Here is a 57,671-nt window from a genome sequence, read left to right as displayed (position 1 = left end):
TGCCACATGGTCGAAAGCGACGAACCGTTCGAAGATGGTGACACGGTTCAAGGCCCCAATGGGGTCACATGGGTGATGCACCAGCAACCAGACAGCATCTCAGATCCACCGCGATCGGTCCTGCGTTTCCTCCCGCAAGACGACCATGAATTGCCGGCTCAATATCAACCGAGCGCCGAATAGGCGTTTGGTGCAGCCTAGCCATCTGGTTGCCAAACAACCGGATGACGGATGATTCACTCGCCAATGCAGTACAAGTACTCTTGGCGTTTGCCGCCTTCTTGCACGCCGACTCGCAAATAGATTCGTCCGCCGCTGATGGTGGGCGTCGACATCACAGAGTCCCCCAGTTGGTTCTCACCAATTGATTCGAATTGTTCGGGGTCGGCCCGGAAGATGTAACACTTGCCTTCCTCGTTGACCGCATAAATCCGGTCGTTGACCAGTACAGGCGACGAAGTGAAATCGCCACCCAAGCGAGCTTTCCACTTTGTGTCACCGGTTTTGCAATCAACGCACATGGCGACGCCCGCATCCAGCGTCATGAACAAGTGGCCGTCCTTTTCCAACATGGAAGGCACGTAGACTCGTGTGCCGACTTCCCATGCGACCTCGCCCGACCCATCCGCCACAACCGCGGAAATGTGATTGTCCGGGTAACCGCCCGACGAAAACACGTGCTTGCCGTCTGTCACGGTTGTGGTCACACACTCGGTCGTCGCTCCTTCGATTTCCCAGTTCACCTTGCCGGTCATCGGATCCAAACTGGTGACCATATCGCATCCGGTCAGGATCAATTGATCCTTTCCAGCAATCGACAGGACAACAGGCGACGCATAGTTCGGTTTCTCGGGTCGTTGGTGTCGCCAAACAACCTCGCCGGTGACTCGGTCCATCCCGACAACTTGACCGCCTGCCTTGTTATCGGCCGACGCGATGACCAAATTTTCGTGGATTGTCGGGGATGAACCGTACCCTTGGTGAATCTGATAGCGACACAGTCTTTGCTGCCACAACAGCTCACCGTCCAAACTGACCGCCGATGTGTACACGGCTTTGTCGAAGTAAAAATTGACAAACACTCGTTCGCCATCCGTCGCCGGCGTGCAGGAAGCCCAAGAGGCTTTGGTGTTGGGTTCACGTTTGTCGATGGCATCAAAATCACCTTTGTGAACCACCGCCTCCCAAACCAATTCTCCGGAATCACGATCCAAACAAACCAAGAACTGCGAGTCACGAGCCTTGTCGGCAACTTGCAAATAAACCCGATCGCCCAGCAGAATTGGAGAACCGTGCCCTCGATCGGCGAGCGGGACTTTCCAAACAATGTTCTGTTTCGCGTCGGCGGAATCACTCCACTGGGTCGGAGGAGTCTGCTCACCGACCGCATGTCCTTGACGACCGGCACCACGCCACCATGGCCAATCGGTTTCCGAAAAAGTTGGAGTCTGTGCCCACGAGTTGTTGCACGCCAGCAATAGGAAGGCGATTCCAGCCAAAGACAATTTTTTCATCCGGTCACCATTCCGTTCCACGTGTAGACATCTCGTCGCGAGACCTGATCGGCCACAGTCGCAAGCACACCATGCATTCGCGTTCCTCGCTTGCGCAGCGGGCCAGTATATCAACACGCCGGTCTCAAAGGGCCGCCGGAACGATCCTTTGCCCTTCGACAATTTCAACCCACCGCTGACCGAATCAGGGCAACTGTTCGTATTTGCGGTACAACTGTTTGTGCTTGTTTCCCAAGTCAACCTTGCGACCTTGGACGTAAGCATCGATCACACGCGTGTCGGACTCCAGCACATCGCCATCGACGACGATCAACGTTGCATGTCGCTTCGCCGTCAACGTACCGACTCGGTCGGCGACGCCCAAGATTTCGGCCGCTGATTGAGTGATCGCACGCACCGCTTCTTCGCGAGGCAAACCGTGAGCCACCGCGACACCAGCGTGATACGGAAGATTCCGAATGTTTGACGCACCCCCCGGATACCCCGAACCTTCGCCTGCGATCGCAAACCGGACTCCCGCTTCGCGAAGCTTCGATGGCAACGAATACAACGCATTAACCGGGTCGGACCGACGCCGCGGCAATCGATACGTCGCGACCAAAATCACGGGGATGTCATGAGCCGTCAAATGCTCGACACAATGCATCGCATCGGCACCTCCGCAAATCACCATCGGAATTTGTCGTGAAGTGAAAAACGCGATGGCGGATTCAATCGCACCCAACCGATCCGCTTCCACAAACACGGGACGTTCTCCGTTGATCACCGGAAGCAGACTTTCTAACCGAACGTCCGTCGCGACGCTTTCTTCCGCTGCGATCGATTCGCCATACCGACGGGCGCGTTCGAACAAATCATCCAGCTCTTGAATCTGCTCGTCGTATCGTTCGGCTTTCTCCTTGGAGTCGCCACCGCGAGGCACCACGGATTCCCAGTTCACGCACAACCCGACCGGACCTTCCAACAACATGTCTTGGTAAGACCAACCGTCGAGTTGCATCACCCCTGATTGTCCTTGCAGCAATCGGCCACCCGGAACGACGTGAGCCAACATCACGCCGCCTGACCGACCAACGGGAATCAATTCGCTGTCTGGATTGAAGGCGACCCAAGATCGAACATTGGGGTTCAATTCGCCTCGCTCAACGTTGTCGATCGTCACATCGACCGCCGTGATTTCGCGAAGTCCCAAGTCGGTGTACGCATCGATCAAGCCTGGATAAACGTGCTTGCCCGCTCCCTCGATCACCTGTGCCGATTCCGGCAATCGAACCGAGGCTCCCACTTCGCTGATCAACCCGTCTTCGAACAGTATCGATCCATTTTCAATGGTCGTACCATTGCCCAAATGCAGCGTCGCATTCCGAATCACGATCGGTTTGCTTTGTGGTGCACCAGGAACGATGTCATGAGCCGTTGCCGGTGAGAACACCATGCACGCCCCAACAATGAATGCCAAAACGGCGGACGACAGATTTTCTGAATCGCTCATTGGACTTCCTCCGTTCCTTGTGACATCGCGTTTTGCTGGGCTCTCTGTTGGGCACCGCGTGAATTGCAGAACTCGTCGTATCGCAACCAGCGGTCTTCTTCGGCAAGTTCCATCATGCGACGATTCGAGAGCGACTTCTCTTCGTCGTCTTCTGAAGAATCATCCGAATCGGATTTTGGCTTGCCATCAAGCAACTCCTGAATCAGCTCGTTTCGCCATGCTTCATCACGAGCTTGCATCTCGGCATCATCTTCCAAACGGAACATGGGGCGACCATCGATCCAGGTCTGCTCACAACGACTCGTCGTGGACATCGGCGGACCGCTCCAAACGACCAAGTCCGCATCCTTGCCAACTTCGATCGACCCAACGCGATCTTCGATCCGAAGCTGTTTCGCTGGATTGAGTGTTACAAACTTCAACGCTTCGGTCGGTGGAACACCACCGTACTTGACCGCTTTACCAGCCTCGGTGTTCAAGTGCCGCCCCATCTCCGCATCATCGCTGTTGTAAGAAACCACGATGCCTTTGTTGTGCATCAGCACGCCGTTGTACGGAATCGCGTCATAGACCTCGAACTTATACGCCCACCAATCAGCAAACGATGATGCCATCGCACCGTGCTCGGCCATTCGATCAGCAACCTTGTAACCTTCCAAAATATGCTGCAGCGTTCCAATCCGAATACCGAACTCGTCCAAGACATCCAGCGTCGCCATGATCTCGTCTTGCCGATAGCTGTGACAGTGAATCCAACGCTTGCCGTCTTGAATCTCAACCAAAGTTTGCAATTGCAAATCGACTCGCGGTGGCAACGTGTTTCGCTCGCCAGAATTCCAACGTCGATGTGCACTGGCATATTCGCGTGCGGCGAGCAATTGATCACGAAGCAACTGTTCAACGCCCATTCGAGTGTTGGGATACCTGGATGTTGAACGTTTGACGTTTTCGCCTAGAGCGAACTTGATCCCCAGGGGAGCATCCTTGAAACGGAAGTCATCCATCGAGTCGCCCCACCGGAACTTCACCACTTGATTCTGGCCACCAATCGGGTTTGCCGATCCGTGCAAGACATTGGCAGTCGTGACGCCACCGGCGAGTTGTCGATAAATCGTGATGTCAGTGTGATCGATGAAATCACCGATCCGCACCTCCGCCGTGACGACTTGCCCTGATTCGTTGATGCCGCCGTCCGTCGCCGCGTGCGAGTGGCAATCAATCAAACCGGGAGTGATGTGTTTGCCTGATGCATCGATGATCGTGCAGTCATCGCCGGTTGGAACCGTGATGTGCTCTTCAACCGCGACGATCCGGCCGTCTTCGACCAAAACGTCCATCGGTGTCTCAGGAACCTGCAAGTCATCACGATCTTCGCATGTCCAAACCAAGGCTCCTTGAAACAGAACCTTTGTCGGCCGCGCAACCGGTTCGGACCGGCCATAAGCCCCCAGCGGGCGAACGATCTGCAACTCATCGATTGATGACTCTTCTTCACTCGTTTCTTTCGCGGAGTCGACCAAAGCAAGCTCACCCTCCGGCTTCTTGTCATCAGCTCCAGCATCGTCAGTGTCTTCACTTTCGTCCATGTCATCATTGGATGCCTCCTCATCCGCTGACTCCTCATCCTCCGAATCGTCATCTGCTTCAGGTTCGGGCTCCATCCAACTGGTTTGGAATCGGCGTGAAGATTGTCCAATCGGATAGAACTCGATCGACAGCGGCTCAGCATTCGAGACATCCGCCAACGTCTTGGCACCCGATCGGATAACAACGCGATGCGTGCCTTCTGGAAGCCCCAAGGCCTGGCACAGATCGTCATCGGAATCATCGCAAGTGATTTGCCCAGCGAATTGATCCAATCGCTGAACGATCTTCTTCAGCTTTTGCTTGCTGGTCTTTTCCGTGGGTTCGTCATCTTTCTTATCGGTGTCTCCTTCATCGGCGTCTTCGTCATTCGAAGCATCCGTTTCTGATTCGCCTTCTTTTGAATCATCCGATTCGCTTTCGTCGGTTGAAATCTCTTCGCTCGTTTCCTCTGGCGTCCTGCCAATCAACTCCGCCGACAAGCGACCATCCTTTTGCGAGATCGCCAACTCAACTTGCGTAGCGGAATCCGCAGGCATGCGGAGTTTCCACGAACCGACCAACGACGCAACTTTGGTTTCCAGCTCCTCATTGACTACGAACTCCTGCCCGTCAACCAGCACCTTCCAAACCTTTGTCTCTTTGTCGAACAGATCGCCATCGGCGATGATCAAGTTCGCTGCCATTCCCCCGGCGATGCGGCCATGGGTTCGATCCAAACCCAGCAAACCAGCCGGCGTGGTGGTCAGCGACGCAATCGCATCGCGGCGTGACAAACCGCGTTCCACAGCGGTTCGTAAACGAGCCAGGAACTTGCCGGGGTCGTCCAAGCGATCCGTCGTCAAGCAAACCGTTGCTCCCTGCCGGATCATCTCGGCCGGGTTGGTGGGAGCAAACTTCCAATCCATCAGGCTGACCAAATCCACTTCTCGCGCCGACTCCGGCGTCGACACATCAGAAGCCTCTGGGAAATCCAACGGCAACAGCATCACTCGGTCCAGTGCCGCAATCGCTTCCGATTCTCGGTACTCTCGTCCCGATCCTCGAATGATTGACCGCATCGAAAATTCATTCGCGATGTTCTGAGCTCGCAATGCCATGCGTTCGTTGGGACAATCAAACACAAACGTCGATCCAACCAAAGCTTGATGCAACGTTTGCAATGTCTCGCTGTGATCGGGTTGAGGCAGCGACGGGTTCGCATCATGGGCCGCCGATGCGTCGCGGTACCACTGTGCGTCGTAAAGCGACTGACGAAGCAACGCCACCGCGCCCATGGGTGAATTGGGATAGCGTTCACCCGAATCGTTGCCGAGTGGCACTGACAACGCCGCCGTCATCCATTTCAAATCTGCGATGCGTTGCGGGCCGGCGTGAGCGTTATCGGCTTCGTCTTTGGATTCATTCAGCGACCAAACCGAAGGCTGTCCACCGATGATGCGTCCTTTCGGGGCCAGCACCGTCGTGGTGAATCCTTGACTTCGAAGCTTGCCAGCGTTCGGAACGCTCGACAATTCCCCCACTTCGCGGTTGGCGACGATATTCGCGTTCCAATAGTCATCGCCGGAAGTCAGCGAATCACCTGACACTTCTTGCCAAGCATTGATCCATCCGGCGTAGATCGTCTTGCCCGAACAATCCACCACTCGACAACCCGGCGGCGGTTCAATGGAATCGCTGACCGCGACGATGCGACCGGACCGAATCAGCACATCGCCCGTCGCAACGTTTTCATCGGAATCCTTGGCCGACTCGTCCGCCCCCAAATCCTTCAAGTAGTAGTCCGGATTGGTCACCAATATGGCACCGGTCAACAACACGTCGATCGGCGAATTGGTGCGAAGTCCCACGACAGGGGCGACTCCGCGAACATCTTGGCCGTGGGCAACGATGGCCAGACACGCCATCGAAACGGTCAGCATCAGCCGACACAAACAATTGGTAGATCTCAATGAACTCACTCGATTGTGGCTTGCGGACAAAGATCGCCTTGCAATTCAATCCACCAACAACCGGGATGAGGAAACGCCAAAATTCCAACGGTCGAGGGCAGAATAGACCGTCGCAGGATAGTCGCTGCTGCGTTTCAACGCGAACCGCTACTCCGAGGAGGTCTCCGCCATCCGGATGGCCTTTGTCAACAAACGATCAAACGTCGACGCGAACGCCTTTTTGTCCTTGGGACCGTAAGGCGCACTGCCGCCCGTCTCGACACCGGCACCCCGCAGGTCGTCCATGAAATTTCGCATCGACAGGCGGCTGGCGATGGTCGCTGGCGAATACTCTTCCCCCCGCGGATCGATCACAAACAAACCTTTGTCCACCAACAATCCCGCCAATGGCAAGTCAGCCGTCACCGCCAGATCGCCCGGTTCGCCGTTGCTGACGATATACCGGTCCGCTTGATCGGCACCCTCACGAACGACCACGGATCGAACCGTCGTCGCGTTGGCCGGCACTCCGACAGGTGCATTGGCGACCAAAATCGTTACCACGTCCAAACGTTTTGCGGCACGAAACACGACCTCCTTGACGTCCCGAGGAGCGGCGTCGGCATCGATCCAAATTTTCACTTCATATGGTTCCGGTGTGAGTGTCAGTTCCGTTGTGGTTCATTCAATGAATTGACGAACGAGAAACACCGGGCGGTGCCACAACAGAGCCAGCGTTCGGTTTAAACTAGCCACTTCCTACCGACCTTCCCACCACTGACTCCGGCAACACCATGAATCATCTTCCGGTTTCTCGCCAAGCATCTCGTATGACGAAACGCCTTGTCGCGTTGTCGATTGCACTCGCGGTGCTCGGCAATCTCTTGCCTCAAGCAGCTTCCGCTGACGAACCGGCCAAAGCCAAACGGCCCAACATCGTCTTTGTGTTCTCCGATGACCATGCGTTGCAAGCCATTGGCGCCTACGGATCGAAGATCAACAAGACTCCCAACCTGGATCGCATCGCCAACGAAGGTGCTGTCTTTCACAATTCGTTCTGTGCCAACTCAATCTGTGGTCCTTCACGAGCCTGCATCCTGACGGGCAAGCACAGCCACATCAACGGTTTCCTACGCAACGGCAATCGCTTTGATGGATCCCAAGTCACCTTCCCGAAGTTGCTGCAAGACGTTGGCTACCAAACCGCACTGATCGGCAAGTGGCACCTGGGCACCGACCCGGTGGGTTTCAATCACTGGGAAATCCTTCCCGGACAAGGCAACTACTACAACCCCGACTTCATCCAAATGGATGGATCACGCAAGCGGTACACCGGTTACGTCACGGACATCATCACCGAGAACACATTGAACTGGTTGCAGAACGAACGCGACGAAGACCAACCGTTCGTGCTGATGTGCCAACACAAAGCTCCTCACCGAAACTGGTCGCCTCCACCGCGTCACTTCGATCTTTACAAAGGCGTGGATGTCCCCGAACCAGAAACCTTGTTCGATGATTACTCGGGCCGTTCGAAGTTGCTTCACGAAAGCGAAATGTCGCTGGAGAACCATTTTTACTGGGGCCACGACATGAAGTTCCACGGCGAGAGCTTGTTCCCCGAACAATTCTTGCCGCGTCTGGGCAACGGCGAATATCGCCGCATGAACGAAGAACAAAAAGCTGCGTGGGACGCCGCTTACGAACCCGAAAACCAAAAGTTCATCGCCGACATGAAGGCTGGCAAACTGTCCAGCAAAGACATCACCAAATGGAAATACCAACGCTACATCAAGGATTATCTCGGCACGGTTCAAGCGGTCGATGACAGCGTGGGCGAACTGCTCGCTTACCTCGATGAATCAGGCCTCGCCGAAAACACCATCGTGATCTACAGCAGCGACCAAGGTTTCTACCTCGGCGAACACGGCTGGTACGACAAACGATGGATGTTTGAAGAATCGCTTCGCATGCCATTCCTGATTCGCTGGCCCGGTGTGATCGAACCTGGCACCGAAAGCACCGCGCCGATCCAAAACATCGACTACGCCCCCACGTTCCTGGAAGCCGCCGGGGCAGAAATCCCTGAGGCCATTCAAGGGCGCAGCATGGTCTCGATGATGAAAGACGGCTGCCGAGCTTCGTCGACTTGGCGTGACGCGGTGTACTACGCCTACTACGAGAACGCAGCCGTTCACATGGTCCCCGTTCACGACGGCGTGCGAACCGAACGTTACAAGCTGATGTTCTTCCCACGTAGCCGCGAGTGGAACCTGTTCGATCTGGAAACGGATCCTACGGAGATGAAATCGGTCCACGATGATCCCGAGTACGCTGAAATCTTGGCGGGTCTGAAGAAACGCTACATCGACCTACGTGATTTGTATGACGTCAACACCGCCACCATTCCCGCCACGCGAGGAGACGAACCAGGCTGGCAAAAACGCAACATGGCGATGTCCAAACTGGCGAAGACCGCCAAACCCAAACTGGCCTTCATCGGTGATTCGATCACCCAAGGTTGGGAAGGCCGAGGCAAAAAGGTTTGGGAGGAAAACTACGCCGAGTACGACACCATCAACTTGGGCATCGGTGGCGATCGCACCGAGCACATTATTTGGCGTCTGACCCACGGGAACCTCGGCAAGATCCAACCCGAAGTCGCCGTGCTGATGATCGGCACCAACAACACCGGTCACTTCATGCAGGATCCAACGCAGATCGCGGAGGGTGTCGAAGAGATCCTCTCGATCCTGCGAGAGAAGTTGCCTAACACCAAGATTGTGCTGCAAGCCATCATGCCGCGAGGCAAAACCAAGATGGACTTGATGCGACTGAACAACATCGCCGTCAACGACCGCATCGCAAAAATGGCCGATGGCGAGAACATCGTTTACGTCGACTTGGGCGATCACTTCCTGAACGAAGACGGCACGATCGATCCCGCGATCATGCCAGATTACCTGCACCTGTCCGAAAAGGGCTACGAGATCTGGGCCGACGCCTTGGCCCCCACCCTCGAGTCACTGGGCCTCTAAAAGTGGCATCGACTTTCAGCCAGTGAAGAGACCAACCAAGGGCATCCATTCACCAATGGATGCCCTTTTTTTGTGCGCACCCCGCCCCCAAGCCCCTGGAACGCCCGCAAAATCCGGCAGGATTGCCGTGGCGATGAAACTGTCATCGCCGGTAACCTCAGCGTGTTCTTCTCGCCCGTGTTTCCGGATATCCACTCGCAAACCAAGATGAAAATCGCCCTGGCTTTCTCGGGAGGTGGCGTTCGCGCCACCGTGTTTCACCTGGGTGTCCTGGCGCGACTCGCACGAGAAGACTTGCTCGGAAACGTCCACATGATCTCCAGCGTTTCCGGCGGCAGCCTCGCCGCGGGACTGGTGTTTTCCGCAACCAACAATCGCTGGCCCAGCAGTTCGGAATACCTGCACGAGGTGGTCCCGAAAATCCTGCATCTGTTGACCACTCAGAACCTGCAGCGATCCTACGTGATCAAATCGCTGATGTTCCCTTGGCAAATCCTCAGCGGCCGCGCCGCGGTGTTAGGTGACGAACTCGAACGTCGCTGGAAAATCAACGGTGACCTTGCCGACCTGCCCGAATCGCCTCGATGGCTGATCAACGCGACTTGCTATCAAACGGGCAAGAACTGGCGGTTCCAACGTGACTTGATGGGCGACTACCAAACCAAATACATCGTCGATCCCAAACTTCGCCTTTCACACGCACTCGCCGCTTCGGCCGCCGTGCCTGGTTTGATTGGCCCGTTGATTGTCAAAGCCAAACACCATCGCTGGAAAGAGATGCGAGGCGACCAGTGGCACTCCATCCCTGCCAAGTACAAACGGTTGCACCTTTGGGATGGCGGCGTGTACGACAACCTCGGCGTGGAAGCCCTGTTCAAACCCGGCATCGGATTGGTCGACGGCACCGACTTCTTGATCGTCTGCGACGCATCGCGACCACTGGGCAGCGAATCGCGTCGATCGAAATGGCGTCCTGGATACCTGAAAGCTTCCATGCGTTTGGTTGACGTGGCAACCGATCAAGTCCGCAGCCTACGCGCGAGGATGTTGATCGACCACTTCAAAAAAAATCCTGGTAGCGGTGCGTACTTGCGTCTCGGTTTGAAGAGCAAACGCTCCACCCTGCGTGTTCATGGCACCGGCGAAGACAACGCAAACGGATCCGGCATTCGCGAATCACATTGGACCGAACAACCCTCACTGACGGACGACGAGGTCGATCGAGTCTCACGCATAGAAACGACGCTTCGCCGTTTGAATCATCAAGAGTTCAGTCTTTTGTTTCGTCACGGCTACGAAGTCGCCAACGGAACACTCGCCCGGTACGGCGGCGAGTCGCTCGAAAAAGTCCCCCGCAACCGCGTGCTCCTACGAGCCGCTTGATCGGAACCAAGGAATCGAAGCGGAAAGCAAACGATCGCGATCCCCCACCACCATCTTCACCCTCCCGCCAGAAGGTTCGAGCTAAGCGAGCGAAGGTCCAACGGCAACAAACCAACGCAGCCAAGTAGGCCGTATCAAGGACCAACGGGACGCAGCTACGGCAACAGCACGAGCCCCACCAATGGCAACCTCATCCTGCCGGAACTCCACTGCGTTCCGGTCCGGCCTACAGCAGCCATCACCTTCACCATCCAGCCAGAATGTTCGAGCAAAGCGAGCGAAGGCCCAACGGAACAAACCAACCCAGCCAAGTAGGCCGTATCAAGGACCAGCGGGACGCAGCTACGGCACAGCACGAATCCCACCAAAGGAAACCTCACCCTGCCGGAACTCCACTGCGTTCCGGTCCGGCCTACGACAGCCATCATCTTCACCCTCCTGGCAGAATGTTCGAGCAAAGCGAGCGAAGGCTCAACGGAACAAATCAACGCAGCCGGGTAGGCCGTATCAAGGACCAACGGGACGCAGCTACGGCAGCAGCACAAGTCCCACCAAATGCACTTCATCCTGCCGGAACTCCACTGCGTTCCGGTCCGGCCTACAGCAGCCATCATCTTCACCCTCCTGGCAGAATGTTCGAGCAAAGCGAGCGAAGGTCCAGCGGTAGCAAACCAACCCAGCCAAGTAGGCCGTATCAAGGACCAACGGGACGCAGCTACGGCAACGGCACGAGTCCCACCAAAGGCAACTTCATCCTGCCGGAACTCCACTGCGTTCCGGTCCGGCCTACAGCAGCCATCATCTTCACCCTCCTGGCAGAATGTTCGAGCAAAGCGAGCGAAGGTCCAGCGGTAGCAAACCAACCCAGCCAAGTAGGCCGTATCAAGGACCAACGGGACGCAGCTACGGCAACGGCACGAGTCCCACCAAAGGCAACTTCATCCTGCCGGAACTCCACTGCGTTCCGGTCCGGCCTACGACAGCCATCAACGGAACAAACCAATCCGCCTTCCACCTCATAACAGCTCCTTAGCCAAGTAGGCCGTATCAAGGCCCAACGGAACGCAGCTACGGCAACAGCACGAATCCCACCAAAGGCAACTGAATCCTGCCGGAACTCCACTGCGTTCCGGTCCGGCCTACGACGGCCATCACCCTCGCTCTCCTGGCGGGAGAGTTGAGGTGGCCTTAGTCTTCCTGTTCGTCGCCACCCAAGATTCAGGGATCACATCGAAGACCGCGCCGACCAACGCAACGGCCTTGAGAATGACCAACGCTGCGAAAAAGCTGAAACCGATCCGCGCGACCACACTCCAGTTCGTCACCACCGACAAACCTGCGTACAAGAGACCAGCAAGCAAAACCAGCGTGACGAACCAGAGCAGCAAGAACGCGACGCCAAACCCAACGAGCAAAATCAGCCCTGAGAGGAATTCTAAGAATGGAGCGGCGGGTTTACGAGTCATCTGAACGAACAAAAAGGACCCCAGCGAAGTCGACTCGCCAAAACGAAGCAAGCGAGATCCGAGGTTTGGTAGATTCGAAAGGACTTTCCAACAATGTCGACCTCGGTGTTGCAAGAGAAACAAGGTACCAAATTCAATCCGATGCTCTGCGACCAATGGTTATCGAGAACTCTTGGACCTTAATTCCCATTCGTCCCAATACGCCTCCGCTACGGAAATCAGTTCTTCCAATGAAACATTGCGTCCGGAATCGAGAGAAATGGCACCACCGTCGCACCTCACTTCCAGCACACCAACACCCGTGAAGACTCGACACAATGGGCCCTCCATTTCGGTGCTGAGAATTGTCAACGACTCATTCGCGATCGCAGTAAGGTCAGAGACCGCATGTTCGGCGTTGTTAAGCCGGTGCGAAAACACATCGCAGTCGAAAAGTGTGACGATGATGGTATCGCCCTCATCGCCAAAACGCTCGCGTAGGTATTCGATCGAAACGTGGACATGAATGTCACCGGGAATGGTCCCTTCGATTCGTTGGATGCCACCGTCATGCAAAACATTCCAAATGGCTGGGACAAAAGGTTCCATTCGACCCAATCGCATAACGGAAGGTTTTTACAACACCGCCCTAAACGAAGCGAGAGATGCCTGAACGACGAAAGATTGTACCAAGGCCGGCCCGCGTGACCAACCAAGGAACATGTGCTGAAGACCTGTCGTAAAACCCATGTTCAAGTGAGCCGCTTTGCGGCGGGGTTGGGGTGGAGACTGCTTCGGTGACTATGGTGTCTCCTGTCTTTCACTTCACTCCCTCGTCAGGAACTCGACGATGACTTCAAAAAAAGGCCACGCTCGCTCGCTTTCACTCTGACCTCGCCAAGCGGTTTCGAGAAGACTTGCTGCTCAGCGGAAAGCAACCCAGCACCATCGCCTGCTACCGCAATGCCATCGCCCACTTGGCTGAGCACTTCGCTTGCTCCCCGGAAAAACTCTCCGAAGCACAGGTCCGGCAGTATGTCTTGCTGCGAAGACAGCAACTGCAGCTCGGTTCGATGCGGCCGATCGTCGGAGCATTGAAATTCTTCTTTCGCGTGACCGTTCCTCGCGACTGGCCCAACTCTGCAAGCAATCCGTTTCCCCAAGTCCAACACGCTCCCAATGGTCTTGGTACCCGAGCGATGCTGGCAACTCATTGACGCCACCGTGGCGTCCCATCTGCAAGTCATCTTTCGAGCCATGTACTCCTGCGGACTCCGTGGCGTCGACGTTCGCCACTTGCGACCCCAAGACGTGGACGCCGATCGAATGATGCTCCGCGTTTGCACCACCAAAGGACACCGGCAACGCGAAGTCCCACTGCCTCAAGCTACCCTCGATGCGTTTCGTGCCCACTGGGCAACCCATCGCAATCCAAACTGGTTGTTTCCGGCGACGCAGAGAAACACTCCGGCGTCGAAGGCTGACCAACCCATCAGTGCCAGGACGATCCAGCGTGGGTTCACGAAAGTCACCGAGTCGCTGGGCTGGCAAGACTCCGGATTGACTCCGCACACACTGAGGCATTCCTACGCCACCGCGATGCTGGACGCCGGAGTCAACCTCAAGGTTCTGCAAGGCTACCTCGGACACAAGAACTTGCAAGCAACCGAGGTTTACCTCCACCTGACACGCCTGGGTGACGAAAGAGCCAGGCAGATCGTCGCTCAGATCATGAACGGGGACGTCGCCGAGCAAGGCCTTTCATGAAAGGCGTTTCAATGGTCTTGAAACGCTATGGCGACCAGTACATCGCGAAGCATGGAACACGAATGACCGCCCAACAGAAGAAGGTCCTCCGCGCCGTGATGGCGTGCCGGGAAGATTCTCTGGGCACGATCCAGTATGCCTGCTCCGGTTGCGGTGAGGTCACTCATGTGCCTCGCTCGTGCTGCAATCGGCACTGCCCAGCGTGCCAGCACCAGCGTCAGCAACAGTGGCTCGCCAGTGTTCAAGAAAACCTGTTGCCGTGCCAGTACTTTCTAATCACGTTCACGTTGCCAGCCGGATTACGCGAGTTTGCGATGGCTCACCCCAAGGTCCTCTACGTCGCCATGATGAGTGCGGCAGCTCAGGCACTTCAGCAAGCAGCGACCAACCCGCGACATGTCGGCGTGAGCGAAACGGGATTCACCAGCGTGCTGCACACGTGGGGACGTGACCTGGGTTACCACCCGCACGTTCACGTCGTGGTGCCCGCCGGCGGCATCGACGCTGGCGGAGTCTGGCAAAGCAGTCGCGCCAGTGTGTTCGTGCCCGAGCAGATTCTGGAGAGGTTGTTTCGCGGAAAGCTGAAAGACAAACTGCGATCCGAATCGTACTTTGATTCGATCCCCGATGATGTCTGGAAGGGACGCTTCGTCGTCGACAGCGAAGCGGTCGGCAGCGGCGAATTCGCGGTCGCGTACTTGGCCCCGTACGTGATGCGAGGTGCGGTGGCCAATCGACGCGTCACGCAGTGCGACGAATCGACTTCGCTCGAAGAAGCCAGCTTGACGCTGCAAGTCAAACGCAGCGGAACGCGTCAATACAAGCCGATGCAGATGCGTGTGGAAGAGTTCATTCGCCGTTGGCTCCAGCACGTGTTGCCGGCTGGCTTTCATCGTGTGCGTCACTACGGATTCGCCAACGCGCGCAGCAAGCGATCCCTCGAGGAGGTTCGCTGGTTGGTCGCTGTCTCACTGGAGCGTCAATACGAACTGGCTTGCAGCCAGCAGATCGTGATGGCGGAACCGGTCGCGATGCAGTGCCCCAACTGCGGCGGCCCGATGATCAACCTGGGCTACACCCCTGCCACGACAACTTTGCCGCAACCAGCCAGAGCGCCGCCATGATCCAGATCGTCGCTCCAATAACACGTCGCTTTCAAAGTCATCTGATCGGTGACGCCGCTGCCCCTGCGCGCCCATCGCATAAACCTGCCACGAAACGCATCCCGGCACACGATTCCAACAGCCGATCAACGCCCTTGCCCGATTCAAAACACCGTTCTGCGTTTCCAGAGCGGCTGCCCAAACCACCGCGCCGAACCGAACCTCGCACAAAGCCCTTCGCCAGGGCACGCCGCAGCGGACAAAACCACTAGGGAACCATCGCCGGAGTGTCCCCACCGCAAAGCGACTCGCCTTGAACAAGGATTTGGGTTCAGGCTCGTACCTCGCTGACCCCAAATCCTAAATAGTTGTACGCACGGTGAACTGCCGGTGATGTATCAATCATCATCCGGCCAATCCCAGCCCTGACCGCGCCCAACGTAGTCGCCGTGTAGCCCCATGCCGCTAATGTCAACAGGCATGTCCGAGTCGTTGTATCGAAGGGAAACGCCGCCGCAATCTATCCACCATGACAATGCAGCCAAGGTGTCGTGAATGGCACCGTGACGTTGTGCGATGCAGAGTTGGGCTAAAACCTCGCGTTGGGATTGCGATAGTGATGCCGCAAATTCGGTGAAAGCAGCGGCGGTATCCGGGTCAGCATCAGCGAGCGAGTCGCCAGCGATGATACGCTTTGCGGTGACTCCCGGCGTCCGATCAACAAGCTGGTCGATGATTCGTTGGTACGCTTCACGTGGAGTCGATGGAAGATCGTCGGGCATGGGATACGGCTAGGTCGCACAACAGATACATGGGCGACGGAGTGTCGTGCATGTTTGAAAGTAATTTTGCAAGGGATTAAGTCTAGCGGATCAGAAATCTCAACGCCGCCAAGTAGGCCGTATCAAGGACCAACGGAACGCAGCTACGGCAGCAGCACAAGTCCCAACAAAGGCAACTTCACCCTGCCGGAACTCCACTGCGTTCCGGTCCGGCCTACAGCAGCCATCACCTTCACCATCCTGGTAGAATGTTCGAGCAAAGCGAGCGAAGGTCGATCGGCAACAAACCAACCCAGCCAAGTAGGCCGTATCAAGGACCAACGGGACGCAGCTACGGCAACAGCACGAGTCCCAACAAAGGCACTTCATCCTGCCGGAACTCCACTGCGTTCCGGTCCGGCCTACGACTGCCATCACCTTCACCATCCTGGCAGAATGTTCGAGCAAAGCGAGCGAAGGCCCAGCGGTATCAAACCAACGCCGCCAAGTAGGTCGTATCAAGGACCAACGGAACGCAGCTACGGCAGCAGCACGAGTCCAACCAATGGCAACCTCATCCTGCCGGAACTCCACTGCGTTCCGGTCCGGCCTACGACTGCAATCAACTTCACCATCCTGGCAGAATGTTCGAGCAAAGCGAGGGGAGGTCGAACGGCAACAAACCAACCCGGCCACCGCCATAAAACAGCTCCCTAGCCAAGTAGGCCGTATCAAGGACCAACGGGACGCAGCTACGGCAACAGCACAAGTCCCAACAAAGGCAACTTCATCCTGCCGGAACTCCACTACGTTCCGGTCCGGCCTACGACTGCTATCACCTGAGGTGGCCTTGGTTTTCCTGTTCGTCGCCACCCAAGATTCAGGCATCACATCCAAACCAAGTAGGCCGTATCAAGGAGGCTCAAGCGGCATGCGCGACGCCGTTCCCATCCGATCCGTGCCCCGTCATCGCCTCAGCCGCCCGAACTTTACAATTTACAATTTCACTTTTTCAATCCGCCCCCAGCTCATCGCTCGCCGCCTGTCACCGCTCCGCGGTTGCTCAACCATCCGGACACCCACAACCAGTCGCGGAGCGACGAAATCCGAAAGCCTCGGGTTTTCAACCCAAGGTCAGCCGCCCATCACACCAAGTCCCCCAGTCGCGGAGCGACGGCATTTGTTCGCCCCCTCTTCGCGCTCTCACTCGATACACTCGCCGCTCGCACCACTTCTCTTCGATTCTCCCGCACGTCCTCATGAACACTGACTCGCGACCGAACAACCCTTCCGAGCCTGCGAAACTTCGACGTGACGTCGGCCTGTTTGGTGCGATGATGATGGGACTGGGATCCATCGTTGGCACGGGCGTCTTTGTCAGCATCGGAATCGCGGCCGGAATCACCGGTCCGTCAGTCGTGCTCGCGATTCTCGTCGCTGGGTTGGTCGCCACCTTCAACGGCCTGAGCAGCGCTCAATTGGCGGCGGCTCACCCCGTCAGTGGTGGCACCTACGAATACGGCTACCGCTGGCTGACACCTTCGATGGGATTCACGGCGGGCTGGATGTTTTTGTGTGCCAAGTCTGCTTCCGCCGCCACCGCCGCCTTGGGTTTTGCCGGATACGCGTTGCAACTTTTCCAATTCGATCATGACGACTGGATCGTGCCGTTGGCCATTGGTGCAGTGGTCGCGACAACGTTGCTGCTGCTCGGCGGTATTCGGCGATCCAACTGGACCAACATTGCGATCGTTAGCATGACGCTGATCGCACTGGCCAGCTTCGTGATCGCCGGTTTGCCGTTTGCGTGGCGAGAAGGCTCGTCAAACTTGACACCCTTTTTTGCGTCGGATTCCCCAGCAATCGCGACGCGGCAATTCCTGGAGGCCTGCGCATTGATGTTCGTCGCCTACACGGGCTACGGCCGAATCGCGACACTCGGCGAAGAAGTCCACAACCCACGCCGAACGATTCCGCGAGCCATCATTGTAATACTGCTTGTATCTTCGCTGCTGTACGCAATCGTTGGCGGCATCGCGGTCGCCGCGGCGGGAATTGACGTTTGGAGCTCCACCTCACAACAGACCGCACCCTTGCAACTTGTCGCAAATCATCTGAACTCACCATTGGTCGCCAAACTAGTTGCCATCGGCGCGGTGACCGCGATGCTAGGTGTGCTCCTCAACCTGATTCTCGGCCTATCGAGAGTTGTCTTCGCCATGGGACGCCGCGGTGACTTGCCGCGTGGCTTGGCAACCGTCTCGACTCAAAACTCAAATCCGTCTGGTGCTGTCATCGCGGTGGGCATCGGCGTGGGAACGCTCGCGCTCATCGGAGATGTCGAAACAACGTGGTCGTTCAGCGCCTTCACCGTGTTGGTCTACTACGCGCTCACCAATCTCGCAGCAACACGCCTGACTGCTGACGAACGCTTGTTCTCACCAATCGTGCCTTGGCTTGGCCTGGCTTCCTGCCTCGGCCTAGCGTTCTGGGTGCAACCAAAGATCTGGATCATCGGCTTGTCATTGATCGCTGTCGGATTGGTCTTTCAACAATGCATGAAACGATCTGATACATCAGCAAGCTGACCGTGGATCGGTTAGCCTAGGAAGCGAAACGTTTCTCCAGTGGTGACCTAGACGACGAAACAGGCTCTTGACTCCCAAGGACAACACTGGACCGGTCCAAGCAGGTCGGCAGGAGCATTTCAGCATTTGAACTGTGATGGCAAACGCCACTGTCCCTCGTACAACCGGGGCCAACACCCAAACGGCTCACATGGTTTTGCCCGATTATTCCTGCCGACGTGCTTAGCACATCAATGGATGGCATGTGCCCCGACGGTTTCCATCCTCGCCTTGCAATCCTCTCTGATGCCGTCTCCCGAACGTCTCCAAAGCTCAACCCGAAAGCGGTTTCGCCGATTCAGATTCCCCACGCGGAAGCCTGCCAAAATGAAAACAAACCAACTTGATTCATCATCGACGACTCGGGTGAAGCACTGATGTTGGCACTGGTGGCTTTGGTGCCGATTTTGACGGTTGGTGTATTGCTGGTTGGGCTGCGTTGGCCAGCGTCTCGCGCGATGCCGGTCGCATTTTTCTTGACCGCGGCTTTGTCGGTGTTGGTCTGGCAAGTGCCGATCCTGCAAGTCGCAGCGGCATCGATCAAAGGCGTGATCATTGCAGTCAGTTTGCTGTTCATCGTGTTCGGTGCGATTCTGCTGCTGGAATCGTTGACGGTCAGCGGAGCGATCAGCACCATCCGGTCTTCTTTCAGCAACCTCTCACCCGACGCTCGGGTTCAAGCCATCATCATCGCTTGGTTGTTTGGGTCGTTCATCGAAGGAGCGGCCGGCTTCGGCACTCCCGCGGCCGTGTGCGTCCCGTTGTTGGTCGGGCTGGGGTTCCCAGCTTTGGCGGCGGTCTTTTGTGGCATGATTATCCAAAGCACGCCGGTTTCGTTTGGAGCGGTCGGAACACCCATCTTGGTCGGCGTCGACAAAGGGTTGTCTGGATCAGCGGCCGCTCAAACATTGGCGATAGAGCAAGGCTTCGTTCCTTGGGCGGAGTTCCTGCACCTGATTGCAATCAAAGTTGCGGTTCTGCACGCGACCGTCGGCTTGTTCATTCCGTTGATCATGGTTTGTGTGCTGACAAAAACATTCGGTGCCAATCGTCGACTCTCCGAAGGCTTGGCGGTCTGGCGGTTCGCTTTATTCGCCTCGCTTTCAATGACGGTGCCGTACGTTTTGACGGCGATCTTCCTGGGTCCCGAATTCCCGTCGCTGATCGGTGCCTTGGTTGGCTTGACTTTGGTGACCACGGCAGCCCGCCGCGGGTGGATGATGCCAAAGGATGGAAAGGTGTGGACGTTCGCCGATTCATCCACGTGGCCACAGGAATGGACCGGACGAGAGTCGCAAGCAAACTCGGAACAAGACACACTCGCGTCGCCGAAGCCTACAAAAGCTCTGCCAACTTGGCTGGCGTGGACGCCGTATTTGCTGGTCGCGCTGCTGTTATTGCTCACGCGTTTGTTCGCACCCGTTGCGGAAGCAATCCGTTCGGTCGCTTGGAATTTCGAGTCCATTTTTGGTATTTCCTCGGTCAGCGTTCGCATCGAACCGTTGTATTTGCCCGGGTCGATTTTCGTGGTGGTTTCGCTGCTGACCATTGCACTTCACCGGACACCAATCGAGGCAACTCGATTAGCGTGGCGACGTAGTTTTCGCATGATCGTTCGGGCTTCGATTCCGCTGCTGTTTTCAGTTCCCATGGTTCAAGTCTTCATCCATTCCGACGGCGGTCGCGACGGAACGCTGGACAAGATGCCCATCGTGCTCGCGACTCAAGCGGGACAGTGGATGGGCAACGGATGGCCGCTGGTTGCGCCGTTGGTCGGTGGGTTGGGTGCGTTCATCGCTGGCTCCAACACGTTCAGCAACATGATGTTTTCCGAGTTCCAGTTTTCGGTCGCCCAACACATCGGCACGGATCCGACGTGGGGTGTCGCACTCCAAGCGGTCGGAGGTGCAGCAGGCAACATGATCTGCGTTCACAATGTGGTCGCCGCTTGCGCCGTGGTCGGTTTGCTCGGGCAAGAAGGCTTGGTATTACGCCGCACCCTTCCAGCGTTCCTCTACTACACGCTGTTCGCAGGACTTGTCGGTTGGATCATCTCTTGACGATCCGATGGCATGAAGTGACGAAGCTCACGATGCAAAGGTCATCGACCCAACATCAAACAAACCGGCTCGCCTGTCAAAAACTCGTCCGCCGAAGAGGCTATGATGTTGGGCTTCGTAGCGTTTCTTTCGATGGAGTTTCAACATGAGTCGTTGCACGTGGCTGGTCACGACCCTGATATCGTTCGTCAGTTTTGGATTGGTCCCAAACGCGGCCGCGGATTCAAACGTTGACGTGATGGTGTACGGAGCCACACCGTCGGGCATTGCCGCGGCGGTGGCTGCTGGCAAATCGGGTCAATCCGTTCTGCTGGTTGAACCCAGCAACCGCATCGGTGGTCTGGTCACCAGCGGTCTGTCTCACACCGACTTTCATTCCCTGGAAAGTCTCAGCGGGGCGTTCCTGGATTTTGCGAATCGTGTTGAGACTCACTATGCAGAAACCTTTGGCGTCGACTCGCCGCAGGTGAAGGCTTCGTATCACGGCACGTTTGGCGAACCCAAAGTCAACCTCGCCGCCTTCCACGCCTTGTTGAATGAGCAACCCCGCGTCGAACTGATCCATCAACACCGGCTCACCACACTGAGCCAGACTGAAACGTCACCTCGAAATCGCATCGAATCAGCGACCTTGGCCGATCCGCAAGGCAACACACAAACGGTTCGTGCCAAAGTGTTTATTGACGGCAGCTACGAAGGCGATTTGATGGCCATGGCAGGAGTCCCATGGCGAGCCGGCCGGGAGGGACGTGACGAACATGGCGAATCGCTGGCACCGGAAACCGCGGACGATCAACTGCAAGCGTACAACTTCCGTTTCATCATGACCCAAGATGAAACCAACCGGGTGACTCCCGTTGCTCCGCCTGGTTACCGACGCGAAGATTTCGTGGGCGTGCTGGATGCAATTGAGTCGGACAAAATTCAACGTGTCTTCGACTATCCGAGCAAGTGCATTTTCAAGGCTCATCTGCCCGTGCTACCGGGCGGCAAATACGACATCAACGATGTCTCGCGAGGCTTGGTGCGATTGTCATTGCCAGGCAAAAACCTTGGTTGGCCAGACGGCACACCCGAAGAACGCCAAGCGATCCATGCCGAGCATCTGAGAGACCAAGTCGGCCTGCTGTACTTTCTGCAAAACGACTTGGAAGTTCCCCCGGAGTTTCGCGAAGAAGCCAAACTATGGGGATGGTGCCGAGACGAATTCCTGGACACCGATCATCTGCCGCCACAACTGTATGTGCGTGAAGCCCGCCGCATGCAGGGTGTCCACGTTTACACTCAGGCGGACAGCGAATACGCGGCGGAAGGCACTCGGGCGAAGTTTCACCCCGACTCGATTGCCATGGCGGACTATGGAAACAACTGCCACGGAACCCACCACGAAGGTCCGCGATTCGGCGGCAAACACAGCGGTGAGTTCTACAACCCGGTGCCGCCGTATCAGATTCCCTATGGAGTCTTGCTACCCAAGGAGGTCGACAATTTGTTGGTACCGGGTGCCGTGTCGTCGTCACACGTCGGCTTCTGTGCGTTGCGTTTGGAGCCGGTGTGGATGTCACTGGGACAAGCCGCCGGGCACGCAGCGGCTCTAGCCGTGCAGCACGACCGCCCCGTGCAACAGGTCGATATCTCGGAACTGCAGCACCACCTTCACGCGGATGGTTCTGCCACGATCTATGTCAGCGATGTCTTGCCGGGCTCGCCTGACTTTACCGCCGTGCAGTGGTGGGGTGCCGCTGGCGGATTGCTAAAGCTCTATCCGGAAGGGACACCACGAAAACCACGTGGGAAGAGACTGCACGGGCAGTACAGCGAGGCTGCTCCGTGGCACGCAGTCGAACTGGACAAAACGCTGGACGCCGACTTGGAACAACGCTGGCGAGCGTTGGCTGCGTCGATCGGCGTGCCACTCGACGTTCTTCCACAGGCAAATGGCACCACCACGCGAGGCGAGTTCATCCGCGCCGCGTCGGCTGCCTCGAGTCAATAACCAGTCATCACTCAAAATCTCAAACCCAAATCCCCACGACCTTGCACCCTTCACAAACGCCATGAAAAAAAGCCTCGGACTGATTGCTCTGTTGCTAGCCACCACCATGACCAGCCTGGATCTCTCTGCCACCGCCGAAGAACCGGTCACATTGAACCAGAAAGCCGATGGCTATCGAGGCATTTGGTACATGAATCAACCGTCCGGCGACGAGTACGTCTACAAATACAGCGGCGGCTTGGGGACCTACTGCGCCAAGCACAAGCCGTTTGCGATCTACTGCAAGGAGGTCAACAAAACGTTTTTCTGCTTTGGCGGCGCAACGGCGGGCGACAGTCGCCAATTGCTTCACATGGTTTCGTACTTCGACCACGAAACCAACACCGTGCCGCGCCCCACCATTCTGCTGGACAAACAAACCAACGACGCGCACGACAACCCCGTGATTTCCGTCGATGATGATGGTCACATTTGGATCTTCTCAACCTCACACGGTTTGTCGCGACCTTCTTACATCCACCGCAGCAAACGCCCCTTCGACATCAACGAATTCGAATTGGTGGAGGCAACCCGCGCCGACGGAGACAATCGCACGCCAATCACCAACTTTTCCTACATGCAGATGTGGCACTCAGAGAACGGCTTCCAAGCTTTCTTCACTCGCTACAACTACCCTGCCGCCCGCACGATCTGCTTCATGAACAGTCCTGACGGTCAAAACTGGAGTGCGTGGCAAAAGCTGTCGGCGATTGGGCAGGGGCACTACCAAATCACTGGCATAGGTGCGTCCAAAGCGGGATCGATGTTCAACTATCATCCGCAAGGCAAAGGCCTCAATTGGCGAACCAACCTGTACTACATCGAGACAGCCGACAACGGCGACACGTGGACGACGGTCGAAGGCAAAAAACTGACGCTGCCGCTCAAGGAAGTCCACAACGAGGCTTTGATCCACGACTACGAAGCCGAAGGTCTGAACGTGTACCTGAAAGACCTTCGCTATGACACGAAGAATCGACCAGTCCTGCTGTACATCACCAGCAAGGGTTACGAGTCCGGCCCGAAGAACGATCCCCGCACTTGGATGCTGGCGCGTTGGACGGGGAGCGAATGGAAGCGTTCGCCGATCACCACCTCAGACAACAACTATGACATGGGAGAACTTTGGATGTTGGCCGATGATGACTGGCGGGTGATTGGCCCGACCGAATCCGGTCCTCAACCTTACAACCCTGGCGGTGAAGTGGCGATGTGGAAGAGCGTCGATCAAGGAGCGACGTGGACCAAGTTGCGGCAAATGACAAATGGCAGCGAGATGAACCACACTTACGTACGCCGAGCCCTCGACGCACATCCTGACTTCATTGCCATCTGGGCCGATGGCCACGGACGAAAACCGTCGCACTCCCACCTGTATTTTTCCAACGCCGCCGGCGACGTGTTCCAACTCCCACGGACCATGGAATTCGAAACAGCCCAACCGAAACGCACCGAGGTGAAATGAATTCATGGGCGTCTCCCAACATGCGGCAATAGAACGTGACGTTGGCGACGCATCCCACGGAAAGATTTCGAATGAACTCAACCAAATCTGTATGATCTTGCGATCAGAGGTCAGGAGCATCAACAGGCGTTGCCGAGAACTCTTGGTCCAAGAAAAGATCCAAAATCTAGCTTGGTGCTGTGAAGCTCTATGGTTGCGAGATTTCTAAGCAAATAGGCAGGAACGCTTGGGTGAAACAAAATGAGCCGTTTGGGCGATAGCCCCGGTTGAGCGTGGGGACCGTGGCTCTCCCCAAAACGGCTCATTCAACCGGATGACTCCTGCGTATCTGCTTAATCCCGGTAGGGATGAAAGACGGCAACCGTCATTTAGCGATCGCGCCACCGACGAACATATCAATCCCACCTTCCCGTTCCGACGAAAGACAACGAATGATTGTCGAAGACCTGAAGAACACCCCTGGCCAATCCTAGCTGGACGCCGGAGTCAACCTCAAGGTTCTGCAAGGCTACCTCGGACACAAGAACTTGCAAGCAACCGAGGTTTACCTCCACCTGACACGCCTGGGTGACGAAAGAGCCAGGCAGATCGTCGCTCAGATCATGAACGGGGACGTCGCCGAGCAAGGCCTTTCATGAAAGGCGTTTCAATGGTCTTGAAACGCTATGGCGACCAGTACATCGCGAAGCATGGAACACGAATGACCGCCCAACAGAAGAAGGTCCTCCGCGCCGTGATGGCGTGCCGGGAAGATTCTCTGGGCACGATCCAGTATGCCTGCTCCGGTTGCGGTGAGGTCACTCATGTGCCTCGCTCGTGCTGCAATCGGCACTGCCCAGCGTGCCAGCACCAGCGTCAGCAACAGTGGCTCGCCAGTGTTCAAGAAAACCTGTTGCCGTGCCAGTACTTTCTGATCACGTTCACGTTGCCAGCCGGATTACGCGAGTTTGCGATGGCCCACCCCAAGGTCCTGTACGTCGCCATGATGAGTGCGGCGGCTCAGGCACTTCAGCAAGCAGCGACCAACCCGCGACATGTCGGCGTGAGCGAAACGGGATTCACCAGCGTGCTGCACACGTGGGGACGTGACCTGGGTTACCACCCGCACGTTCACGTCGTGGTGCCCGCCGGCGGCATCGACGCTGGCGGAGTTTGGCAAAGCAGTCGCGCCAGCCTGTTCGTGCCCGAGCAGATTCTGGAGAGGTTGTTTCGCGGAAAGCTGAAAGACAAACTGCGATCCGAATCGTACTTTGATTCGATCCCCGATGATGCCTGGAAGGGACGCTTCGTCGTCGACAGCGAAGCGGTCGGCAGCGGCGAATTCGCGGTCGCGTACTTGGCCCCGTACGTGATGCGAGGTGCGGTGGCCAATCGACGCGTCACGCAGTGCGACGAATCGACTTCGCTCGAAGAAGCCAGCTTGACGCTGCAAGTCAAACGCAGCGGAACGCGTCAATACAAGCCGATGCAGATGCGTGTGGAAGAGTTCATTCGCCGTTGGCTCCAGCACGTGTTGCCGGCTGGCTTTCATCGTGTGCGTCACTACGGATTCGCCAACGCGCGCAGCAAGCGATCCCTCGAGGAGGTTCGCTGGTTGGTCGCTGTCTCACTGGAGCGTCAATACGAACTGGCTTGCAGCCAGCAGATCGTGATGGCGGAACCGGTCGCGATGCAGTGCCCCAACTGCGGCGGCCCGATGATCAACCTGGGCTACACCCCTGCCACGACAACTTTGCCGCAACCAGCCAGAGCGCCGCCATGATCCAGATCGTCGCTCCAATAACACGTCGCTTTCAAAGTCATCTGATCGGTGACGCCGCTGCCCCTGCGCGCCCATCGCATAAACCTGCCACGAAACGCATCCCGGCACACGATTCCAACAGCCGATCAACGCCCTTGCCCGATTCAAAACACCGTTCTGCGTTTCCAGAGCGGCTGCCCAAACCACCGCGCCGAACCGAACCTCGCACAAAGCCCTTCGCCAGGGCACGCCGCAGCGGACAAAACCACTAGGGAACCATCGCCGGAGTGTCCCCACCGCAAAGCGACTCGCCTTGAACAAGGATTTGGGTTCAGGCTCGTACCTCGCTGACCCCAAATCCTAAATAGTTAGGCGACCGGTCAAATCCGATCAGACATGCCATCACGATCGACGTCTTGGTGAATCGCCTGTTGATTGTCCGAAGTCAGGAAATCTGCCTCGTAAGTCTCATCGCGAGGAATAGATAACGCGTCAAATACGGCGTGGATAGTTTCACGTTGGGATTCAAAAGCCATCAAGTCGTCCGAAAGGAGGGCACGAATCCGAGCCTTGATGTGCCCCTGACAGGGGTGGTGCACGTCAATCCAGCCGAAAACGGTAAAAACAGACGGCGAGTTAAGTTGCATTGGCGGACTGTCGGCGAAGTCTAGGGTGTTACCCCAGCGCCCGAGATGGAACGAAACTGAAGTGTCGGTTTTCGCGACAAACTGGGCCACAAAGTCGAGTATCGGGAACCCGTCGCGTGTGTTCGAGAACCCGGAGGTATCCATTACGGTAGGTCGCCTAACGGAAGGTTTTTACGACACCGCCCTGAACGAAGCGAACGATGTCTGAGCTACTTGAGATTCTACCATCAGAGGGAGGCCTGAACAAACGACAGCGGTGTGCCGAAGGCCTAGCGTAAAAACCATGTTCAAGTGAGCCGCTTTGCGGCGGGGTTGGGGTGGAGACTGCTTCGGTGACTATGGTGTCCCCTGTTTTTCACTTCACTCCCTCGTCAGGAACTCGACGATGACTTCAAAAAAAGGCCACGCTCACTCGCTTTCACTCTGACCTCGCTAAGCGGTTTCGAGAAGACCTGGCGCTCAGCGGAAAGCAACCCAGCACCATCGCGTGCTACCGCAATGCGATCACCCACTTGGCTGAGCACTTCGCTTGCTCCCCGGAAAAACTCTCCGAAGCACAGGTCCGGCAGTATGTCTTGCTGCGAAGACAGCAACTGCAACTCGGTTCGATGCGGCCGATCGTCGGAGCATTGAAATTCTTCTTTCGTGTGACCGTTCCTCGCGACTGGCCCACTCTGCAAGCAGTCCGTTTACCCAAGTCCAACACGCTCCCAAAGGTCTTGGTACCCGAGCGATGCTGGCAACTCATTGACGCCACCGTGGCGTCCCATCTGCAAGTCATCTTTCGGGCCATGTACTCCTGCGGACTCCGTGGCGTCGACGTTCGCCACTTGAGACCTCAAGACGTGGACGCCGATCGAATGATGCTCCGCGTTTGCACCACCAAAGGACACCGGCAACGCGAAGTCCCACTGCCTCAAGCTACCCTCGATGCGTTTCGTGCCCACTGGGCAACCCATCGCAATCCAAACTGGTTGTTTCCGGCGACGCAGAGAAACACTCCGGCGTCGAAGGCTGACCAACCCATCAGTGCCAGGACGATCCAGCGTGGGTTCACGAAAGTCACCGAGTCGCTGGGCTGGCAAGACTCCGGATTGACTCCGCACACACTGAGGCATTCCTACGCCACCGCGATGCTGGACGCCGGAGTCAACCTCAAGGTTCTGCAAGGCTACCTCGGACACAAGAACTTGTAAGCAACCGAGGCTTACCTCCACCTGACACGCCTGGGTGACGAAAGAGCCAGGCAGATCGTCGCTCAGATCATGAACGGGGACGTCGCCGAGCAAGGCCTTTCATGAAAGGCGTTTCAATGGTCTTGAAACGCTATGGCGACCAGTACATCGCGAAGCATGGAACACGAATGACCGCCCAACAGAAGAAGGTCCTCCGCGCCGTGATGGCGTGCCGGGAAGATTCTCTGGGCACGATCCAGTATGCCTGCTCCGGTTGCGGTGAGGTCACTCATGTGCCTCGCTCGTGCTGCAATCGGCACTGCCCAGCGTGCCAGCACCAGCGTCAGCAACAGTGGCTCGCCAGTGTTCAAGAAAACCTGTTGCCGTGCCAGTACTTTCTGATCACGTTCACGTTGCCAGCCGGATTACGCGAGTTTGCGATGGCCCACCCCAAGGTCCTGTACGTCGCCATGATGAGTGCGGCGGCTCAGGCACTTCAGCAAGCAGCGACCAACCCGCGACATGTCGGCGTGAGCGAAACGGGATTCACCAGCGTGCTGCACACGTGGGGACGTGACCTGGGTTACCACCCGCACGTTCACGTCGTGGTGCCCGCCGGCGGCATCGACGCTGGCGGAGTTTGGCAAAGCAGTCGCGCCAGTGTGTTCGTGCCCGAGCAGATTCTGGAGAGGTTGTTTCGCGGAAAGCTGAAAGACAAACTGCGATCCGAATCGTACTTTGATTCGATCCCCGATGATGTCTGGAAGGGACGCTTCGTCGTCGACAGCGAAGCGGTCGGCAGCGGCGAATTCGCGGTCGCGTACTTGGCCCCGTACGTGATGCGAGGTGCGGTGGCCAATCGACGCGTCACGCAGTGCGACGAATCGACTTCGCTCGAAGGAGCCAGCTTGACGCTGCAAGTCAAACGCAGCGGAACGCGTCAGTACAAGCCGATGCAGATGCGTGTGGAAGAGTTCATTCGCCGTTGGCTCCAGCACGTGTTGCCGGCTGGCTTTCATCGTGTGCGTCACTACGGATTCGCCAACGCGCGCAGCAAGCGATCCCTCGAGGAGGTTCGCTGGTTGGTCGCTGTCTCACTGGAGCGTCAATACGAACTGGCTTGCAGCCAGCAGATCGTGATGGCGGAACCGGTCGCGATGCAGTGCCCCAACTGCGGCGGCCCGATGATCAACCTGGGCTACACCCCTGCCACGACACCTTTGCCGCAACCAGCCAGAGCGCCGCCATGATCCAGATCGTCGCTCCAATAACACGTCGCTTTCAAAGTCATCTGATCGGTGACGCCGCTGCCCCTGCGCGCCCATCGCATAAACCTGCCACGAAACGCATCCCGGCACACGATTCCAACAGCCGATCAACGCCCTTGCCCGATTCAAAACACCGTTCTGCGTTTCCAGAGCGGCTGCCCAAACCACCGCGCCGAACCGAACCTCGCACAAAGCCCTTCGCCAGGGCACGCCGCAGCGGACAAAACCACTAGGGAACCATCGCCGGAGTGTCCCCACCGCAAAGCGACTCGCCTTGAACAAGGATTTGGGTTCAGGCTCGTACCTCGCTGACCCCAAATCCTAAATAGTTAGCCGCCGCGGGCATCGCCATCACGGCGTGCGATCAAGTCCGCCGAACGCGCGAAAAAGAGAACAAGGGCAGTGAATCCAACGAGCCCGAACCACCACGCGGCATCCCAGTTTCCACCCTTGCCGTTGATGAACCAACCGAACGCACAGGCCGGGATCGCAACGGCAGAGAGCGCGACGACAGCAGGAATGCGACCGCGCAACCAGAGCCATGTGAGAACGCCGAAAAGCAGGCCTACGACGGCGAACCCTACGCTCAGAAAACCAATGGTGGGCCAATAGTCGATTGGGTTCCGTGGCGGATAGATCGCAGAAAGTGCAGCACCGACGCACGCGCCAGCCAACGGAAGGCCAACGATCGCGAAAGTCGGAAGATGTTTGCGTTTGGGAAACACTAGCGGCGGCTAACGGAAGGTTTTTACGACACCGCCCTGAACGAAGCGAACGGTGCCTGAACTACAAGTAATTCTACCACCAGATGGAGGCTTGAACAAACGACAGCGGTGTGCCGGAGGCCTAGCGTAAAAACCATGTTGTCCGCCGCTGACGCTCAGGAAAGGTCTCGCATCGCCATTGCCTCCAGTGCGCTTCGCAGAGCACTGCGGCCCGCCTGTCGGTAAACGCGTGGATTTGAGTCAACAGGATGGTAGACGAACCGGTGTACGAGGATGTTGAGACCAGATAGGTCAATGTCGTTGTCAGACGCAAACGACCGGATGCCATCGAGCCCAGCGTCAGCGAATTCGCCGAGTTCGGCGGCGTCAGGATGCGGTTCACCGGACATCCAATCAGTCAACTCGACGTTGATCTCGCCATCACCGGGCTGACATCGTCGGAGCTTTAGTGTCAGCCCACCGAGCGACTCACCACCGGCAGATTGGCGAATGAGGTATGCGGAACCAATCGAATAGTTGGGCACAACGGAAAGCCTGCGGCGGACAACGGGGTTCTGGACGACAGGGTGTCGTACATGCTTGGAAATGGGGGAGAACGGGTGTTGATTTTAGCGGAAGGGGGCTCGGTCTGCAGCACCGAGCGACCGGGCGAGTGTGCGGGGACGCGGTGTTGCGTTCGCTGCTACAGAAGCACGAGTGTTAAAAGCGTTGTTTTTCACACTAAAATCAGGTGGCAATCACACCTTCCCCGCTGGCAGACAAGACGAACGTCCTGCGGGGCTGAATTCAACTCGCAGTTGCGAATGAGCTAGGTCTTGATCGCCTGAGAAGGTTCTGCGTCTCTGATTCGCAGGATTTGCTTGGCAACCTCTCGCTGCACCTGCGAGAAGAACTCGGGCGACTCCAATCGCTCTCGTTGTGCCGTGGGGAGACAACGCAGCGTCGGTTCCCAGCTGTCTTGCAGTGGGATTTGCAAGGAAACCCAATCTTGGCGCGGCATCGTCGCTCGCATTCCCGGCAGGGGAAGCAATTGACCATCCTTCCAAACGCCCAACGTCACCGCATACGCGCCGTTTGAATCGGGATTCGGATCCACCTCAAGCCGCATCCGGCCCACGGAGGGCCGAGGCTTCGGTTGCCGACCGGAAGACTCCGACGATGAACCTGGTTCGTCCCTCAACTGATCCAGTGGGCTGGCAACCGCAGTCGCTTTCATTCGTGCGACTTTGGTGTACAGCGAGGTGGTTTCCAAATTGGTGTGCCCAAGCAGCTTTTGAATGAACCGAATGTCGGTACCGGATTCGATCAGATGCGTCGCAAAGCTGTGGCGGAAACTGTGCGGCGTGACCGCCTTGCCAATTCCCGACAGAATCCGAGCCTGCTTGACCGCACGTTGGATCGTCCGCGGAGAAAGATGCCGGTCGACACGCCTGCCTTCGGAAGGAAACAGATAGCCAACTCCTTTGGTGTGCCGCCACAACTGCCTCATCAGCGGCAACAGATCGTCGGCCAACATGACGTAGCGATCTTTTTTGCCTTTGCCAAGTTGAACTCGGATTTGTTGGCGATCGAAATCAAAATCCGACCACTGCAAACGGGCGACCTCCGCGACTCGCAAACCGGTTGCATACAACACGGTGAGAAGCAGTTTGTCACGCAACGTGCGAGCGGCCTCCATCATTCGCAATCAAAGCGCCAAATGGTGACGGCTGGTCGACTCAGTCCTCAACGGCGTTTCAACGCATGTAGGATGGGCACTCTTGCCTTTTTGTACCCCACCTCTTTTGGGAGCCGCTTGCGTTGGGAACACAGGCGTTTTGAAGCCAAGCATCTCTTGTCCAAGAACCATTCGTGTTCGATCAGCGGAGATGAGTGTTCCCTCGGCCGCTCTGGCGGAACACTAATCCACTCTGATCGGACACTAATCTTTGGTGTATCGAGATGTGGGGTATGAAAAGACACTCTTGCCCGTCAGAGTGGGTCCCTCGCTCACGCGTCGGGTTGTGAACTCGAGGCCTCTCGGGGCTTCCTTCCCGAGTGAAGCAAGACGGCCCCATCCGGGGCGACATCGTGTGTTGCTGGCGTGTCGGTCTCGGGGCTTCCACCCCGAGCTACGGATGCAGACTCCTCCGGAGCCATTCGGGCTCGTTCCGTCGGATGAGACCATTCGCTCTCACGCTCGGGCGTCAGGAGACGCTGGCGAGCTCTTTCCGCAGAACCGCCATCGTTTCGCGTTGGCGTTTTTCGACGAACTGGCGAGCCTTGTTGGCTTTGGCTTTTGCGGCGTCCAAATTATTTGCCATCTGCAAGACCGTTGGCACGATGCGGTTTCGATCCGTTTCTGAATCCAGATCGAACAACCAATCGCCCAAGCCGATGTCTTCCCACATGTAGCCTTTGCTGGTTTGTTCCTCAAAACGGCAAACGATCGCGGGGATGCCGTGGCCGATGCACATGATCGGTGAATGCATTTCATTGCCAAACAATCCGGCGCTCTTCGTGTACACGCTGACCGCTTCACCGGTCAACCAATAGTTTGGTCGCCAAACGACGCGCGGCAAAACATCCTTTGGCAAACGATCGATCAGCATTTCTTTGCCCACCGCCATCTGAGTTCGATCCTCGGGGCACACCAATACCTTGTGGTCCGTTTCGCGAACGACCCGCACGATCGCTTCGCGAAGCTGTGCATGGTCGTGTTCCTTCATCGCTTCGTTGCGAGCGTGCTTGACCGGATCAAATTTGACGTTGGGTTTGATGGTCCAGTACGGCGTGTAGCGCAGTCGCGGGATGCAACACAAAAACTTCTGCGGCTCCAATTGGTTCTCTTCCAAGAATCGATCCGCGGCGGGTTCATCTCGCAAATCACACGCGAAGGCACCGTCGGGCCCGAATTCCATCACAGGGGCGGACGCTCCAAGACTCTTGGCGAGTTCCAGCGATTTGCTGTCTCGGAAGAAGACGAACCTGGCTTGGCTCAACACCTCAACCGACCGAGCCATTGCTTCTTCGTTGCGAGCCGTCGTGGCAGAAGATTTCTTCATCGGGAAAGTGATGCCATAGATGCCGTACGGCTTTCCCGTTTCCTCTCGCCACCGCACCAAGTCACGTTCGGCGACGATGGACGCTCCCGATCCGTGCAGCAGGAAGTCACATTCTCGAAAGGCCCGCTTCAACTCCTCTGACCTTGGTTTGGCAATCTTCAGCTTTGGAAATTCCTTTCGCAGCAATGCCTCCACACCGTTGTCGACGTTCGATGGCCAAAGGGTGACTTCGACGTCGGGCAGGTGCTCGCGAAGAATGCTGAGTACCCCCGGAGTGTGGGCGATGTCGCCGATGTTGACGGTTTGCCAAGACGACCGAAGCAAAACGCGTTTGGGCGTCTTTCCATCAGCGGCAGACGCCAATGACCGCCAAAGTGAACCGCTTGTTCCGATCGCTCCAACGGCAAGTCCTTTCGTGACGGAACTGCTCAGGAACGAACGTCGATCGAGCGTGGAAGATTGCTTTTCAATTTCAGATTGAGTCATCTGGATGTGGGGTACATGAGGTGGGGACAGGCAGGCAAACGTTTGTTCAGGCCGGTCTGCTGAGGTGGGAATGGGGGCTCCATCGTACTCCAGCGATTGAGAGCAATTGGCCGCGTGGAGGACGGCGGAATCACAAATTTCGAAAAAACGGCCGCTTTCATGTCATGATTTGAATTGAGCGGATAAGGAACTGATGCAAACCCAATTCCAGGAGTTACGAGTGGACGATTCAACACGCCATGCGACCCGATTGTGGACCTCGGCTCAGCCGGTGGTGGCCGCTTTCGTTGCGTCGGTGGTTCGAGATCGCCGCGATCGCGAAGACGTACTGCAAGAGACAGCGCTCGCGGTTTTGAATTCCTTCGAATCCTACGATTCTTCGCAAGCGTTTCAGGGCTGGGCAATTGGCGTCGCTCGCAACCAAATCAGTTTGTATCTGCGACGTCGTCGACGCGATCGTCTGGTGTTCAACGAAGAAACGATCGCGAATTTGCAGTCGACGTTCGAGCAATCATCGCCTCCGGAGGAACTGGATCATTTGCCGACATGCATCGATCAATTATCAGGTCGCTCCCGAAAGATCTGCGAACTGAGATACCAAAAGGGACTCAAGCCGATCGCGATCAGCGAACAAATTGGAATGACGGCCAACTCGGTATCCAAAGCCTTGCAGCGGATCCGAGAACAACTTCGTGAATGCATCGAAGACAAATTCGTGTCGGAGGGTGCAAACGGATGAGCACTCCCATTCAAACTCTGATCGACGGCTATCTGGATGAAACGCTAACGCCAGATCAATTGTCCGAACTGGAAACATGGATCAACGCAAATCCAGACCATGCGAAACGATTCGCAGACGCAGTTCACTTCGACGAACGGATGACGGCTGAACTGAGTTGGCAACAGTTCACGGATCCCGATTCGGCGAAATCGGATTCGATCGAGCCGTCTCCGGTATCCGCCGCGACTTCTCCGCTAGGCAAGCGGATGGTGTGGACGATTGCTGCCATCGCAGCCACGATTTTGTTGGTGGCTGGATGGGCGATTCGTACGGCCGATGAACCCACCAATGTCAACGGAGCGACAGGGCCATCCATCGCTCAGAATTCCGTTGCACCAGCGGATCCTGATGGCGAGCCCGATACAACGTTTGCGACTTTGGTCCAGTCCATCGATGCGACGTGGGAAGACGAACAGGCTTCGCAATCCGGTGACCGTTTGGACGCCCAAACCATTCGTCTTCGATCCGGCATCGTGCAGGTGCAGTTCGACAGTGGCGTCGAGGTCACGCTGGAAGGCCCGGCATCGTACGAATTGCAATCGATTGATCGAACCAAATTGGCTTATGGGCTTCTTTCCGCCACCGTCCCGCCGGGTGCCGAAGGTTTTCGTGTCGACACACCGTCGGCGCAAGTCATTGACTTGGGAACCGCGTTTGGAATCGAACTGGACCGCGAGGGATTGTCCAAGGTGTCGGTCTTCGACGGCGAAGTGGAGGTGGTCACGGACAAGGATCATCAAAAGCGGTTGCTGACCGAAGGACAAAGCCTCGAACTGTCTTCGGACGGCAGCATGAGTGACATCGCGTTTGAAACCCAGCGTTTCGAAAAGCTGTGGCCGTTCAGCTCGGGAATCGTCAAATCAACCGGCGCGTTCCGGTTTGCTCCACCGTGGCCGCGATTGGTCAACCGAATTCAAAGCGACCGACGCGTCTTTGTTTTGCCCGAAGGTTATGCGACTCGATTGCAATCGCCTTGTTCAGTCGACATCACAGAACCTGGCCAATACACGAAGGCGACGCAGTTGTTGCCATCGGTCATTCCGACCGATCGCCGCGTGCGTTCGTTCCTGTTGATGTTCAATCCCGAGGTTCCGGCCGACGCACCAACGAACCGCCAACGCCCCATGATTCGCGACTTGGAATTGGTCGAGGGAAGCATCACGTTTCAACAACCGATTCTCGGCGTGATCGTTCAAGACAAAACGTTGTTTGCAACCGATGGCCGGTTCTCATTCCGCAGTGCCGCCAGCCTGCCGTTTGGACAAGGTTTGGAACTGGACGCGATGCGCATCAGCGACATCATCACGCTCAGCGAAGACCGCCGAACCATCGACTTGAGCCTGATGTCGTTTGGCCGTCGAGGCGATCACGTTCGAGTGATCGTCGACGCATCCATCCGCCCGTTCTTTCCTCGACGACCGAAGTGATGCATAGCAGCAGAGTTTCAGTTGCCATTGGTGCGAAGCGTCCCACAGGACGTTCCGTGACGTGTTACCTGAAACTTTGCACCAACCGTTCCTTTGGATCAATCTTTTTGCCCCAGTTCCCAAACAGGAATTTACCATGACAAACGAAAACATTGGCTCGAGTCAGCCTGCAGAAGAGCACCCACAGCGACGTCGCTTCTTGATGAAATTGTTGGCCGGCGGAATCGCCCTGCCACTGATCTCGTCAGTCGCGTTCGCTCAAAAACCCAACCGCATGGCCAAAGATGGCGAGCGCGACCCGCAAGCCAGACGGCGGATGGGCGCCGGTATGCAATTGGACTCAACCAAGATCGCAGCGAAATTGATCAAAGACCATGACAAGGACGGCGACGGTGCTCTCAATGAAAAAGAACTCGCCGCAGCCCTGACAGCGATTCGCGAAGATCGAATGCAAGGCATGCGAGGTCGGCAAGGCCAAGGCCGTGAAGGGATGCGACCGGGAGCTGATGGTCAACGTGCGATCCGAAACCAGGACAAAGGCGTGCAGCCCAAACGCCCCGGCGAATGATGGTGACCGACGCCGGTGGTGCCGGTCAGTGATCCGGGGGTTTCGCTTTGAAGGACGACAGGCTGGAAGCCTATCCCACATTGGATGCCCATTCTTATCTCTTCTCTGTCAGACTTCATGATTGCACGTGACGCCATGAAAACGTTCGTCTTTTCTATGTTGGTCGCTTCGTTGAGCGTGATCGGTACGCTTGAGTTGCGGGCCCAAGAGACCGCCGAAATCTCTCCGGAACAACTCGAGTTCTTTGAGAATCGAATTCGTCCGGTGCTGGTTCGCGAATGCTATGAGTGCCACTCAGCAGAATCGGGCAAGACGCGGGGCGGCCTGCGACTGGACACGCGAGACGCATTGCTGTTGGGCGGTGAGTCAGGACCGTCGATCGTTCCCGGCCATCCAGAGGACAGTCCGTTTTGGGATGCGATCACGTACAACGGTTGGGAGATGCCACCACGAGGCCAACTGCCCGACGATGTGCTGGCGGATTTCAAACGATGGATTGAAATGGGATTGCCCGATCCACGCATTCGCGAATCGATCACGGTGGAAAGCACGATCGATTTGGAAGCCGGTCGAGATCACTGGGCCTTTCAGAAACCGCTCGATCAAACGCCTCCCGATGTCCAGGATTCGGATTGGGCCAAGTCGTCGATCGACCGCTATGTGTTCGCGAAATTGGAAGACAATGGTCTGGAACCCGCGGCCGATGCGGATGCGGCGACTCTGCTACGTCGTCTTTCGTTCGACTTGGTCGGATTGCCTCCTTCCCCCGATGAAGTTCAGTCGTTTCTGCGTGCAACAGCCAAGGATCGCGACGCGGCGATCGAGGCCAAGGTGGACGAACTGCTCGACAGCCCACGTTTTGGCGAACGTTGGGGACGTCACTGGATGGACGTGGCTCGCTATGCCGAATCATGCGGCAACAGCACCAACAACACGTATCCGCATGCGTGGCGTTACCGCGATTATGTGATCGATTCTTTCAACGACGACACGCCCTACGATCGCTTCATCGCCGAACAAGTCGCCGGTGATTTGTTGCCCGTCAAAACAGACGAACAGTGGCAAGAAAACCTGATCGCAACCGGGTTTCTGGCGATTGGAACCAAGAACCTGGTCGAACGAAATCCGCGGCAAGTCCAAGCGGACATCATCGATGAGCAGATCGACACGGTGACCAAAGCGTTCTTGGGTTTGACCGTTGCCTGTGCCCGTTGCCACGACCACAAATTGGATCCGATCCCCACAACCGACTACTACGCGATGGCTGGGATCTTTCAGAGCACCAACACGTACTATGGAACGGCTGAGGGGATCACCAATCGAAACGCATCGGATCTGTTGCAACTGCCGATTGAGGACAAAGTGCCCGCCGGTAGAAAATATTCACTCGACGAAATTGAAGACCTCAACGAACGAATGCGAGATGTTCGTTCTCAGATGGCCGAAGCGGTTCGCGACCGTGACAATCCATCGCAACAGCAAACGGTCATTCGGTTGCGGGCTCAAATCGCGTTGATCCAAGGGGTGTTGTCAGAGATCGAAGACGACGGCACTCCGCGGACGCTCGCGATGGGTGTGCAGGAATCCGATTCCTGCCAAGACGCAGCGGTTTTGGTTCGCGGTGACGTGGAGACTCCCGCTCAACGCGTGCCACGGGGTTTCGTTCAAGTTCTCCCACACAGTTCCGACTTCTCGATCCCGTCTGATTCCAGTGGACGGATGGAATTGGCACAGTGGCTGACTTCGCCCGAGAATCCATTGACCGCCCGTGTGATGGTCAATCGCATTTGGCTGCATCTGTTTGGTGAAGGCATTGTGTCGACGCCAAACAATTGGGGACTGACCGGGCAAGCTCCTTCGCATCCCGAGTTGCTGGATCACTTGGCAATGGAGTTCGCGAAGGATTGGTCCGTGAAGTCAATAATTCGCGACATTGTGTTGTCGCGAACTTATCAAATGAGTTCACGAATGGACGAGGCGAACTACGAAGTCGATCCAGACAACCGAATGCTTTGGCGTGCCAGTCCTCGACAGTTGGATGCGGAATCCATGCGAGATGCGATCCTTGCGATTGGCGGTGGACTGAATCTGGAACGTCCGATCGGATCGCCCATCGCTCGCTATGGAAACAACCGAATCGGCAGAACACTCGACGCTTCGCTGTTGGATGGACTGAACGATCGTCGATCGGTGTATTTGCCGATCGTTCGTGATGCCGTGCCGCGTTCACTGGCGTTGTTTGATTTTGCCGACCCGAGTCTCAGCAATGCGAAACGGGACGTGTCGAACGTTCCAACCCAGGCGTTGTATTTGATGAACGATGAGTTTGTCCTGCAGAACGCGGAGGCGCTGGGCCGGCGATTGCTCGATGAGCACAAGAACACTCGCGATGGCGTTGCCGCAGCGTTCCTGGCGACTTATGGCCGGCCCGCGACTGATTCCGAGATCCGAAGCTGCGTGGACTTCTTCCAAGAATTCGTGGGGCCGGCTCGAAGAAGATCCAGCCGCTTTTTGCAAACACAAGAACTTGCGATGACCGCATTCTGCCAAGCGTTGATCGCCTCGGCTGAATTCCGATGTCTGAACTGAATCATGTGAAATGGGTTTCCAGCTCGTGGACCTCACTCCCAGGTTGGAAACCTACGCCACAGGGAATTGCCGCACCGGGCGGCTTGCGCCGCTCCGCTAAGAAGCTTCACTCCTCCACTTCGTAATCACATCAGGTCAACGTTATGTCAGAGCCAAACGATCTCTCTCGCCGCAACGCACTCAAAGCAGTCAGCAGCGGATTTGGCTACCTCGCGTTTGCGGCATTGGCTACCGAACAAGCACGCGCCAGCAATCCACTGGAGGTGAAAGAGCCACACTTTGAATCCAAAGCCAAGCGAGTCATCTTTCTGTCGATGCGGGGTGCACCGTCACATGTCGACACGTTTGATTACAAACCGCAACTGACACAAGACACAGGAAAAGTTGGCAAGTACGGTGGTACCGGACGGTTGCTGGGATCGCCGTGGGAATTTCGTCAGCGAGGCGATAGTGGTTTGTGGATCTCGGAATTATTCCCTGAACTATCGAAGCAAGCCGATGAACTTTGTTTACTGCGAGGCATGCACTGCGATCAGCCCAATCACCCACAAGCGACCACGCAAACTCACACGGGAAACTTCCAGTTCCCGCGGCCGTCGATGGGGGCGTGGACGCTTTATGGTCTTGGCACCGAAAACGAGAACTTGCCCGGGTTCATCGTTTTGAATCCGTCCCCTGGTGACAGCGGCAACTATGCCAGTTCATTCTTGCCGGCGATCTATCAGGGAACCAAGATGAAAGCGGGCGGTCGAAGCCGCGGCGGGTTTGCTCAAAACATGATGCGTGCAAACACTTCGAATCAACCCGGTCGAACGCGCCGCGGGATGCAATCGGGAATGAACGGTGATCGACGCCGACGCTATGCCGAGTCGCGGATGGGGATGTCGGGCGGTATGGATTCATCGATGCAACAGCGTCCGTTTGGCCGTCCCTTCCGCGATCAATTCGCCGGACGCGATGACAGTGCGATTCCGAATCTGACCAACCGCATGTTGGATCCGGACCTGCAGCGCATTCAGTTGGATCTGATTCAAAACCTGAATCAAAACAAACTCGATCGCGATGGGCACCAGCCACAAGTGGAAGGCATGATCGAATCGTTTGAGTTGGCTTATCGAATGCAGTCCGAGATGCCCGAAGCGATCGATTTGTCCGATGAATCTCAGGACACGTTGGACCTGTACGGCATCAACGGTTCGGGCACGGATGACTTTGGTCGTCAGTGCTTGATGGCACGACGTTTGGCAGAACGCGGCGTCCGATTCATCGAATGCGTCAGCCCCGGATGGGATCACCACCGAAACTTGCGAGATGAAATGGACGATCATTGCTCGCAGATCGATCAACCCATCGCGGGGTTGTTGCAAGACCTCAAGCAACGAGGTTTGCTGGATGAAACACTGGTGATCTGGGCCGGTGAATTTGGCCGAACTCCACACGCTCAAAACGGAGATGGCCGCGACCACAACAACAAGGGTTACACCACTTGGATGGCCGGCGGCGGAGTTCGCGGTGGCTTCAGTTATGGAGCCACCGACGAACATGGTTACGAAGCCGTCGAAGGCAAATGCCACATCCACGATTGGCACGCCACGATCCTGCACCTGCTAGGGCTGGATCATGAAAAGTTGACCTATCGTTATGCGGGCCGCGACTTCCGATTGACCGATGTCTACGGAAGTGTGATCAGCGAGATTGTCGGTTGACCGGTCATTCAACCGTTGCGTTGAAAGCCAAGCATTCTTCCGTGAACGGGTGATCGGAAGATATCGTTCATGACCGTGTCCACGTGGCTGGGTTTCAAGTGGTCCGGCAAGACCGGGCCAATGAATGGCTTCGTCTCCGGCGGTGCAAACATGTCTGTCGAGCGTGCGGAACGCATTGCAGAACGGTCCGTTGGGTCCGGTCCCGCGACGGGTTCGGATTCCAATTCGATTGTGCCTTCGTTCAACCGGACATGTTGGAGATCCAACTTTGCCGGAGTCAAGCAAGCCGCATTTCGCGATTGATCGATTTCGATGTCGAGCAAGTTGCCGTCGCTGCCGAGGATCGGCTGAGTGGAAAACACATAGGCAACCACGGTGCCGGATTCCTCATCGACATTCGCAATGAGAGCGGCTTTGTTGTTCCAGATCGCACCGGGGCGGATGTCTTCTTTTTCGATTTGCACGAACTGAGGGTCGAACTCAAATCGAATCTCGGCAGCTCGAAGTGCGGGAGCATCTTCGACTCGGATCGAAGCCACGGACTCTTGCATCGGAACTGGTCCGATGAGGTCCAACGAAACACTTGCCATCAAGTGTCGACCTTCCAAACGCTCGGTCGTCAACGCGCGACATGTTTTGGCCATCCTGGCTCCCATGTATGTTTCCGAATGGAATCTTCTGTTCATCGCGAGTGCAATGAACGCCCAGCAAATTCAATTGGAGTTCGAAACTCCAATCGAACTTGGGGACTTCAATCAAAGAAGTAGTCCAGGCTGAACATTTGTGTCAACGTCACTCAGCGAACACTCTGCAAGAATTCGCTGGCGCAAAACCGAGTTTCATTGAGAGTCATCTAAGTGACTCAGATCGTTTTCTTAGCGGGCAATGCGAAGCGGAAACACAGATTGCAAACAGAAATCTGTTTCATGGCACGAGCAAATAGTTCGTGCCCGAAACGCGGGATTCAAAAGCTTCGCTAAAACAGATTGTTTGCAAAAACTTCATCGACCGCGGCGGTGTCATCCGAGTCGTCGTCACCGGAACCAACGGGGGTTCCCATCGCCGCCGTTTGTGCGGTGGCAACACTCGATGCGGTGGAAGTTACCGGCGATGTGGTTGACTCATCCATCAAGGGTTCGCCGCTGGCCGTTGAATCCGAAGTCGCGGTGGTGGTTGCCTCGGTCCCGCTAGCGGACGAAGTGGATGCCGCCACGACACTGGAACTTGCTGCCGCAGAACTTGTCGCACTGGAGCTATTCGTTGACTCGGCGAAGGTGTTGATCTCGCTGATTGCGTCGTTCCAATTGTCAGAACCAACGGGCATCACCGTGTTCGTGTGCAAGCGATTGAAGATGTACTGAGGAAGCAGCCCCAGTTCGCGGAAGTTCTGATCTTCGGGCGCGGTGCCTTCGACAAGCGTGACGGTCAGCTCGTTGACACCACTGTCCAAGTAAGCGACTGGTTGCGACTGAACAATTTCATATTCGCCGGGTGCCAAATCGGTGAACTCGTAACTGCCGTCGGCATCAGTGGTTGTCTGAAATTCTGCGCCGGTGGATGTGTTGGTTAGAGTGACTGTGACGCCCGGGATGGCTTCGCCGGTTCCAACAACGTTGTCATTGTTTGCGTCCGCGTATACAAATCCAGAGATCGAGTCATCGCCGGTTGCTGCCGCGGTGATGGTGATCAATCCGTCGGTTGAGTCCGATCCGGAAACGGGTGCTGGATCGACCGAGATTTGTCCTTCGTTCAATGTGACTTGTGTCAGGTCCAGCACCGTGGTGCTATCCACCACTGCGTTGCTAGCCACTGAAAACGGAAGTTCGACCAGACTGCCGGAAACGTCAGTCAACGCACTGGAGGCAGAAACAAAGATGACCACTGTTCCCGCCGCGTCGTCCACATTCGCAGTGACTTGGGTGTCACTTCCGGCCCCCCAAATACTGCCGAAGTCGATGTCATCAGCATCGAGATCCAACACCGACGTGTCGTAGCTCAACCGAATCTCCGCCGCACGCACTCCGGTTGCCGAGTCAATGTTCACTGGAACAGAGACGATCGCATCGGGTGCCGACGTGAGGTCATCAGGAATATTGACCGCTGCGAGAAGGCGTCGGCCTTCGAGCGATTCAACGGAAAGGCGACGGGATCGAGAAGGTTTCATCAGAGCTTGCCAGAGTCTTTCTTGTTGTTTCGATGTCTCACTCAACGATACCTCTGACGCATCAACGCACACAAAATTTCTAAAAAAATTTCAAAAGCCCGGTGACGAAATTCGTTCGGCGTCGTCTTAAAATCATCGTGGGCTCGAATTGAGCACTCCGTTTGTCGCCAGGGACCGCGTGACAATCCAACCTCAGCAGGGACGGCAGTATTGCTTTTCTCTCGACCCTTGGTCGAACAAGGTCTCCCATCTATGAAACCCGCTGTCCAACGATTGCTAGCTCGTCTGACTTCGAATAAATCCCGTCATTCCCGCCACAAAAGCCGATATCTCGGATCGAGCGATCGTCGATTGAAAGTCGAATCGCTGGAGTCACGTCGCGTTTTGGCGGCCACGATCGCTTCCTTCGCACCCACTCCATCCGGCTTCACCGCTGAGTTGAGCGAAGAGATCAGCGTCCAAAAAATCAACTTGTACGACACTGAAGCTGGAGCGGCGGGCGCCGCTGACGTGACGTTGCAGGGTGCAACGACTGGTGAAGTGCGCGGTTCACTCGTTATCAACGGCACAACCGTTACATTCATTGCAACCGATGGACCGCTCGCTGCCGACACCTACACAGCGACTCTTCGAAGTGCCAGCGACGGCTTCACCGATCTGGCTGACGGCGAGCTTCTTGATGGCGATGACAACGGAACCGCCGGCGGCAACTTTGTAACGACGTTCACCGTTGCCAGTCCCGCGTCGTTGGTTGTTGGGTTGCCCGACATCGTTCGCGGACCCAGCCAAACGGTTCAGTTGCCCGTCGGTGGCAGCGGCACGGAATTGCCAGCCGGGCTGCCGATTCAACTGAGCAATGCGGATGGCGTGACGTCGGTCACCATGACAATCCAGTACGATCCTGCACTGCTTGATATCTCGGGCGTTCAACTTGGTGCTGATGCCCCCACCGGCAGCCAAGTCGAAGCGAACTTGGACACCCCCGGCGTTGCAACGATCACGTTCTTCAGCCTGGAGGCCATGGACGCGGGCCAAGCCGACATCATCGACTTGATCGCGACCATTCCAGAAGACGCTCCTTATGGTTCGACTGGCAGCCTGACGATCAGTTCGTTGGATGTGAATGCGGGAGCCATGACCGCCAGCGCGGACGATGCCATTCAAGTCGTCGCGTTCCCCGGCGACGTCAACGCCAACCGTCGTTACGACGCCGAAGATGCTCGGTTGGTTGCTCGTGTAGGAGTCGACTTGGACAGCGGCTTTGTTGTCACCGACGCAACCGCATCCGGCGAAACCTTTGTGCCTTTCGCCGCGATCGACCCGAACCTGCTCGGTGATGTGACGGGACAAGACGGACTGAGCCCACTCGACGCGAGCGATTTGTTGCGACGAGTCGTCGGATTGTCGACGCCAAACATTCCGGATCTACCGGATGCCCAAGCACCGACAAACATCAGCCTTTCCAGCACCACCGTGGCAGAAAATGTTGCCGTGGGAACTTCCGTGGGAACGTTCTCCACGATGGATCCTGACTCGGGCGACACACACACCTATGCATTGGTTTCTGGCACAGGTGACACGGACAACAGTTCGTTCACCATCTCGGGCAACACTTTGTTGACCGCAGAAGTTTTCGACTCATCGGTGCAAGACACCTACACCATCCGCGTGCAGACCACCGACTCGACTGGTCGCACTCTTGAGCGTGTCTTCACGTTGACGGTTACCGATCAAAATGTCGCTCCCACCGGGATTTCGCTGAGCGACACATCGATCGCTGAAAACGAAGCGGCGAGCACTTCGGTTGGCGACCTTTCGACCACCGATAGCAACACCGGGGACACGTTCACTTACAGCATCGTTTCGATCGACGGCAGCACCACCGACACCACATTTGCCATCTCTGGCAATTCGTTGGTCGCCACAGAATCGCTCGATTTTGAAACCAAGAGCAGCTACACCGTCGTGGTTCGCACCACCGACCAAGGCGGATTGTCATTCGATCAGACCTTCACCATCAATGTCGATGACATCAACGAAGCTCCCACCGCGATCGCTCTGAGCGATGATTCGGTTGCGGATGATTCGGTCTCGGGAACCGTCGTTGGATCCTTCACCACCACCGACGTGGATGCATCCGACACGTTCACCTATGCGTTGGTATCCGGCACTGGTGACACGGACAACGCCTCGTTCACCATCGTGGGCAATGAACTGCGAACGGCGACAACGATCGACTTCGACACGCAAAGCAGTTACAGCATCCGAATCCAAACAACGGATTCGGGCGGCGAAACTTTTGAACAAGTCTTCACGATTGTTCAAAGCAACGAAGGACCGACTGCGATCTCGCTCAGCGATTCCACCGTGGCTGAGAACGGATCGGCCGGAGATACCGTGGGCACATTCAGCTCCACCGACCCGACATCCGGTGACACGTTCACGTACACCTTCGTGACCGGTGAAGGCGACGACGACAATGCGTTGTTCCAAATCGACGGCGATGAATTGCAAACCGCCGGATCTTTGGATGCTGAAACGCAAGGCACGCTGACGATCCGAGTTCGCAGCACCGACTCGACGGGCGAATTCACCGAAGAAACCTTCACCATCACGGTTTCCAGCGTCAACGAAGCACCGACCACGATCACTTTGTCGGGAACCCACGTTGCAACCGGTGAACCAAGCGGCACGACGGTTGGAACTCTGGGCACCGATGATCCGGATTCCGGCGACACGATCACCTACACGTTGGTTTCGGGAACCGGCGACACGGACAACGCTTCGTTCACCATCTCCAATGGAGAATTGGTGACCGCGTTTGCGGCCAACCAGCAAACCCAATCGTCTTATTCGGTGCGAGTGAGAGCACAGGATGCGGATGGGCTGTCCACCGAAGAAACCTTCACGATCACCATCACGTCGACCAACGTGGCGCCCACCGCCATCGCGATTGACAACAACGACGTCGAGGAAAACGCAGACATCGGCACCACCGTCGGCACGCTCAGCACGACCGACGCCAACACAATGGACTCGTTCGTCTACACGTTGGTCAGTGGCACGGGAGATACCGACAATGCATCCTTCGCGATTGACGGCAACAACTTGGTGACCGCCGCGTCGCTGGACTTCGAAACCCAATCGTCTTACTCGGTCCGAATCCAAAGCACCGATCCGTTTGGATTGTCGACCGTGGAAACGTTCACGATCACCGCCACAAACGTGAACGATGCTCCGACCGCGATCGCGATCGACAACAGCACGATTGCAGAAGACACCGCGTCAGGAACGACGGTTGGCTCGTTCACCACCACGGACGACGATGCGTCGGACACGTTCACCTATGCCCTGGTCAGTGGCGATGGCGACACGGACAACGCTGCCTTCACCATCAGTGGAAACAACCTGGTCACCGCGACCACGTTCGACTTCGAAACTCAGTCTTCCTACTCGATCCGAGTTCAGACGACCGATTCCGCCGGCGCGACCTTCGAACAAGTCCTCACGATCACCGTGACTGACACCAACGAAGTCCCCACCGCGATTTCGCTGGACAACAGCAGCATTTCGGAAGACGCCGCGTCTGGCACCACGGTGGGTGCATTCAGCACGACGGACGCCGATGCATCGGACACCTTCACTTACACCTTGGTCAGCGGAGAAGGTGACACCGACAATGCCGCGTTCACCATCAGCGGCGGGAACTTGGTGACCGCAACCACGTTCGACTTCGACACCCAGTCGTCTTATTCGATTCGTGTCCAAACGGAAGACTCGGCCGGAGCTACCTTCGAGCAAGTCTTGACGATCACGATCACGGAAAACGAAGCCAACCAAACGCCAACCGCGATTTCGATCGACAACACGGATATCGAAGAGCACGCGACCGTCGGAACCACTGTGGGGTCGCTCAGCACGACCGACGCGAATGCTTCGGACACATTCACCTATGCCTTGGTCAGCGGCGAAGGCGACACGGACAACGCTGCCTTCACGATCAGTGGCAGCAATCTCGTGACAGCCACTACGTTCGACTTCGAGACTCAATCGTCTTACTCAATTCGAGTGCAAACGACCGATTCGGGTGGAGCCACGTTTGAACAAATCCTGACTCTGTCGATCACCGATTCCAACGACGCTCCAACGTCGCTCGCGATTGACAACGCAACGATCTCCGAAGATGTGGCATCTGGCACTGTCGTTGGTGCTCTGAGCACGACGGACGCTGACGCTGGTGACACGTTCACATATGCCCTCGTCAGCGGTGAAGGCGACACCGACAACGCTGCCTTCTCGATTGATGGCAGCAACTTGGTGACAGCGACGACGTTCGACTTCGACACCCAATCGTCGTACTCGGTTCGTGTTCAATCGACGGACTCGGCTGGAGCAACCATCACGCAGGTCTTGACGATCACGATCACCGGCACGAACGCCGTGCCAACCGCGATCGCGATTGACAACGACACCATCGCTGAAGACGTCGCATCGGGAACGGTCGTCGGTGCGTTGAGCACGACCGATGCGGATGCTGGCGACACGTTCACGTACGCCTTGGTCAGCGGCGATGGTGACACTGACAATGCCGCCTTCACCATCGATGGCAGCAACCTCGTCACAGCGACAACGTTTGACTTCGAAACGCAGGATTCTTACTCCGTTCGAGTTCAAACGACGGATTCGGCGGGAGCGACATTCGAACAAGTCCTGACGATCTCGGTGACAGACGTCAATGAAACGCCGACTGCGATTGCAATTGATAACAGCAGCGTTGCCGAAGACGTCGCTTCGGGAACCGTCGTTGGCGCGTTGAGCACAACGGATGCGGATGCCGGCGACACGTTCACGTACGCCTTGGTCAGCGGCGATGGTGACACCGACAACGCCTCCTTCACCATCGATGGCAGCAACCTCGTTACAGCCACAACGTTCGACTTCGAAACGCAGGATTCTTACTCCGTTCGAGTTCAAACGACGGACTCTGACGGAGCAACCTTCGAGCAAACGCTGACGATCTCGATCACCGATGTGAACGAGGCTCCCACGGCGATCTCGATCAGCAGCAGTGTTGTCACCGAAGATTCGACCTCGGGCACCACGGTTGGCTCATTCAGCACCACCGATGTGGATGCATCGGACACGTTCACCTATACCTTGGTCGCTGGCGACGGTGACACGGACAATGCCTCGTTCACGATCGACGGCGGAAACTTGGTGACCGCGACGACGCTCGACATGGACACCCAATCGTCCTACTCAATTCGAGTGCGAAGCACCGATGCGGGCGGCTCATTCGTGGAGCAGACGTTCACAATCACCGTGACGGAAACCAACTCTGCCCCCACCGCCATCGCACTTGACGACGCGACGATCGCAGAAAACGCTGCCATTGGAACAGTTGTGGGTGCACTCAGCACCACGGACGCGGATGTGGCTGACACATTCACGTATTCGTTGGTCAGTGGTGTGGGTGACACCGACAACGCCTTGTTCGCGATCGACGGAGGCAACCTGGTGACCGCCGCGACCTTTGACTTTGAAACTCAATCGTCGTACTCCGTTCGTATCCAAAGTTCGGATGCCGTCGGCGAAACGGTCAGTCAATCCTTCGTGATCACTGTTGTCGATATCAACGATGCTCCCACAGGACTGACACTGCCCTTCCCAGCCATTGCGAGCGGTCAAGCCAGCGGATTCCTGGTTGGAAATCTGGGAGCGGAAGATCAAGACGCCGGTGATACCTTCACCTTCGAATTCGTTTCCGGCGAAGGAGACCTCGACAATGACAAGTTCACCTTGGTAGACGGAGCATTGCGAACCGCGGAAGCTACCGACGACGCGATCCAAGCTCTCTACTCGATCCGAGTTCGCGTGACCGATTCCGATGGACTCACTTTTGAGGACACAGCGGATCTAATCGTCACCGAAGAAAACGTGGCCCCGACCGCCATCTTGTTGGACGCAACAACGGTTGCTGATGGTGCCGCGAGTGGAACCACGGTCGGCACGTTCACTGCGACCGACGCCAATGACTTCGACGAACACACGTTCGAATTTGTAGCCGGCGAAGGAGACACCGACAATGCATCGTTCACCATTGTGGATGGTGTGTTGACGACCAACTTCGAAGCCGATGCATCCACGCAATCCAGCTACAGCATCCGTGTGTTGTCAACGGACCGCTATGGATTGGCCGTGGAAGAAATGCTCACGATCACCATTGAGACCACTGTGTGATCGTTTTCGTTCGGCTCGCCCAAGTCTGGCTTCGTCCAGACTTGGGTGGTCGGATGATGTACCAAATGTCGCCGCTTGTGTGACGACGTCCCAACATCCAGTTTTTAGAACTGGAACGTTGCTCCGATGTTCAAACCATGTGCAATGAAGCTACTGGTTGTCAGATCATAAGCCGGTTGATTCGTTCCCGTTGGTGCTTCCGGTGGGAACAGTGAGACGTTGCGATCGATTGCGTCTTCCACGCGAACGACATCGGACCAAATCATCATGCTGTATCCGATCGTCAGCTTCATATCGCGATGAACTTGGGTGGTCAGGTTCAATCCGATCTCAGGCAACACCATGAACGACGAATCATCGTATGTCCCGATGTTGGTTGATTGAGCGAGCAGACCACCGGCAAAGGTGGACGATCCGCCGCCCGGAACGGTGTTGGTCGTTTGACCAGCGATCGTCGTCTCCGCTCGATTGACTCCAAAGGCAATTTTGGCGTGAGCGTCCCAGGTCGTTGCGCCCGAACATCGTTGCAATTGAAGACCAACCTGAGCGCCATGAAATTGGTTTTCTGCATCGAACTGATCAAACAGGTCCACTGTCGTTCCTGAGATGATCGGCCCCTGCGCCGCGGTGTATTCGGATGATTGATCGATCCGCAACATTTCTTCAAGGCTTCCGTATCGGTAGCCCAACAAGAAGTCGACGCGTTGGCCTCGCATGGAAGACAACGAATGCCGGCGATTGAATTCGAACGACGCCAACTCATTTTCGGCTTGGATGTTCACTGACCCGGCAAGAAAATCCGGATGAGCGATCAGCATCGATGACTCAGCACCGGCACCGGTGTCGAATACCGGCCGAGCCAACAGCCCTCGGTTGCTTTGGTAGGTCTCTTCGTCGCGGAAGATTCCCATCCCACTCAGTTCAAATCCGTTGCCACAATTGTCGTCGCTCCAACCCAAAGTCACTCGCATGCCGGAACGCATGGAGTCCAACACGGTGTTGTTGCCAAACAACGTCGTCGTTCCGGCTTGCCCCAGCACTCCTGTGTCTTCCGGGTCGGTGCCATCAGGGCTGGTGGTGACGAGAGGCGGCAAATCCATTCCGTCGAGCGACCAAAGCAAGTATTCCGCTCGCACCCAGAACCGTCTTGCTGAACGACGGATCGTGCATTGATCACAGCTACCACATCCATCACACGAAGTGACAGCGGGACCGCGATAAGCATCCTCGTAAATTTCGTAGCCTGATGGGTCGTAACCGAACGACTCGTACGAAACACCTTCCACATCAGAATTGTCCAGCGTTTCGCCGGCGGTGACAACGTCAGGGTCTGCTACGCTTTTGCCATTGATCGACTTGGGATTCCAAGTCATTTTTTCGGTCGTCTGAGAGGCTTTCGCCCGACTCGACGATCCGCCAGGACCTTGAGCCGAGACGCCCGGAGATGCCAGCAGGCACCCAAGCAATGTAAGCCGCGGTATGAGTCGGACAATATTCATAAACGAATGGGATGCAGGGGGATGCCCGTCATCGTTCGAGTTCAGGTGCTCTGATTCAAAAGTGCAGGGGATGGCTCGGACAGGCTCACGATTTTCCGCGAGCCACGTGCATTCGGTTTGCGTCATGAAGGCGCATTGGATGCCGAGACCACTCTGCAACCATGCTTTACTACACACCAGCGAGCGTCGCCAACAAGAGAACCTGGTGAGATTTTGAGCGGAATCGAGATCGCGATGCCCAAATTTCATCCGCCGGGAACGTCTCCGCACGGTCGAGCAAGCCGTCTCGCACCGGTAGAAAGGACGATGCGATTTGATGGGCGGCTTCGGAAGCGGTTGCCAGCCTACGAAAAAACCTCGCAAAACAATCTGCTTTGCGAGGTTTTTTCTGACAGCGGAGGACACGGGACTCGAACCCGCAACCCATTGCTGGGCAACTGATTTCGAATCAGCCTGCTAGCCATTCGCTTATCCTCCGGGCCTGTGCGCCATTCTGACAAAAGCCGTCATCCCGTCAAGTCATCGCGAGGTGCGACTTCGACGTTGAACTCAAATTGTTGCTGTCCTGACATCTGTTGCCGGATCTTCGACAGCAACGTGGTCTCTTGTGACAGTCGATCCTCAATTTCGGCGGCTCGGGGGTGGTCCGATGCCACTCGGATTTCACCGTCAGACAACTGCAGGTTCACTTCCGTTCCGGGAGCCAAACCCATGTCTCGAAGAAATTTCCCCAAAGTCTCGCGGATTGCGTTCAAACCGCTTTCCGACTCGCTTGATCCCGAACCAGATTCCGAGGCGGTTCCGGCGAAAATGTCTGCAAATGAGTCCCCGGACTCTTTTGGCTCACGCAAATTCTCAACGATATCACCGGCGGATTCGATCCACTGCGAAGCAACCTGCCCCGTCGCTTGAACGGCACGGATTGCCAACCCGGAGTAGATCGGCAGCGACATCAGCGGCATCAAAAGTGGTCGGTGAGCCATCAAGCCGTCTTTCAAATGAGGAAGGTGTGAAGACTCGACTCAGTGTTTGTGCTGAGTTTCGAAGCCGTATTCCTTCAACCATTTTTCCCATTTGTGAGCTTCGTCGTGCGTCTTCAATTGCAGCGTTTTCCATTCAACGCAGCGGTACTTCAAGTCATCGTGACCATTGTGGGCGTGACGCTGAGTCTCGCACTTCAGGGTCTTCAACGTCTTTTCGATTGTGTCGGCCGCTTTTTTGTCGTGAATGTGCTTCGCTTTCCATTCTTTGCAGCGATAGTTCACGGTTTCAGCAGCCGAAACTTCAGCAGCGGACGGAGTGGCCAGCGAAAAACCAGCAACCATCAATGACAACAAAACCAGACGAAACATGGGGTGGGATTCCTGGGTAGGGAACACAAGGTGGGAAGTTCACAATGTGTTGATTACCCCACAATCCCTCATCAGGTCAAGGCAAGCTCAGTCTGGCCACAAATCGCAGCGATCAAAAATTCGTTCGGTCGGCCGGGTTCAACTTTCGTCGTATTTGTCGAATGCCGGCCACAGGCCACCCGAGCAAATTTGATAAAATCCAGATTGTCCTTTCCGTCGCGGCGAGGGGCACCTGAGATCCTATTCCCCGCCGTTATTTCGCTGCTCGCTCTCTTACGAAGTTGTTTGCATTGGCTGACTCATCAGGCTCCCGAGTTTGGTTGATCGCGGCGATCATCGTCGGACTGTTCGTCGCGGTGGCATACATCGTCCATGATTCCGACGATCAAAGTGAACTCGTGGAAAAGCTTTCGCGAAAGCTGGATTCTCCTGCATCGGTTATTCCCAAAAGCGAGCAACCAACCGATGTGGTGCGAGTGACCTCGACGGTGGTAGCTCAAAAAGATGTGCTTCCCGGGTCGTGGGTTTTGCAGAAAGAAGACAAACCTCGCCCCCGTTTGATCCTGCCGTTTGAATCTCTGGAAGACGGTCCATCCGCCAGCCGAACGCCGGGAGAGGTTTCGGCTGAGCATGCCAACGAAGAAGGCTTTCTCGGGGCGGATTCGTGTGCGGACTGCCACCAAACTCGCCATAGCGGTTTTTTGCTAACCGCCCATCATCGGACCAGCAGTGTCGCAACACAAAATCGCATTTTGGGATCGCTGGAGTCGCCAGACAATCAATTGACAACTAGCGATCCAGACCTCTCTGTGACAATGCACTCCAAGGAAGACTCCGTCGTCCAGGAAGTCTCACTTGCCGATTGGAGCGTTGACGTACCGATGGATGTCATCACAGGCTCAGGCAAGGTGGCTCAAACATTCTTGTACTGGGACGAGGATCGACTCTTTCAATCGTTTGCATCGTATTTCAGCGGTGCCGACCGATGGTTGACCAGCCCCGGATTTGAAGACCTCGATGCCAACTTCGGCCGAGTCATTCGCACGGAATGCCTCGAATGCCACGTCACTTACATTGAGCAAACCGAACCACCCAACCACTATCAATCGTCCTCAGCGGTTTGGGGAATCTCTTGCGAGCGTTGCCACGGCCCGGGAAAATCCCACGTCGAATATCACATCGCAAACCCGGAATCCAAAACGGCAGAACACATTGTCCACCCGAATGAACTTCCTCGGGAAAGGCAGCTGGATATTTGTGGGCAGTGCCACTCAGGATCTTTCGATTTCAAGAAGCCCGCCTTCAGTTTCCGGCCGGGCGACGATCTCAGCGATTTTCACCACACTCTGAAACCTGATTTCGACGACAGCGGTATTCACACCAGCAACCAACTGGCGCGTCTTCGAAAGAGTGAGTGCTTTCTAAATTCAGAGATGACCTGCACGGCGTGCCACGATCCACACGTCGCTCAGCGTGGCGACGAAGCATTCTTTCGCCAAGCATGTTTGAACTGTCACGAAGCCGAGCATTGTGGGATGCGCCCGGAACTACCGGTCAGCATTGCCGACCAGTGCGTTCAGTGTCACATGCCCAGCACCCAAATCGACGACCTCGCCGGAATGAAACTGCAAGGCCTGACCCTTTCTATGGCCGATCATTTCATTCGTGTCGATCGAGAGCACGCGAAAAAGATCAAGGACCAGACGACTGATTCCACCAAATGACGACGTCCGGTTCATTTCCCTTGGCAGTACGCAATAAGTTGCTGATCGCAAAATCGATCTTTCCGTCTCCGTCGAAGTCATCGACTTCGATCGAAGCGTGTTGGTGAGCTCGTTGTTGCACCGACGTCGGCTGAAACACGCCCGGTTCGGTTTGGACCAACATCAAAATGGATGCCATCTCAAATTGCTCAAACTGCTTTTGAATTGGTCCCGCCATCAACGATCCAGCGACGACGTCCAAGTCACCATCACCATCAAAGTCACCAGCCTTTGCCGACAGTACCCCAGGCATCTTGCATAGCTCATGAACCGTGTATGGAAACGCACCTTCGTTTTCCAACCAACAAATGGAATGATAAGGCTTCACACCTCGGTCGAATGAATCCCCATTGGTCATCAGCACGTCCAAGTCATCGTCTTGATCCAGGTCAACCAACTGAATGCCCGACAAACCAAACGCGGGATCGGGTGCAGCAAAGATCACCTCACGATCGAAACCACCTTCTCCATCATTTAGAAATGCTTCAACGGTTTCGTATCCTTGGCTAATCGCCGCGACAAAGTCCATCAGGCCATCCTCATTCAGATCCACGGGCGGAACATGAATTGATCCGTGGCGGTTGTCGACCTCATGAGCGACAAAGCTTTTTGCCAATTGCTTACCATCAGCGACTTCGACTGTGGCTTCCGAAATCTGATTCTCTAAGAGAACGATTCGTCCGCTCTGTCGCCAACCAAATTCAGCAACGATGAGGTCCAGGTCTCCGTCGTTGTCAAAGTCAGCAGGTCGAGCGTCGGCGACACGGCCAAGCCCCTCCATCAAAACCACTTGTTCAAATTCTTCCTGCGACGGGTGTCGACGCAGCCAAATGATTCGGCCTAGATCACTATCGTTGGCATCGAATTCCCCGATGTCTGCGACAACAATGTCTTTGTAGCCATCGCCATCCAAATCACATGCCTCGGCATGCACTGGTTGAAAGAGAGTGGCGAGATGCTTCGAGGTCCCTCCATCGCGATTGGGCCAATGAGCCACAACGGCGCCCGACCCGATGTCGCAGTAGACCAGCGCCGGACCATCGTTCATTCCGATGTCGAGCCACCGCACGTTTGTAATCCCCGGCGGTCGAGGACGCGTCGATTCATCGCTTGCCAAGCCAACGGCCTGGGTGTTGAAATCGATCCTGCATTGGGGGAAGGACTTTGTCCAAGGCGACCAATCGAACTTTTCAGGCGCCTGCATTTCAAAAAATGCGATGACATCATCGCGGGCGGGAACCTTCAAATCAGTCCGTCCCGAAACTTCATACAAGTTCAGCCCCTGGTCGACTTCCCCCGGCCAATGGTCTCGCTCCGAACTGGTGGCCAACGGCAAAACGTGACAGTCAGCACAGAACGCCTTCACCTCGCGATCGACACGCTCATGCCACTCCTTTGACCGCTGAGTCGATGCGGTCTGAACATCGGTGGGTGGACTTGGCGTACTGGCAACGGGTTCATTGGCGCGTTCGCGGCATCCGCCAATCGACGCGAACATCATCACGAGAGTGACAAAAACAGCGTGTGTTCGAAGATTTTGCATGGCAACAATACTATAGTGTCCGTCGCATTCGGTCGTCACTCATTCGGTGGCATTATTGATCACCGGCAAACACGAATGTTCCTAACCAATTTGGCAGAAACTGGCTGCGTTGAACGCAACGATCCGTTTGAGCATTCGTCCCAATTGCACGGGGTAGCAGCGGCAACGGCTATGCAAGCGGTTTGCCGGAATGCAGTTTGCCTGAATACTTCTGCCAACTCGCTTCGATCACCGAGCATCGACGACCGTGAATACCGTTCAAGCATCTCGAGACCATCATGCATCCAAGTAAACAGCCAAGCCGCTCCGGCGCTCGACGCAAGCTTGAAATGGTTGTCCTTTTGTCATTTCCATTGACCGTCACAACCGGTTGCGGAAAACAAGATCCCCCCGAAGCACGCCAAACCCCAGAACGCCCCCTGGGTGAACTTCGCCTGGCAATGCGAAAACAAAAGTGGGCCGAAGCGTGGCAGTATTCCGACGCGGTGTTGAAAGCCCATCCGGATGATGCTGACGCGATCGCTTCGGTTGCGATGGTTGCCCAGCATCTCGAGAAACCCAATGAAGTAGCCGACCTTCTAACGAAAGCCTGCTCAGTGGAATCATTCAGCAATGACGGGCGAGTCCGCCAGGCAATGATTGCATTGGTTGGTGCCGGACGCCTCTACGATGCCATCGACCTGCTGGAGGAAACGATCGAAGCGGTTCCATCACGCCATGCCACGCGTCGTTGGTTGTACGACCTGTACATCAACAGCGGCAACCGTGCCGAAGCCATTCCACACGGACGGACCTTGGTTCGCCAGCGACAATTCGACACCAAACTTTTGCTATCGCTCGGAATCCCGCCTTCGGCCAAAGATGATCTTGGATCCACATTGGAAATGGTTCGCCGAAATCCTGATGACAAGCGACCGCTGTTGCGACAGGCGAACAAATTGCTGAACTCCGGTGAAGTCGACGAGGCAACCAAGCTTCTTCAACAGATCACGGGGCAACATCCTGAATTTCAGCCGGCTCAATTACTCTACGCAATGGCTCTCGCAGAAAGTGGCGACATCGACGCGTATGAACAGTGGCTTTCAAAACAAGACACATCATCACTCGACACCAAAGCCGAATACTGGATCGCAAAAGCGACCATCGCCGCCGCGAAAAAGGATCCCCAAAATGCGTTGCGTTTTTATTGGAACGCGAGCCAACGAAATCCCGATCTGACAAAACCTTGGTCATCGATCCTTAAACTCGCCAACGACTTGAAGATCGATTCACCTGATCAGATCAGCTCAATCACAGATCGCCTCGAAAGCCTGCAACAAATTCGATCGTCCATGGAGCGTTTCGATCAAATGGGCAGCATTTCGCGTCGACTGGCCACCGACATCGCGGTCGAACTTGAAAAGCTCGGACGGCTTTGGGAAGCGGAAGCCTGGGCTTCGATCGCAATGACGCTGCCTCGGGATGACACAGTGGATGTCGAAAGTGTGCGAGCGAAGATCGTTGGCCAACTGACTGGTCAGACCCCGTGGCAAGTAAGCGAAGGGCGTCCAGATTTGCAATCCGAGTTGCCAATTGAATTTCAATAAGGGCTGACTCCCGCCCCCATAAAAAGAACCGCCCTCCAAATTGAAGGGCGGTTCGCATGTTCAAACGATACGGAAACGGAGGATCAGAATTCGGTGTCGATCACTTCGCGGCTTGCACGAGTTCCCAAAGCACCCCAAACGCCGTAAGGACTTTTCTGTCCTGGGTTAGGCATAGGTGCTGATGCGTTACCGGCTTCAATCGAGTCGGTAATGAACTTCACCGCACCATCACCCATCAGGATGTGGACACCACCTTGGTGACGACTGCTGGGAGGAGCAATCGCACCGTTTTCTGGCCAACTGTCAGCACAAACGCCTTTGTTTGGTGCCAGAATGGTGTTCACTGTTGCGAAAATCGGCCGGGCGTTGGCCCAACGTGCACCACGCGAAGTGGCAGCACCGAGCCCACGAGGCTCGTCACCAGGAGACTGTCCGGATCCGGGACTGTCGGGATCGATCCAAAACTGTGGACGTTCAGGGTCCAAGAAATTCTGTTCACAGTGATTTGGGTTCGATAGGTAGGTACCACCCGTCGTCACAGCCAACGAAGTCCGTTTGTCACCATCGTTCAAGTCAGTGGCGATCTCAGCCATTGCGATGGTGTTGGACAATCCGTCCAGAATGTCGCGGAACTTGGACACATCACGAGGGATGAAGAAACCGCGGTTACGCGATTGCACGCCCATCGCCCAGTTGTTGACCGTCAAGTCACCATTCTTACCACCGTTCCAGCGGTTCATGTTGTCACCAACACATGGAGCGTAGTTCGTACGTCCCATCGTTGGAGCACCACGGCCCGGATCGCTTGGGCAACGCAGAAACGGAAGGTCCGTCATCCAAGGTGAGTAGTAATTCCGGTCAGCTCCACCAGGTGTGGGCGTTGGGCCCATCGCCGGGAACGTGATGTCAATCGTGCCGTCATTGTTCGTGTCGGCGGGGAACGGGTTTGAGATCTGCTCCCAAGTTCCCTGAGCTTCCACGAATGGGGTCAGGCCGATCAACATCGACAGCAATTCGTGGTTTCCGAAGTTGCTGTTCTCCCACCAGTTGGTTACTCCACCTGGGCCAGCGTTCAGTGGCGCGACGGGTGTCGTTCCACCGTAGTTGGTTGGGAGTTGATTATAGGCGGAATGATAGTTGTGCACCGCCAAGCCCAACTGCT

At 56.2% G+C, this 57,671-nt stretch carries 40 protein-coding genes, 1 tRNA gene and 1 pseudogene (2 of these 42 running past the window's edge); 22 read left to right on the top strand and 20 right to left on the bottom strand.

Annotated features, from left to right (window positions below; all coding sequences use genetic code 11):
- Positions 1-183 carry the end of a DUF4261 domain-containing protein gene (locus tag RB_RS01995; protein ID WP_231846124.1) on the top strand. 762 nt of this gene lie to the left of the window's left edge, so 183 of the gene's 945 nt are visible here — the last part of the coding sequence; the start codon falls outside the window, past its left edge; it ends in the stop codon at positions 181-183.
- A 53-nt stretch (positions 184-236) separates the two neighbouring features.
- Here RB_RS01995 and RB_RS01990 read toward each other — a convergent pair whose 3' ends face one another.
- The 4 genes from RB_RS01990 to RB_RS01975 form a co-directional block, all read right to left on the bottom strand.
- Positions 237-1,535 carry an outer membrane protein assembly factor BamB family protein gene (locus RB_RS01990; RefSeq protein WP_164921370.1) on the bottom strand — a complete coding sequence of 433 codons (1,299 nt, stop codon included), beginning with the start codon at positions 1,533-1,535 and terminating at the stop codon, positions 237-239.
- 163 nt (positions 1,536-1,698) lie between these two features.
- Entirely contained in the window at positions 1,699-3,006 is a 1,308-nt protein-coding gene (locus RB_RS01985) for an amidohydrolase (protein ID WP_011118166.1), read from the bottom strand.
- On the bottom strand, positions 3,003-6,497 hold the full coding sequence (locus RB_RS01980) for an amidohydrolase family protein (RefSeq protein ID WP_164921369.1): 3,495 nt from the start codon (positions 6,495-6,497) through the stop codon (positions 3,003-3,005). The genes RB_RS01985 and RB_RS01980 overlap by 4 nt, the downstream gene beginning before the upstream one ends.
- A 192-nt stretch (positions 6,498-6,689) precedes the next feature.
- Positions 6,690-7,163, bottom strand: a complete 474-nt coding sequence (locus tag RB_RS01975; protein WP_011118164.1) for a YaiI/YqxD family protein — start codon at positions 7,161-7,163, stop codon at positions 6,690-6,692.
- Between the two features lie 188 nt (positions 7,164-7,351).
- Here RB_RS01975 and RB_RS01970 point away from each other — a divergent pair, with 188 nt between their 5' ends.
- Both RB_RS01970 and RB_RS01965 read left to right on the top strand, forming a co-directional pair.
- Entirely contained in the window at positions 7,352-9,559 is a 2,208-nt protein-coding gene (locus tag RB_RS01970) for a sulfatase/phosphatase domain-containing protein (RefSeq protein ID WP_164921368.1), read from the top strand.
- A gap of 207 nt (positions 9,560-9,766) precedes the next feature.
- The gene (locus tag RB_RS01965) at positions 9,767-10,942 is read left to right on the top strand and encodes a patatin-like phospholipase family protein (RefSeq protein ID WP_164921367.1); all 1,176 of its coding nucleotides are present in this window, start codon (positions 9,767-9,769) and stop codon (positions 10,940-10,942) included.
- A gap of 1,151 nt (positions 10,943-12,093) precedes the next feature.
- On the opposite strand, the gene RB_RS01960 is transcribed toward RB_RS01965, so the two are convergent.
- Both RB_RS01960 and RB_RS01955 read right to left on the bottom strand, forming a co-directional pair.
- Positions 12,094-12,408, bottom strand: a complete 315-nt coding sequence (locus tag RB_RS01960) for a hypothetical protein (protein WP_164921366.1) — start codon at positions 12,406-12,408, stop codon at positions 12,094-12,096.
- A 159-nt stretch (positions 12,409-12,567) separates the two neighbouring features.
- The gene (locus RB_RS01955) at positions 12,568-12,996 is read right to left on the bottom strand and encodes a hypothetical protein (protein WP_164921365.1); all 429 of its coding nucleotides are present in this window, start codon (positions 12,994-12,996) and stop codon (positions 12,568-12,570) included.
- Between the two features lie 308 nt (positions 12,997-13,304).
- On the opposite strand from RB_RS01955, the gene RB_RS27960 reads away from it, so the two are divergent.
- The 3 genes from RB_RS27960 to RB_RS01945 are packed head-to-tail and all read left to right on the top strand — an operon-like array spanning position 13,305 to position 15,278.
- Complete coding sequence (locus RB_RS27960; protein WP_011118155.1) at positions 13,305-13,604, top strand: phage integrase N-terminal SAM-like domain-containing protein; 300 nt, start codon at positions 13,305-13,307, stop codon at positions 13,602-13,604.
- Between the two features lie 7 nt (positions 13,605-13,611).
- Positions 13,612-14,154, top strand: coding sequence for a tyrosine-type recombinase/integrase (locus tag RB_RS27955; protein WP_231846122.1), 543 nt, complete (start codon positions 13,612-13,614; stop codon positions 14,152-14,154).
- On the top strand, positions 14,151-15,278 hold the full coding sequence (locus RB_RS01945) for an IS91 family transposase (protein WP_011118153.1): 1,128 nt from the start codon (positions 14,151-14,153) through the stop codon (positions 15,276-15,278). The genes RB_RS27955 and RB_RS01945 overlap by 4 nt, the downstream gene beginning before the upstream one ends.
- A 377-nt stretch (positions 15,279-15,655) precedes the next feature.
- Here the strand turns inward: RB_RS01945 and RB_RS01940 are convergent, their stop codons facing one another.
- Positions 15,656-16,039 carry a DUF6547 family protein gene (locus RB_RS01940; RefSeq protein ID WP_011118152.1) on the bottom strand — a complete coding sequence of 128 codons (384 nt, stop codon included), beginning with the start codon at positions 16,037-16,039 and terminating at the stop codon, positions 15,656-15,658.
- A gap of 1,238 nt (positions 16,040-17,277) precedes the next feature.
- On the opposite strand from RB_RS01940, the gene RB_RS01935 reads away from it, so the two are divergent.
- The 5 genes from RB_RS01935 to RB_RS01915 all read left to right on the top strand — a co-directional run bounded on the left by RB_RS01935 (position 17,278) and on the right by RB_RS01915 (position 25,967).
- Positions 17,278-18,606, top strand: coding sequence for an APC family permease (locus RB_RS01935; protein ID WP_011118148.1), 1,329 nt, complete (start codon positions 17,278-17,280; stop codon positions 18,604-18,606).
- Between the two features lie 416 nt (positions 18,607-19,022).
- A complete protein-coding gene (locus RB_RS01930) occupies positions 19,023-20,705 on the top strand; it encodes an L-lactate permease (protein ID WP_011118146.1) in 1,683 nt (560 codons plus the stop codon).
- A gap of 238 nt (positions 20,706-20,943) precedes the next feature.
- Complete coding sequence (locus RB_RS01925) at positions 20,944-22,701, top strand: FAD-dependent oxidoreductase (protein ID WP_164922666.1); 1,758 nt, start codon at positions 20,944-20,946, stop codon at positions 22,699-22,701.
- A gap of 61 nt (positions 22,702-22,762) precedes the next feature.
- Entirely contained in the window at positions 22,763-24,205 is a 1,443-nt protein-coding gene (locus tag RB_RS01920) for a BNR-4 repeat-containing protein (RefSeq protein WP_164921364.1), read from the top strand.
- A 634-nt stretch (positions 24,206-24,839) separates the two neighbouring features.
- Entirely contained in the window at positions 24,840-25,967 is a 1,128-nt protein-coding gene (locus tag RB_RS01915) for an IS91 family transposase (protein ID WP_011118140.1), read from the top strand.
- A gap of 359 nt (positions 25,968-26,326) precedes the next feature.
- On the opposite strand, the gene RB_RS01910 is transcribed toward RB_RS01915, so the two are convergent.
- The gene (locus RB_RS01910; protein WP_164921363.1) at positions 26,327-26,683 is read right to left on the bottom strand and encodes a hypothetical protein; all 357 of its coding nucleotides are present in this window, start codon (positions 26,681-26,683) and stop codon (positions 26,327-26,329) included.
- 350 nt (positions 26,684-27,033) lie between these two features.
- Here RB_RS01910 and RB_RS28300 point away from each other — a divergent pair.
- The 3 genes and pseudogenes from RB_RS28300 to RB_RS01900 all read left to right on the top strand — a co-directional run.
- Positions 27,034-27,252 (top strand): annotated as a pseudogene (locus RB_RS28300) (phage integrase N-terminal SAM-like domain-containing protein); the annotation flags it as partial.
- On the top strand, positions 27,241-27,789 hold the full coding sequence (locus RB_RS01905; protein ID WP_261340197.1) for a tyrosine-type recombinase/integrase: 549 nt from the start codon (positions 27,241-27,243) through the stop codon (positions 27,787-27,789). The pseudogene RB_RS28300 and the gene RB_RS01905, both read left to right, overlap by 12 nt.
- Before the next feature lie 101 nt (positions 27,790-27,890).
- Positions 27,891-29,018, top strand: a complete 1,128-nt coding sequence (locus RB_RS01900; RefSeq protein WP_011118134.1) for an IS91 family transposase — start codon at positions 27,891-27,893, stop codon at positions 29,016-29,018.
- Positions 29,019-29,365: 347 nt separating this feature from the next.
- Here RB_RS01900 and RB_RS01895 read toward each other — a convergent pair whose 3' ends face one another.
- The 4 genes from RB_RS01895 to RB_RS01875 form a co-directional block, all read right to left on the bottom strand.
- Entirely contained in the window at positions 29,366-29,710 is a 345-nt protein-coding gene (locus tag RB_RS01895; protein WP_164921362.1) for a hypothetical protein, read from the bottom strand.
- Positions 29,711-29,916: 206 nt separating this feature from the next.
- A complete protein-coding gene (locus tag RB_RS01890) occupies positions 29,917-30,285 on the bottom strand; it encodes a hypothetical protein (RefSeq protein ID WP_011118130.1) in 369 nt (122 codons plus the stop codon).
- A gap of 284 nt (positions 30,286-30,569) precedes the next feature.
- Positions 30,570-31,442 (bottom strand): tyrosine-type recombinase/integrase, encoded by an 873-nt coding sequence (locus RB_RS01885; RefSeq protein WP_164921361.1) that lies wholly within the window; start codon positions 31,440-31,442, stop codon positions 30,570-30,572.
- 505 nt (positions 31,443-31,947) lie between these two features.
- Positions 31,948-33,291 (bottom strand): polysaccharide pyruvyl transferase family protein, encoded by a 1,344-nt coding sequence (locus RB_RS01875; protein WP_011118126.1) that lies wholly within the window; start codon positions 33,289-33,291, stop codon positions 31,948-31,950.
- Positions 33,292-33,511: 220 nt separating this feature from the next.
- Here RB_RS01875 and RB_RS01870 point away from each other — a divergent pair, with 220 nt between their 5' ends.
- The 5 genes from RB_RS01870 (at position 33,512) to RB_RS01850 (ending at position 40,362) form a co-directional block, all read left to right on the top strand.
- Positions 33,512-34,030 (top strand): sigma-70 family RNA polymerase sigma factor, encoded by a 519-nt coding sequence (locus RB_RS01870; protein ID WP_037247046.1) that lies wholly within the window; start codon positions 33,512-33,514, stop codon positions 34,028-34,030.
- Positions 34,027-35,499: a FecR domain-containing protein gene (locus tag RB_RS01865; protein WP_164921360.1), complete on the top strand. Its 1,473-nt coding sequence runs from the start codon at positions 34,027-34,029 to the stop codon at positions 35,497-35,499. Before RB_RS01870 ends, RB_RS01865 begins: the two co-directional genes overlap by 4 nt.
- A 136-nt stretch (positions 35,500-35,635) precedes the next feature.
- On the top strand, positions 35,636-36,067 hold the full coding sequence (locus RB_RS01860) for a hypothetical protein (protein WP_164921359.1): 432 nt from the start codon (positions 35,636-35,638) through the stop codon (positions 36,065-36,067).
- A 117-nt stretch (positions 36,068-36,184) separates the two neighbouring features.
- On the top strand, positions 36,185-38,656 hold the full coding sequence (locus tag RB_RS01855) for a PSD1 and planctomycete cytochrome C domain-containing protein (RefSeq protein ID WP_011118122.1): 2,472 nt from the start codon (positions 36,185-36,187) through the stop codon (positions 38,654-38,656).
- A 143-nt stretch (positions 38,657-38,799) separates the two neighbouring features.
- Positions 38,800-40,362 carry a DUF1501 domain-containing protein gene (locus RB_RS01850; RefSeq protein WP_011118121.1) on the top strand — a complete coding sequence of 521 codons (1,563 nt, stop codon included), beginning with the start codon at positions 38,800-38,802 and terminating at the stop codon, positions 40,360-40,362.
- Between the two features lie 8 nt (positions 40,363-40,370).
- Here RB_RS01850 and RB_RS01845 read toward each other — a convergent pair whose 3' ends face one another.
- On the bottom strand, positions 40,371-41,006 hold the full coding sequence (locus RB_RS01845) for a cohesin domain-containing protein (RefSeq protein ID WP_164921358.1): 636 nt from the start codon (positions 41,004-41,006) through the stop codon (positions 40,371-40,373).
- A gap of 332 nt (positions 41,007-41,338) precedes the next feature.
- The gene (locus RB_RS01840; protein WP_193427761.1) at positions 41,339-42,526 is read right to left on the bottom strand and encodes a cohesin domain-containing protein; all 1,188 of its coding nucleotides are present in this window, start codon (positions 42,524-42,526) and stop codon (positions 41,339-41,341) included.
- A 252-nt stretch (positions 42,527-42,778) separates the two neighbouring features.
- On the opposite strand from RB_RS01840, the gene RB_RS01835 reads away from it, so the two are divergent.
- Complete coding sequence (locus tag RB_RS01835; protein ID WP_164921356.1) at positions 42,779-48,766, top strand: cadherin domain-containing protein; 5,988 nt, start codon at positions 42,779-42,781, stop codon at positions 48,764-48,766.
- Between the two features lie 104 nt (positions 48,767-48,870).
- Here the strand turns inward: RB_RS01835 and RB_RS01830 are convergent, their stop codons facing one another.
- The 4 genes from RB_RS01830 to RB_RS01815 form a co-directional block, all read right to left on the bottom strand.
- Positions 48,871-50,139 carry a BBP7 family outer membrane beta-barrel protein gene (locus tag RB_RS01830; RefSeq protein ID WP_164921355.1) on the bottom strand — a complete coding sequence of 423 codons (1,269 nt, stop codon included), beginning with the start codon at positions 50,137-50,139 and terminating at the stop codon, positions 48,871-48,873.
- Positions 50,140-50,660: 521 nt separating this feature from the next.
- Positions 50,661-50,742, bottom strand: a tRNA-Ser gene (locus RB_RS01825).
- A gap of 29 nt (positions 50,743-50,771) precedes the next feature.
- Positions 50,772-51,248 (bottom strand): hypothetical protein, encoded by a 477-nt coding sequence (locus tag RB_RS01820; RefSeq protein WP_231846119.1) that lies wholly within the window; start codon positions 51,246-51,248, stop codon positions 50,772-50,774.
- A 39-nt stretch (positions 51,249-51,287) separates the two neighbouring features.
- Positions 51,288-51,617: a hypothetical protein gene (locus RB_RS01815; protein ID WP_007325957.1), complete on the bottom strand. Its 330-nt coding sequence runs from the start codon at positions 51,615-51,617 to the stop codon at positions 51,288-51,290.
- Between the two features lie 290 nt (positions 51,618-51,907).
- Between RB_RS01815 and RB_RS01810 the strand changes: the two genes are divergently transcribed.
- On the top strand, positions 51,908-53,341 hold the full coding sequence (locus RB_RS01810; protein ID WP_231846118.1) for a cytochrome c family protein: 1,434 nt from the start codon (positions 51,908-51,910) through the stop codon (positions 53,339-53,341).
- On the opposite strand, the gene RB_RS01805 is transcribed toward RB_RS01810, so the two are convergent.
- Positions 53,310-54,923, bottom strand: coding sequence for an FG-GAP repeat domain-containing protein (locus tag RB_RS01805; RefSeq protein WP_164921354.1), 1,614 nt, complete (start codon positions 54,921-54,923; stop codon positions 53,310-53,312). The two genes, RB_RS01810 and RB_RS01805, sit on opposite strands and share 32 nt — an antisense overlap.
- 329 nt (positions 54,924-55,252) lie before the next feature.
- On the opposite strand from RB_RS01805, the gene RB_RS01800 reads away from it, so the two are divergent.
- Entirely contained in the window at positions 55,253-56,509 is a 1,257-nt protein-coding gene (locus RB_RS01800; protein ID WP_007331288.1) for a tetratricopeptide repeat protein, read from the top strand.
- An 83-nt stretch (positions 56,510-56,592) separates the two neighbouring features.
- Here RB_RS01800 and RB_RS01795 read toward each other — a convergent pair whose 3' ends face one another.
- Positions 56,593-57,671 carry the 3' portion of a DUF1559 domain-containing protein gene (locus RB_RS01795; RefSeq protein WP_164921353.1) on the bottom strand. 151 nt of this gene lie beyond the right edge of the window, so 1,079 of the gene's 1,230 nt are visible here — the last part of the coding sequence; the start codon falls outside the window, past its right edge; its stop codon occupies positions 56,593-56,595.

The organism is Rhodopirellula baltica SH 1, assembly GCF_000196115.1.
GTDB classification, from domain to species: domain Bacteria; phylum Planctomycetota; class Planctomycetia; order Pirellulales; family Pirellulaceae; genus Rhodopirellula; species Rhodopirellula baltica.
The sequence above is the reverse complement of the archived record's forward strand: the minus strand, read 5'-3'. Positions and strand labels throughout refer to the sequence as shown.

Bases quoted from the DNA above. Each gene is read 5' to 3' on its own strand.
- RB_RS01985 (WP_011118166.1), bottom strand. From the start codon at position 3,006: ATGAGCGATTCAGAAAATCTGTCGTCCGCCGTTTTGGCATTCATTGTT.
- RB_RS01980 (WP_164921369.1), bottom strand. From the start codon at position 6,497: ATGGCGTGTCTGGCCATCGTTGCCCACGGCCAAGATGTTCGCGGAGTC.
- RB_RS01970 (WP_164921368.1), top strand. From the start codon at position 7,352: ATGACGAAACGCCTTGTCGCGTTGTCGATTGCACTCGCGGTGCTCGGC.
- RB_RS01965 (WP_164921367.1), top strand. From the start codon at position 9,767: ATGAAAATCGCCCTGGCTTTCTCGGGAGGTGGCGTTCGCGCCACCGTG.
- RB_RS01960 (WP_164921366.1), bottom strand. From the start codon at position 12,408: ATGACTCGTAAACCCGCCGCTCCATTCTTAGAATTCCTCTCAGGGCTG.
- RB_RS01955 (WP_164921365.1), bottom strand. From the start codon at position 12,996: ATGGAACCTTTTGTCCCAGCCATTTGGAATGTTTTGCATGACGGTGGC.
- RB_RS01945 (WP_011118153.1), top strand. From the start codon at position 14,151: ATGAAAGGCGTTTCAATGGTCTTGAAACGCTATGGCGACCAGTACATC.
- RB_RS01940 (WP_011118152.1), bottom strand. From the start codon at position 16,039: ATGCCCGACGATCTTCCATCGACTCCACGTGAAGCGTACCAACGAATC.
- RB_RS01935 (WP_011118148.1), top strand. From the start codon at position 17,278: ATGAACACTGACTCGCGACCGAACAACCCTTCCGAGCCTGCGAAACTT.
- RB_RS01930 (WP_011118146.1), top strand. From the start codon at position 19,023: ATGTTGGCACTGGTGGCTTTGGTGCCGATTTTGACGGTTGGTGTATTG.
- RB_RS01925 (WP_164922666.1), top strand. From the start codon at position 20,944: ATGGTGTACGGAGCCACACCGTCGGGCATTGCCGCGGCGGTGGCTGCT.
- RB_RS01920 (WP_164921364.1), top strand. From the start codon at position 22,763: ATGAAAAAAAGCCTCGGACTGATTGCTCTGTTGCTAGCCACCACCATG.
- RB_RS01915 (WP_011118140.1), top strand. From the start codon at position 24,840: ATGAAAGGCGTTTCAATGGTCTTGAAACGCTATGGCGACCAGTACATC.
- RB_RS01900 (WP_011118134.1), top strand. From the start codon at position 27,891: ATGAAAGGCGTTTCAATGGTCTTGAAACGCTATGGCGACCAGTACATC.
- RB_RS01885 (WP_164921361.1), bottom strand. From the start codon at position 31,442: ATGATGGAGGCCGCTCGCACGTTGCGTGACAAACTGCTTCTCACCGTG.
- RB_RS01875 (WP_011118126.1), bottom strand. From the start codon at position 33,291: ATGACTCAATCTGAAATTGAAAAGCAATCTTCCACGCTCGATCGACGT.
- RB_RS01865 (WP_164921360.1), top strand. From the start codon at position 34,027: ATGAGCACTCCCATTCAAACTCTGATCGACGGCTATCTGGATGAAACG.
- RB_RS01860 (WP_164921359.1), top strand. From the start codon at position 35,636: ATGACAAACGAAAACATTGGCTCGAGTCAGCCTGCAGAAGAGCACCCA.
- RB_RS01855 (WP_011118122.1), top strand. From the start codon at position 36,185: ATGATTGCACGTGACGCCATGAAAACGTTCGTCTTTTCTATGTTGGTC.
- RB_RS01850 (WP_011118121.1), top strand. From the start codon at position 38,800: ATGTCAGAGCCAAACGATCTCTCTCGCCGCAACGCACTCAAAGCAGTC.
- RB_RS01845 (WP_164921358.1), bottom strand. From the start codon at position 41,006: ATGGCCAAAACATGTCGCGCGTTGACGACCGAGCGTTTGGAAGGTCGA.
- RB_RS01840 (WP_193427761.1), bottom strand. From the start codon at position 42,526: ATGAAACCTTCTCGATCCCGTCGCCTTTCCGTTGAATCGCTCGAAGGC.
- RB_RS01835 (WP_164921356.1), top strand. From the start codon at position 42,779: ATGAAACCCGCTGTCCAACGATTGCTAGCTCGTCTGACTTCGAATAAA.
- RB_RS01830 (WP_164921355.1), bottom strand. From the start codon at position 50,139: ATGACTTGGAATCCCAAGTCGATCAATGGCAAAAGCGTAGCAGACCCT.
- RB_RS01820 (WP_231846119.1), bottom strand. From the start codon at position 51,248: ATGGCTCACCGACCACTTTTGATGCCGCTGATGTCGCTGCCGATCTAC.
- RB_RS01815 (WP_007325957.1), bottom strand. From the start codon at position 51,617: ATGTTTCGTCTGGTTTTGTTGTCATTGATGGTTGCTGGTTTTTCGCTG.
- RB_RS01805 (WP_164921354.1), bottom strand. From the start codon at position 54,923: ATGCAAAATCTTCGAACACACGCTGTTTTTGTCACTCTCGTGATGATG.
- RB_RS01800 (WP_007331288.1), top strand. From the start codon at position 55,253: ATGGTTGTCCTTTTGTCATTTCCATTGACCGTCACAACCGGTTGCGGA.